This window comes from Aquimarina macrocephali JAMB N27, assembly GCF_000520995.1.
Taxonomy (GTDB): Bacteria; Bacteroidota; Bacteroidia; order Flavobacteriales; family Flavobacteriaceae; genus Aquimarina; species Aquimarina macrocephali.
On record NZ_JACA01000022.1, the window covers coordinates 1 to 57,671 of the forward strand.

Annotated in this window: 65 protein-coding genes, 2 tRNA genes and 2 pseudogenes; 24 read left to right on the top strand and 45 right to left on the bottom strand. The window is 32.4% G+C overall.

From position 1 onward, the window contains the following. On the bottom strand, positions 1–1,331 hold a 1,331-nt coding region (locus tag Z054_RS28485), incomplete at its 3' end, for a GEVED domain-containing protein (protein ID WP_035091908.1). 722 nt (positions 1,332–2,053) lie between these two features. Beyond that, entirely contained in the window at positions 2,054–2,587 is a 534-nt protein-coding gene (locus Z054_RS0113250; RefSeq protein WP_024770545.1) for an RNA methyltransferase, read from the bottom strand. A gap of 297 nt (positions 2,588–2,884) precedes the next feature. On the opposite strand from Z054_RS0113250, the gene mutS reads away from it, so the two are divergent. The 3 genes from mutS (at position 2,885) to Z054_RS0113265 (ending at position 5,751) form a co-directional block, all read left to right on the top strand. Then, the gene (gene mutS, locus Z054_RS0113255; RefSeq protein WP_035091946.1) at positions 2,885–5,476 is read left to right on the top strand and encodes a DNA mismatch repair protein MutS; all 2,592 of its coding nucleotides are present in this window, start codon (positions 2,885–2,887) and stop codon (positions 5,474–5,476) included. A gap of 97 nt (positions 5,477–5,573) precedes the next feature. Beyond that, positions 5,574–5,645, top strand: a tRNA-Gly gene (locus Z054_RS0113260). Between the two features lie 21 nt (positions 5,646–5,666). Continuing rightward, positions 5,667–5,751, top strand: a tRNA-Leu gene (locus Z054_RS0113265). 736 nt (positions 5,752–6,487) lie between these two features. On the opposite strand, the pseudogene Z054_RS32710 reads toward Z054_RS0113265, so the two are convergent. The 10 genes and pseudogenes from Z054_RS32710 to Z054_RS32230 form a co-directional block, all read right to left on the bottom strand. Next, positions 6,488–7,318 (bottom strand): annotated as a pseudogene (locus tag Z054_RS32710) (recombinase family protein); the annotation flags it as partial. A gap of 16 nt (positions 7,319–7,334) precedes the next feature. Then, positions 7,335–7,511 carry a hypothetical protein gene (locus Z054_RS31750; protein WP_161635290.1) on the bottom strand — a complete coding sequence of 59 codons (177 nt, stop codon included), beginning with the start codon at positions 7,509–7,511 and terminating at the stop codon, positions 7,335–7,337. Between the two features lie 827 nt (positions 7,512–8,338). Next, entirely contained in the window at positions 8,339–8,875 is a 537-nt protein-coding gene (locus Z054_RS28490; protein ID WP_024770549.1) for an FKBP-type peptidyl-prolyl cis-trans isomerase, read from the bottom strand. Between the two features lie 79 nt (positions 8,876–8,954). After that, entirely contained in the window at positions 8,955–9,257 is a 303-nt protein-coding gene (locus Z054_RS0113285; RefSeq protein ID WP_024770550.1) for a hypothetical protein, read from the bottom strand. Between the two features lie 10 nt (positions 9,258–9,267). Continuing rightward, positions 9,268–10,050 (bottom strand): hypothetical protein, encoded by a 783-nt coding sequence (locus Z054_RS0113290; RefSeq protein ID WP_152538547.1) that lies wholly within the window; start codon positions 10,048–10,050, stop codon positions 9,268–9,270. Between the two features lie 54 nt (positions 10,051–10,104). Continuing rightward, on the bottom strand, positions 10,105–10,776 hold the full coding sequence (locus tag Z054_RS0113295; RefSeq protein WP_024770552.1) for a hypothetical protein: 672 nt from the start codon (positions 10,774–10,776) through the stop codon (positions 10,105–10,107). Positions 10,777–10,788: 12 nt separating this feature from the next. After that, positions 10,789–12,477 (bottom strand): hypothetical protein, encoded by a 1,689-nt coding sequence (locus tag Z054_RS0113300; protein ID WP_024770553.1) that lies wholly within the window; start codon positions 12,475–12,477, stop codon positions 10,789–10,791. Between the two features lie 901 nt (positions 12,478–13,378). Next, the gene (locus tag Z054_RS0113305; protein ID WP_024770554.1) at positions 13,379–13,600 is read right to left on the bottom strand and encodes a hypothetical protein; all 222 of its coding nucleotides are present in this window, start codon (positions 13,598–13,600) and stop codon (positions 13,379–13,381) included. A gap of 6 nt (positions 13,601–13,606) precedes the next feature. Continuing rightward, entirely contained in the window at positions 13,607–13,993 is a 387-nt protein-coding gene (locus tag Z054_RS0113310) for a hypothetical protein (protein ID WP_024770555.1), read from the bottom strand. 45 nt (positions 13,994–14,038) lie between these two features. Continuing rightward, positions 14,039–14,356, bottom strand: a complete 318-nt coding sequence (locus tag Z054_RS32230) for a hypothetical protein (protein ID WP_024770556.1) — start codon at positions 14,354–14,356, stop codon at positions 14,039–14,041. A gap of 209 nt (positions 14,357–14,565) precedes the next feature. Here Z054_RS32230 and Z054_RS32715 point away from each other — a divergent pair. Further along, a pseudogene (locus Z054_RS32715) lies at positions 14,566–14,673 on the top strand (transposase); the annotation flags it as partial. A 162-nt stretch (positions 14,674–14,835) separates the two neighbouring features. On the opposite strand, the gene Z054_RS0113320 reads toward Z054_RS32715, so the two are convergent. From Z054_RS0113320 to Z054_RS0113340, 5 genes are all read right to left on the bottom strand, one after another. Continuing rightward, positions 14,836–15,219 carry a hypothetical protein gene (locus Z054_RS0113320; protein WP_024770557.1) on the bottom strand — a complete coding sequence of 128 codons (384 nt, stop codon included), beginning with the start codon at positions 15,217–15,219 and terminating at the stop codon, positions 14,836–14,838. A gap of 58 nt (positions 15,220–15,277) precedes the next feature. Further along, positions 15,278–15,709 carry a hypothetical protein gene (locus tag Z054_RS0113325; protein ID WP_024770558.1) on the bottom strand — a complete coding sequence of 144 codons (432 nt, stop codon included), beginning with the start codon at positions 15,707–15,709 and terminating at the stop codon, positions 15,278–15,280. Between the two features lie 212 nt (positions 15,710–15,921). Continuing rightward, positions 15,922–16,344 (bottom strand): hypothetical protein, encoded by a 423-nt coding sequence (locus tag Z054_RS0113330; RefSeq protein WP_024770559.1) that lies wholly within the window; start codon positions 16,342–16,344, stop codon positions 15,922–15,924. 185 nt (positions 16,345–16,529) lie between these two features. Then, positions 16,530–16,874, bottom strand: a complete 345-nt coding sequence (locus Z054_RS0113335) for a hypothetical protein (RefSeq protein ID WP_152538548.1) — start codon at positions 16,872–16,874, stop codon at positions 16,530–16,532. Between the two features lie 108 nt (positions 16,875–16,982). Next, entirely contained in the window at positions 16,983–17,489 is a 507-nt protein-coding gene (locus Z054_RS0113340) for a hypothetical protein (RefSeq protein WP_024770561.1), read from the bottom strand. A 524-nt stretch (positions 17,490–18,013) separates the two neighbouring features. On the opposite strand from Z054_RS0113340, the gene Z054_RS31755 reads away from it, so the two are divergent. Beyond that, positions 18,014–18,163: a hypothetical protein gene (locus Z054_RS31755; protein ID WP_161635291.1), complete on the top strand. Its 150-nt coding sequence runs from the start codon at positions 18,014–18,016 to the stop codon at positions 18,161–18,163. A gap of 121 nt (positions 18,164–18,284) precedes the next feature. On the opposite strand, the gene Z054_RS31760 is transcribed toward Z054_RS31755, so the two are convergent. Both Z054_RS31760 and Z054_RS0113355 read right to left on the bottom strand, forming a co-directional pair. Beyond that, on the bottom strand, positions 18,285–18,458 hold the full coding sequence (locus Z054_RS31760; protein WP_161635292.1) for a hypothetical protein: 174 nt from the start codon (positions 18,456–18,458) through the stop codon (positions 18,285–18,287). Positions 18,459–18,689: 231 nt separating this feature from the next. Then, positions 18,690–19,166, bottom strand: coding sequence for a hypothetical protein (locus Z054_RS0113355; RefSeq protein ID WP_152538549.1), 477 nt, complete (start codon positions 19,164–19,166; stop codon positions 18,690–18,692). A 254-nt stretch (positions 19,167–19,420) separates the two neighbouring features. Between Z054_RS0113355 and Z054_RS0113360 the strand changes: the two genes are divergently transcribed. From Z054_RS0113360 to Z054_RS32845, 5 genes are all read left to right on the top strand, one after another. Then, positions 19,421–19,615, top strand: coding sequence for a hypothetical protein (locus tag Z054_RS0113360; protein ID WP_024770563.1), 195 nt, complete (start codon positions 19,421–19,423; stop codon positions 19,613–19,615). Positions 19,616–20,056: 441 nt separating this feature from the next. Then, entirely contained in the window at positions 20,057–20,215 is a 159-nt protein-coding gene (tnpB, locus tag Z054_RS31030) for an IS66 family insertion sequence element accessory protein TnpB (protein WP_084050352.1), read from the top strand. Between the two features lie 138 nt (positions 20,216–20,353). Further along, positions 20,354–20,446, top strand: a complete 93-nt coding sequence (locus tag Z054_RS32455) for a hypothetical protein (protein WP_241461415.1) — start codon at positions 20,354–20,356, stop codon at positions 20,444–20,446. A gap of 206 nt (positions 20,447–20,652) precedes the next feature. Further along, positions 20,653–21,924: a hypothetical protein gene (locus Z054_RS0113365; RefSeq protein WP_035091954.1), complete on the top strand. Its 1,272-nt coding sequence runs from the start codon at positions 20,653–20,655 to the stop codon at positions 21,922–21,924. A 196-nt stretch (positions 21,925–22,120) separates the two neighbouring features. Further along, a complete protein-coding gene (locus Z054_RS32845) occupies positions 22,121–22,249 on the top strand; it encodes an IS1/IS1595 family N-terminal zinc-binding domain-containing protein (RefSeq protein ID WP_455423270.1) in 129 nt (42 codons plus the stop codon). 386 nt (positions 22,250–22,635) lie between these two features. On the opposite strand, the gene Z054_RS0113375 is transcribed toward Z054_RS32845, so the two are convergent. From Z054_RS0113375 to Z054_RS0113445, 15 genes are all read right to left on the bottom strand, one after another. Beyond that, positions 22,636–22,941 (bottom strand): hypothetical protein, encoded by a 306-nt coding sequence (locus Z054_RS0113375; RefSeq protein ID WP_024770565.1) that lies wholly within the window; start codon positions 22,939–22,941, stop codon positions 22,636–22,638. 13 nt (positions 22,942–22,954) lie between these two features. Then, entirely contained in the window at positions 22,955–24,601 is a 1,647-nt protein-coding gene (locus Z054_RS0113380; RefSeq protein ID WP_024770566.1) for an ISL3 family transposase, read from the bottom strand. Between the two features lie 254 nt (positions 24,602–24,855). Next, positions 24,856–25,203 carry a hypothetical protein gene (locus tag Z054_RS30220; protein ID WP_024770567.1) on the bottom strand — a complete coding sequence of 116 codons (348 nt, stop codon included), beginning with the start codon at positions 25,201–25,203 and terminating at the stop codon, positions 24,856–24,858. Between the two features lie 37 nt (positions 25,204–25,240). After that, a complete protein-coding gene (locus tag Z054_RS0113390) occupies positions 25,241–25,423 on the bottom strand; it encodes a hypothetical protein (protein ID WP_024770568.1) in 183 nt (60 codons plus the stop codon). Positions 25,424–25,482: 59 nt separating this feature from the next. Next, entirely contained in the window at positions 25,483–25,863 is a 381-nt protein-coding gene (locus Z054_RS0113395) for a hypothetical protein (protein ID WP_152538550.1), read from the bottom strand. A gap of 168 nt (positions 25,864–26,031) precedes the next feature. After that, positions 26,032–26,238 (bottom strand): HNH endonuclease, encoded by a 207-nt coding sequence (locus Z054_RS0113400; protein ID WP_024770570.1) that lies wholly within the window; start codon positions 26,236–26,238, stop codon positions 26,032–26,034. Then, a complete protein-coding gene (locus tag Z054_RS0113405) occupies positions 26,235–26,423 on the bottom strand; it encodes a hypothetical protein (protein WP_024770571.1) in 189 nt (62 codons plus the stop codon). The genes Z054_RS0113400 and Z054_RS0113405 overlap by 4 nt, the downstream gene beginning before the upstream one ends. Positions 26,424–26,574: 151 nt before the next feature. Further along, on the bottom strand, positions 26,575–26,754 hold the full coding sequence (locus tag Z054_RS31340) for a hypothetical protein (protein WP_152538551.1): 180 nt from the start codon (positions 26,752–26,754) through the stop codon (positions 26,575–26,577). Between the two features lie 39 nt (positions 26,755–26,793). Next, complete coding sequence (locus Z054_RS0113410) at positions 26,794–27,009, bottom strand: hypothetical protein (RefSeq protein ID WP_152538552.1); 216 nt, start codon at positions 27,007–27,009, stop codon at positions 26,794–26,796. Between the two features lie 116 nt (positions 27,010–27,125). Further along, positions 27,126–27,551 carry a hypothetical protein gene (locus Z054_RS0113415; protein ID WP_024770573.1) on the bottom strand — a complete coding sequence of 142 codons (426 nt, stop codon included), beginning with the start codon at positions 27,549–27,551 and terminating at the stop codon, positions 27,126–27,128. 24 nt (positions 27,552–27,575) lie between these two features. Beyond that, the gene (locus tag Z054_RS0113420) at positions 27,576–29,156 is read right to left on the bottom strand and encodes a hypothetical protein (RefSeq protein WP_024770574.1); all 1,581 of its coding nucleotides are present in this window, start codon (positions 29,154–29,156) and stop codon (positions 27,576–27,578) included. Between the two features lie 200 nt (positions 29,157–29,356). Further along, entirely contained in the window at positions 29,357–29,713 is a 357-nt protein-coding gene (locus Z054_RS0113430; protein WP_152538553.1) for a hypothetical protein, read from the bottom strand. Positions 29,714–29,722: 9 nt separating this feature from the next. Continuing rightward, on the bottom strand, positions 29,723–29,953 hold the full coding sequence (locus Z054_RS0113435; RefSeq protein WP_024770576.1) for a hypothetical protein: 231 nt from the start codon (positions 29,951–29,953) through the stop codon (positions 29,723–29,725). Between the two features lie 390 nt (positions 29,954–30,343). After that, positions 30,344–31,192, bottom strand: a complete 849-nt coding sequence (locus Z054_RS0113440) for a M12 family metallopeptidase (RefSeq protein WP_024770577.1) — start codon at positions 31,190–31,192, stop codon at positions 30,344–30,346. 323 nt (positions 31,193–31,515) lie between these two features. Then, positions 31,516–32,655, bottom strand: coding sequence for a formylglycine-generating enzyme family protein (locus Z054_RS0113445; RefSeq protein ID WP_024770578.1), 1,140 nt, complete (start codon positions 32,653–32,655; stop codon positions 31,516–31,518). A 219-nt stretch (positions 32,656–32,874) separates the two neighbouring features. On the opposite strand from Z054_RS0113445, the gene Z054_RS0113450 reads away from it, so the two are divergent. Together Z054_RS0113450 and Z054_RS30225 are read left to right on the top strand one after the other, a co-directional pair. Further along, entirely contained in the window at positions 32,875–33,096 is a 222-nt protein-coding gene (locus tag Z054_RS0113450; protein WP_024770579.1) for a hypothetical protein, read from the top strand. 128 nt (positions 33,097–33,224) lie between these two features. Further along, positions 33,225–34,349 carry a pentapeptide repeat-containing protein gene (locus tag Z054_RS30225; protein ID WP_161635293.1) on the top strand — a complete coding sequence of 375 codons (1,125 nt, stop codon included), beginning with the start codon at positions 33,225–33,227 and terminating at the stop codon, positions 34,347–34,349. 2 nt (positions 34,350–34,351) lie between these two features. Here the strand turns inward: Z054_RS30225 and Z054_RS0113460 are convergent, their stop codons facing one another. Together Z054_RS0113460 and Z054_RS0113465 are read right to left on the bottom strand one after the other, a co-directional pair. Beyond that, on the bottom strand, positions 34,352–34,786 hold the full coding sequence (locus Z054_RS0113460) for a hypothetical protein (protein WP_024770581.1): 435 nt from the start codon (positions 34,784–34,786) through the stop codon (positions 34,352–34,354). After that, positions 34,767–35,492: a methyltransferase domain-containing protein gene (locus Z054_RS0113465; RefSeq protein ID WP_024770582.1), complete on the bottom strand. Its 726-nt coding sequence runs from the start codon at positions 35,490–35,492 to the stop codon at positions 34,767–34,769. The genes Z054_RS0113460 and Z054_RS0113465 overlap by 20 nt, the downstream gene beginning before the upstream one ends. 77 nt (positions 35,493–35,569) lie before the next feature. Between Z054_RS0113465 and Z054_RS0113470 the strand changes: the two genes are divergently transcribed. Next, entirely contained in the window at positions 35,570–36,145 is a 576-nt protein-coding gene (locus Z054_RS0113470; RefSeq protein WP_035091922.1) for a nitroreductase family protein, read from the top strand. A 64-nt stretch (positions 36,146–36,209) separates the two neighbouring features. Here the strand turns inward: Z054_RS0113470 and Z054_RS32140 are convergent, their stop codons facing one another. From Z054_RS32140 to Z054_RS0113490, 4 genes are all read right to left on the bottom strand, one after another. Then, positions 36,210–36,650 (bottom strand): hypothetical protein, encoded by a 441-nt coding sequence (locus Z054_RS32140; protein ID WP_024770584.1) that lies wholly within the window; start codon positions 36,648–36,650, stop codon positions 36,210–36,212. Positions 36,651–36,838: 188 nt separating this feature from the next. Continuing rightward, complete coding sequence (locus Z054_RS0113480) at positions 36,839–37,615, bottom strand: TIGR03915 family putative DNA repair protein (protein ID WP_024770585.1); 777 nt, start codon at positions 37,613–37,615, stop codon at positions 36,839–36,841. Positions 37,616–37,626: 11 nt separating this feature from the next. After that, on the bottom strand, positions 37,627–38,889 hold the full coding sequence (locus Z054_RS0113485) for a putative DNA modification/repair radical SAM protein (protein WP_024770586.1): 1,263 nt from the start codon (positions 38,887–38,889) through the stop codon (positions 37,627–37,629). Continuing rightward, the gene (locus Z054_RS0113490) at positions 38,879–39,292 is read right to left on the bottom strand and encodes an endonuclease domain-containing protein (RefSeq protein ID WP_152538554.1); all 414 of its coding nucleotides are present in this window, start codon (positions 39,290–39,292) and stop codon (positions 38,879–38,881) included. Before Z054_RS0113490 ends, Z054_RS0113485 begins: the two co-directional genes overlap by 11 nt. A gap of 139 nt (positions 39,293–39,431) precedes the next feature. Here Z054_RS0113490 and Z054_RS0113495 point away from each other — a divergent pair, with 139 nt between their 5' ends. Beyond that, the gene (locus tag Z054_RS0113495) at positions 39,432–40,199 is read left to right on the top strand and encodes an XRE family transcriptional regulator (protein WP_024770588.1); all 768 of its coding nucleotides are present in this window, start codon (positions 39,432–39,434) and stop codon (positions 40,197–40,199) included. Here the strand turns inward: Z054_RS0113495 and Z054_RS0113500 are convergent. Both Z054_RS0113500 and Z054_RS0113505 read right to left on the bottom strand, forming a co-directional pair. Next, positions 40,196–41,197, bottom strand: coding sequence for an App1 family protein (locus Z054_RS0113500; RefSeq protein ID WP_035091924.1), 1,002 nt, complete (start codon positions 41,195–41,197; stop codon positions 40,196–40,198). The genes Z054_RS0113495 and Z054_RS0113500 overlap by 4 nt on opposite strands. Positions 41,198–41,350: 153 nt before the next feature. Further along, positions 41,351–43,750 carry a sodium-translocating pyrophosphatase gene (locus tag Z054_RS0113505; RefSeq protein WP_024770590.1) on the bottom strand — a complete coding sequence of 800 codons (2,400 nt, stop codon included), beginning with the start codon at positions 43,748–43,750 and terminating at the stop codon, positions 41,351–41,353. A gap of 188 nt (positions 43,751–43,938) precedes the next feature. On the opposite strand from Z054_RS0113505, the gene Z054_RS0113510 reads away from it, so the two are divergent. Further along, positions 43,939–44,709, top strand: coding sequence for a hypothetical protein (locus tag Z054_RS0113510; protein ID WP_024770591.1), 771 nt, complete (start codon positions 43,939–43,941; stop codon positions 44,707–44,709). 61 nt (positions 44,710–44,770) lie between these two features. Here the strand turns inward: Z054_RS0113510 and Z054_RS0113515 are convergent, their stop codons facing one another. The 3 genes from Z054_RS0113515 to Z054_RS0113525 form a co-directional block, all read right to left on the bottom strand. Then, positions 44,771–45,301 carry an inorganic diphosphatase gene (locus Z054_RS0113515; RefSeq protein WP_024770592.1) on the bottom strand — a complete coding sequence of 177 codons (531 nt, stop codon included), beginning with the start codon at positions 45,299–45,301 and terminating at the stop codon, positions 44,771–44,773. A 211-nt stretch (positions 45,302–45,512) separates the two neighbouring features. Continuing rightward, positions 45,513–48,011 (bottom strand): DUF5686 and carboxypeptidase-like regulatory domain-containing protein, encoded by a 2,499-nt coding sequence (locus Z054_RS0113520; RefSeq protein ID WP_024770593.1) that lies wholly within the window; start codon positions 48,009–48,011, stop codon positions 45,513–45,515. A gap of 116 nt (positions 48,012–48,127) precedes the next feature. After that, complete coding sequence (locus Z054_RS0113525) at positions 48,128–49,135, bottom strand: pyruvate dehydrogenase complex E1 component subunit beta (protein ID WP_262482435.1); 1,008 nt, start codon at positions 49,133–49,135, stop codon at positions 48,128–48,130. A gap of 233 nt (positions 49,136–49,368) precedes the next feature. On the opposite strand from Z054_RS0113525, the gene Z054_RS0113530 reads away from it, so the two are divergent. From Z054_RS0113530 to Z054_RS0113570, 9 genes are all read left to right on the top strand, one after another. Continuing rightward, the gene (locus Z054_RS0113530; RefSeq protein ID WP_024770595.1) at positions 49,369–50,115 is read left to right on the top strand and encodes an electron transfer flavoprotein subunit beta/FixA family protein; all 747 of its coding nucleotides are present in this window, start codon (positions 49,369–49,371) and stop codon (positions 50,113–50,115) included. Positions 50,116–50,219: 104 nt separating this feature from the next. After that, on the top strand, positions 50,220–51,188 hold the full coding sequence (locus Z054_RS0113535) for an electron transfer flavoprotein subunit alpha/FixB family protein (protein WP_024770596.1): 969 nt from the start codon (positions 50,220–50,222) through the stop codon (positions 51,186–51,188). Between the two features lie 86 nt (positions 51,189–51,274). Then, positions 51,275–51,892, top strand: a complete 618-nt coding sequence (locus tag Z054_RS0113540) for a bifunctional nuclease family protein (protein WP_024770597.1) — start codon at positions 51,275–51,277, stop codon at positions 51,890–51,892. 51 nt (positions 51,893–51,943) lie between these two features. Next, positions 51,944–53,647 (top strand): NupC/NupG family nucleoside CNT transporter, encoded by a 1,704-nt coding sequence (locus tag Z054_RS0113545; protein WP_024770598.1) that lies wholly within the window; start codon positions 51,944–51,946, stop codon positions 53,645–53,647. 143 nt (positions 53,648–53,790) lie between these two features. Further along, the gene (locus Z054_RS0113550) at positions 53,791–54,615 is read left to right on the top strand and encodes a thymidylate synthase (protein WP_024770599.1); all 825 of its coding nucleotides are present in this window, start codon (positions 53,791–53,793) and stop codon (positions 54,613–54,615) included. A 23-nt stretch (positions 54,616–54,638) separates the two neighbouring features. Further along, on the top strand, positions 54,639–55,064 hold the full coding sequence (locus Z054_RS0113555; RefSeq protein ID WP_024770600.1) for an energy transducer TonB: 426 nt from the start codon (positions 54,639–54,641) through the stop codon (positions 55,062–55,064). A 111-nt stretch (positions 55,065–55,175) separates the two neighbouring features. After that, a complete protein-coding gene (egtB, locus tag Z054_RS0113560) occupies positions 55,176–56,345 on the top strand; it encodes an ergothioneine biosynthesis protein EgtB (RefSeq protein WP_024770601.1) in 1,170 nt (389 codons plus the stop codon). A 17-nt stretch (positions 56,346–56,362) separates the two neighbouring features. Then, entirely contained in the window at positions 56,363–57,337 is a 975-nt protein-coding gene (gene egtD, locus Z054_RS0113565) for an L-histidine N(alpha)-methyltransferase (RefSeq protein ID WP_024770602.1), read from the top strand. A gap of 22 nt (positions 57,338–57,359) precedes the next feature. Then, on the top strand, positions 57,360–57,641 hold the full coding sequence (locus Z054_RS0113570; RefSeq protein WP_024770603.1) for a DUF427 domain-containing protein: 282 nt from the start codon (positions 57,360–57,362) through the stop codon (positions 57,639–57,641). The last annotated feature ends 30 nt before the right edge of the window (positions 57,642–57,671 follow it).

The following is a 57,671-nucleotide window of genomic DNA, read 5'->3' on the forward strand; positions in this document are numbered from 1 at the left end:
ACAGATCCAGCATAGGAAGTAAGTGCAACAGTAGCTTGGTTCCAAACATCTCCCTGGCTACCATTCTTTGACCAGATTGAAGTATAAGTAATCCCATCATCAGTACTTGCTAAAACTTCCATATTACCCATAGCAGTTCCCTGCATATGGTATCCAAACTCTAATGATCCATTAGGAACTCCTGTTAGATCTATACAAGGACTATTTAATAAAGCAACTTTATTTGGACTACCTGCCGGAGTTACATTGGTCGATGCTTCGGTATACAGATAGAATGAACCATCCTGTCCGCTTGCAGGACCAGTACCGCTCGATGGAGTACCTCCTGAATCTCGGGTCCAATCAATATCATCTCCTGTAGCATTGGTCCAAACTCCAAAATCAGACTCAAAACTCTCACTGTATGGAAAACTGTTAATCCCAGCACACCCTGGAGTAGCTGTGGTAGTAACATTAGCAACATTACTGTTTGCTGATACATTACCAGCAGCATCTTTGGCTTTTACGGTAAAGCTATATGCTGTAGAAGCAGTAAGACCGGTAACACTAAAACTAGTGGTTGTCGATGTTCCTATACTACTACCTCCTTGAAATATCTCATATTCGGTAACGCCTACATTATCTGTAGAAGCAGTCCAGGATAAATCGACTGTTGTTGCTCCAATATTAGAAGCGGCTAAACTTCCCGGTGCACTTGGTGCTTGGGTATCACTTCCTCCGTTAGAACCAATGACAACAGTATAGTCTTCTACTTCTCCATAATTAAAACTTCCGCAAGATGATGGTAAAGCATTATACCGTAATATTACACGCATTCTTGTAGCCCCATTCAAAGCACTGTCCGGTACAATAAATGTACCTGTTATCGGGGTTGTTTGAGTTGGAGTCTGAGAGAATATTTCCTCTCCGGCGTCATCAAAAACATCGTTTTGATTATAGTCAATCCAAACTCGATATGCCTCACTATAAAGCTGCCCTGTCCAGGTCGGAGTAATTGTGATGGTTGTTGTAGCTCCTTTTGTTAGATTTGTAGAGATCGATGTAAAATCAGAATAGCCTCCGGTTCCTCCTTGAGATGCATTATCAATACTCCCTAATTGAACTCTGGAAATAAATTCATCACTGATATCATTTCCGTTCGCAGTACAATAGGCAAAACTAGTAGCAGTTATTTCTTCTAGAGTTTCAATTGATTTAATTTTATGTAGTACGAACTTACCATTTTTTTCTGGGGGCTCTACTTTAAATGGTTCATTGTGAACCCATCCAATACTCATAGCTGCTATGAGTATCAGGGTGGTCAAGAATAATAACTTTTTTTTAGGTTTCATGAGTCAAATATTTAAATTAAGATTAATTATTTTTTCATTGTAATGTTGTAAAGGAATTTGTTTTTATGAAGATTTCTGTTCCAAGTTCCTGAACAAAAAAAGAGTGTTTCATTATGTTAAAAGGATATAAAAAATTAAGTGTCATATACCAAATAAGTCCTAATTGGATAATTCCTTTCTTTTTAAAAATACACATCAAAAAAAAGGTTTCACCAATAATTTTAAAATGAAAAGATATTAGTGCGATGGTTTACATGGTAAAAGAATGAAGAAGGGGTTTGGTTTCATGAGTTTGCTGTAGATTTGTGTGTGTTAAGAGTTGGCTTACGTTTTTTACGCTACTAAAATACTTATTTGTTATTGGTCAGATTACTGCATCGATCAATAAAAAACCTGACAATTATCAACTAATATTTTGACTTATTTAAATAAATATAGATAACGACTATTTGTAAATTCTTTTTTGTCTAAGGTGACATCAGGGTCAAGGGAAAACAATTTTGTTATTTAAGGTTTTGTGAGTTTGCATAGTTTTAATTTGGTTACTAATTAAAAAACGGTGTCTATTAATTATGACGTATAAAACACAATTACCCCCTAGTTAATTATTGGGTTTGTTTATGTGGATATTTGATTTTGAGTGAATTAAATAACTAGTTCTTTTGAGTGTAAGAGGCGTAATTGGTTTTTTTAAATGCCTTAAATGAATTGTTTCAAAATTCCTAAATCTTATTAAACAGATCCCAGATCACAACTCCTGCACTAACCGAAATATTGAGGGAATGTTTGCTACCGTATTGAGGGATTTCAATAACAGTATCACTTTCAGAAACAACTTGCTGCTGGACACCTTTAACCTCATTCCCAAAAATAATTGCATATTTTTGATTGGGTTCTGGGTTAAAGTCATTTAACATAATTGCATTTTCTGCTTGTTCGATAGATAAGATTTTTACATGCTGAGACTTAAGATTCTGTACGAGTTGTATTGTGTCTTTTTGATGCTCCCAATCTACAGTGCCGGTAGCTCCTAATGCAGTTTTTTGAATATCTTTATGAGGAGGAGTTGCAGTTATACCACAGAGGTATATTTTTTCCACTAAAAATGCATCAGCAGTTCTGAATACTGATCCGATATTGTTTAAACTTCGAATATTGTCCAGAATAATAATTAAAGGAGTCTTTTTTGATGCCTTAAATTCTTCTACAGTCTTGCGATCAAGTTCGCTATTTTTGAGTTTTCTGCTTCCTTCCATTATCGCAAAAATAGTATTTATCACAAATTCTACGATTTATACTCAATAAAACTTTGAGAATTCTTTACATTTTTTGAAACGAATTATAGTGTTAGACAATCATTATATAAAATAAATTATGAAGTACCTTATTTAAGGTAGTATGGGCTTCTTTCTGTATTGAAGTAAAATTGTGAATAAAATTGAATAACTCCTACGGGCTATATTTCAAAAAAGATAGAAGAATAGCTACTTTAGCATGATTCATAAAACTATACTTCATTGGCAGCAAAAGACGGAAAAAAGGTAACTCCATTAATGAAACAATACAATGCTATTAAGGTTAAATATCCTGATGCATTATTATTATTTAGAGTAGGGGATTTTTATGAAACTTTTGGTAAAGATGCAATTAAAGCTGCGGCTATTTTGAATATTGTTTTAACCAAAAGAGGTAATGGGAGTGAGCAGGAAACAGCATTAGCTGGATTCCCGCATCATTCTTTAAACACGTATTTACCAAAATTGGTTAAAGCTGGTGAGCGAGTTGCTATCTGTGATCAATTAGAAGATCCTAAGCAGACCAAAACTATTGTTAAACGAGGTGTAACAGAACTTGTAACTCCTGGAGTTGCGCTTAATGATGAGGTGTTACAGAGCAAAACCAATAATTTTTTATGTGCGTTGCACTATGGAAAAAAAGAATTGGGAGTAGCATTTCTTGATGTTTCTACAGGAGAATTTCTTACCGCTCAGGGCGATGTAGCTCATATGGATAAGTTGATGCAAAACTTTAGTCCTAGTGAAGTTCTGATTAGCAAGCCAAAAAAGAAAGATTTTGAACAAGATTTTGGCCATGACTTTCATACATTCTTTATGGAAGATTGGGTATTTAAAACTGATTATGCAGATGAGACAGTAAACAAACATTTTGAGACAAAGACATTAAAAGGATTTGGGGTAGATCATTTGCAGGAAGGTGTTATAGCGGCAGGTGTAATTCTTCATTATCTTGGAGAAACCCAACATCATAAATTAAAACATATTACAGGAATCCAACGTATTGCAGAAGATCAGTATATCTGGATGGATCGTTTTACGATACGTAATCTTGAACTATATCATGCCAATGCAGCAAATGCGGTAACTTTACTTGATGTTATAGATAAAACGATCTCACCGATGGGTGGTCGTACATTAAAACGCTGGTTAGCATTACCGCTTAAGAATATTTCTGCCATTCAAAAACGTCATGAAGTAGTGCAGTTTTTTTTGAATAATACAACATTACATCAAAAAATTCAGCATCAGATTAAGCAGATAGGAGATGTTGAACGTTTGATTTCTAAGGTAGCTACCGGAAAAGTAAACCCTCGTGAGGTTATTCAGCTTAAAAACTCTTTGGAAGCAATTGTGCCTATAAAATCACAAGCATCAAATAGTGATAATGAAGCGCTAAAAGTAATAGGAGAAACTCTTAATGACTGTGAGTTATTACGCAATAAGATCAAAGAGACTTTAAATGAAGAAGCTCCTGTAAATGTGTTGAAAGGAAACACAATTGCTAATGGGTATTTAGAAGAGTTAGATGAGTTAAGATCTATTGCCTTTTCTGGAAAAGATTATTTGGATAAAATGCTGGAACGGGAAACCGAAACTACTGGTATCACTTCTTTAAAGATAGCTTCTAATAATGTATTTGGATATTATATCGAGGTTCGAAATACACATAAAGATAAAGTTCCTGATACCTGGATTCGTAAACAAACTCTGGTAAATGCAGAACGTTATATTACAGAAGAACTCAAGGAATATGAAGCCAAAATCCTTGGAGCCGAAGAAAAAATTCTAGCACTAGAACAACAGTTGTTTGGTGATCTTGTACTTTGGATGAGTGAGTATATCAAACCTGTACAGCTAAATGCTACCTTGATTGGTCAACTGGATTGTTTATGTTCTTTTGCTCAGTTAGCCACAGAAAATCAATATGTACGCCCTTTAATAGACGAATCGCATGATTTAGAAATTAAAAATGGTCGACATCCTGTAATCGAAAAACAATTGCCACCCGGTGAGCAATATATCGCTAATGATGTTCTGTTGGATAGAGATAATCAACAGATTATTATGATCACGGGCCCTAATATGAGTGGTAAATCTGCAATATTAAGACAGACAGCATTGATTGTGTTATTGGCGCAAATGGGATGTTTTGTTCCTGCGGAAGAAGCAAAAATAGGAGTGATTGATAAAATATTTACCAGAGTAGGAGCGAGTGATAATATCTCTATGGGAGAATCTACATTTATGGTAGAAATGAATGAAACTGCAAGTATCTTAAATAATATATCTGATCGTAGTTTGGTGTTGTTAGATGAGATTGGTCGAGGAACAAGTACCTACGATGGAATATCTATTGCCTGGGCAATTAGTGAATTCTTACACGAGTATCCGGCAAGGCCAAAGACTTTGTTCGCCACACATTATCACGAGTTAAATGAGATGTGTGAGACCTTTGGTCGTATTAAAAATTATAACGTATCAGTAAAAGAATTAAAAGATACAGTTCTTTTCTTGCGTAAATTAGTTCCTGGTGGTAGTGAGCATAGTTTTGGAATTCATGTGGCTAAAATGGCAGGAATGCCTCAACAGGTGTTACATAGAGCAAATAAGATGCTTAAAAAACTTGAAAAATCTCATAGTAGTGAAGAGCTTACCGATAAGATCAAAGGGATGCAAGAAGAAGATAAGGTGCAATTGAGTTTCTTTAATTTGGATGATCCATTACTAGAAGAAATCAAGGAAGAAATTCTGGATATCGATATAGATACACTTACTCCGGTAGAAGCATTAATGAAGCTTAATGAGATTAAACGTATGTTAACCAGGAAGAAAGCATCGCAGGTGTAAAAAAAATTATTCTTTTTTGTAAAAAGACTTTGGTATTACTAGAATTGTTTTAAATTTGCATCCGCAATAACGAGTTGCGAAGTTCATAAAACATACTGCGAAAGTAGCTCAGGGGTAGAGCATCACCTTGCCAAGGTGAGGGTCGCGGGTTCAAATCCCGTCTTTCGCTCTGAGATAAAATATATACCAAGCTGAAGTGGTGGAATTGGTAGACACGTTGGACTTAAAATCCAATGGCCTGTAAGGCCGTGCGGGTTCAAGTCCCGCCTTCAGTACTTGACGGGACAACTCCTTATTTTTAGGTGTTGTCCCGTTTTTATTTGGATTAAAATCACTTGATAGTGAGGGGATTATCCCAAATAAAGAATTAATACGTTGGGTTCGATAACGGTCATTTTCGTAATCAAATAGAATTCCTTCTGGAAAAACCATATGTTGCACCGATCTTTTTGTTTCCAAATCTCCTAAGCTCCATAATTCCTGCAAGTTACAAGAAAGTTGTAACGCTAAATCAATGGATTTTTCAAGGTTCGATAAATTAAAAGTGTTTTTAGTATTATACACTTGAATTGTATCTAATTCCTTTTTTAGCTTTGCTTCAAATTTATGGAATTGCTCATCAGTGATTTCACGAAATACGAATCTTTCTTCAAGGACATTGAGTTTGTTTTTAATTTGATCCAGTCTCTTTTGCTGAATATCGTATTCTTTAAGCTGTTCTTCGTGTTCTTGTACAAAGATGTATTTCATAATTTCCTTCATGGGAGCGATGTACTTTTTGTCCTTAATTTGTATCTGGCGTAAAACCTCTTCAAATTTTTGATGCATTACCTTGGCACTTCTATTTTCTTTACTTCCAATACGATTATTTTTGTAGTAGTACAGGTTTTTACGTTTTACCAAATAGCCAGTATATTTAGTTCCGCAAGATACAGCAGTGATAAATTGTTTTAAAGGCAGGTTTTCGTCATCTTTTGTGTATTCCTTTCCATTTTGATAGAGAAGATCATTAATTAGCGCAAATTCTCTTCTGGAGATTAATGGTTCGTGTTTTCCTAGAATAGGTTTATCTAATATATTATGAACAATAACTCCGCAATAGAAAGGATTTCTAAAATAATCACTCAGTTTTTTGGCTCTTATTTTTAATCCTTTCCTTTCAAGTTTTTCTGCTATTTCCCGATAGGTCATATTTTTTTGTAATTTCCATTGAAAAGCTAACTTCAAGAGTTCACCTTTTTCGTTAATAACAATATCAGGAGTTTTTCCTTTTCCTGGATTAAGATTAGTGTATCCAAAAGGAAGGGTATTAATCCAATATCCTTTTGAAAGTTTGGATTTCATTCCTGTGATAATTTTGTTTCTACTATTCATATTGGAAATATGACTATTCATGTGAAATAGATTTTCACAAACAACACTGCTTATATCGTTGCTAAAATCTATAGGTTGGCTTACCGATAGAATGTTAATGCCTTTGGTTTTGAGTTCTTCGCTTAACCCTATACTACTACCACCTGTTCTTGAAAAACGGTCATAGGCATATACCAGAATAGTAGATATTTTATTGCCTTTGTTTCTTACAAAACGTAACATCTTTTGAAACTCTACACGATCATCTCTTTTTGCAGATTCATAGGTTCCTCCAAAATATGTTATTACCTGAAGCCCGTTTTTATGAGCATAATCTTCACAGTATGCTTTTTGAGTTTCTAAACTTGCATTATTCATGGCTTGTTCTTTAGTAGATACTCGAGTATATATAACAGCCCTATTAGTTTGTACTATTTTTGGAGTTTTTGATTTTTTTCCAAACTTTTGAAATACTCTTAGATTTTCCATATTCCTTTTAGTTTTCCTATTTAATGTGGTTAAATATTGTTTTACATAGTTGTTCCATCACAAGAATGGTTTGTTCTGCTTCCTGGTCAGATACATTTTTAAATCCTTCAAACGTTCTTAAACGTTCAGGAGTCATTTTTTTGATTTTTTGGAATTGTTTCAGCTGTTCTTTTAGAACACGATCTGTTTTCACTAACATAATTTAGCTAATGTTTCAGTCGTGAAAATCCGATTGTAGCGTCGGTCAGAACACGTATAAGATTAATATTTCCTCGGCTTGTAGCGGCCGTCAGATTATTTATTACAACAAATTTAACTCTTAAACGTAAAGGTTTAATTCGTTAAGTGTCATACAAACTTATACATTTTCCAAAAAACATCAAACTATTTATAAATATATCCAATCAAATATATTCTATTAAGTTGTCATTGTTGTTTAATATTAGGTGATGTAACGTGCTTACAAACCATTTTGCAGAATTGCTCCAGCATGAGAATGGTTTGCGCTGCTTCGTCCTCGGTTATAGATTCAAATCCTTTAAATGACCTCAGATGTTCAGAGGTCATTTTACGAGTTTTTAAAATATTTTTTACATTCAGATGATAAATACGATCTTTATTCACCAACATATCTGTTAATGGTTTTAGGTCGTATTCGTCTGATTTTATTGTCAGTGGGAATACAGAGAAAATTAGAAACTAAGCCTCTAGGCCTTTTTCTTTTCTAGAGTGATAAAGATGGACACACTATTCTCCTTTTATTGGGAGTCATAGGTAGGCTTCTTTTGAAAGGTCTAAGTTAACAGTTTTAATTTTAAAAAAACAAATCATTACAAGAAAAATTTAAGAATGTGTGACCATATTTTTGTTTGTTGTTGGGCACGATTGGTATTATATTCTTAACTATACTACATAGATAACCCAATAGATATTGGTCTATTTGATTTGTTCATTTCTAGATATCTTTATCTTAAATCATATCATTATTCCCTTATATAGAATAATGATATGATTATATTTTTAGTTTCCGTTTGCTCCAATAATAAATACAAACTCAATTTCACGAATTAAAATGGTTTCAGGCTCAATTCTTCCGTAATAGTCAGTTCTTTTTCCTATTGCAAGGAACGAAGGGATTATAAGGGTTGCTTTACCACCTTCGTTGAGTAACCTTATGGTTTCAATCAATCCTGCTTGTTGCCCTTGTCCAAGAGAATAAGGTTCTCCATTAGGGTATCTGTCTCTATCGGTGGTATCTACTACTTTACCTGTTTTAGCAATTATGGTTTTATCAAATATAGAAACAACTCCTGCTTTTGCTCCTTCTATACCATCACCTTGTTTCTCAATTCTATAAAACAGTCCTGATTCGCTTTTTTCCATTCCTGTAATTCCATTGTCTTTAATATAGTTTTCAATCCAGGCGATTTCTGCATTCTTTTCTTGTTGGGTGTAATCAAAAGGTAAAACTTCTGGCTCTTGTATGGGTGCATCATCATCAGAACCACAAGCATAAATTAGTATACTAAGGCTAAATAATAAGAGTATTTTTTTCATCGGTTTTATTTTTAGAGATGTTTATATCCCATTTTTAAAGATTGTTTATAATTGTAATCTTGTTGACCCTATTGGGGCATTAAGAAACTTGTCGAATAAAATCTCCAAGAGTGGTAATAATTAGAATGATTAATAGTACGGGAACAATTAAGTTCAATACTATTGCCAATATTCCTTTTATCTTATAATCTTTTTTAAATATTACATAGCTTAAGTAAACCCCAAAGATAGATATGAATATACTTGCTAAAAGAAAAATTCCTGATAACATTAATATCAAATCTCCACTTCTTCTTTGATCTAAATAGTTGATTAATATAAAAGTTAGAAGGCTTAAAAAAGATAGAATTCCTAAGAAAATAGGTTTGTTTGAATTACTCATTTCTTGGTTTTTATTCTAACTTCATTTCTTTTATGCTATAAATTTTCTCATAACCTTTAACTAAGTCGTTAGTTTCTGTGATTTCTAAAGGGTAGTATTTTTTAAGAATACTTCTATACTTAAACACGGGGTGATATTTACACTGTAGTTCTTCAGTAACATATAAAGTGTGTGTGTAATTGATTTCTAAATTATTAGCATTTTTAATTATATCTTGACTGGTAGTTACAATTTTAAAACATTCATATCCATTGATTTCTTTTGTTTCATTTCTAAATTCAGAAACCTTTAGGTTATCTTCTGGCACATATTTATAAGGTATGTTTTTTGCTTTATTTTTTGTAGTATCTGCCAATGTCTTAATAGTTACAGTTTCTTTGCCCCTATGTATTACAGCATGTTTTAGATTTCGTAATGTATTTTTTTCTTTGGATATTATAATAGAATCCTGAAACCTAAAAGACCTTTCTTCTTTCCATTTCTTTTGAAGATTTGGAGTAAAATTATTTGTAATCGTCCCCATGATCATGTTTTGAAGCAAAGATACTGATGAAGCATAATCCATAGAATCCATAGTTTGTTTTTGACCACTTTTTCCCATTGTGTATGCAGCACCCTCCATAATTTTAGCTTCTGCTGATTTTAATGTAGAATCGATCAGACTTTGATTAATAATATTAATCTCTTGCTTAAAGATTAAATTTCCCTTTTTAGGAATTAAAGGGCTTTTGTTTTGACTTGAACAACCTAGTATACAAATCAAACATATGATGGCTATAATATTGTTTTTCATAATTTTTGTGTGAAAAACCAAGCCCATGATTGGGCTTGGCTTATTAATTAAATATTAAGAATTGACTTCAAATCGATCAAAAGGCTTTGTTTCAAAACCTGTTAAGCCTTCTGTAAGTAATGCCTCTTTTAGAGCTTCACTTATAATAGTATTATAGCTTAAACAATCTACTTGGTATAAGTCATATTTAGGAAACCCTCTTTTCATTTTTATCTGGCCTATCGCTAAGATATCGGTTCCTTTTTGTTTGTAATCTTCTTTGATTATCTGATCACGAGATTGAATAGGGATTTTCTTGTCAACAACATAGGTGACAGGGTCTACCATCTTTTTTAGTTCGGCATATGAGCTTTCTATATCTAAGTAATTCCAAAAGTCATCTACAATGTAATGTAGCCAAAAATAGTTTAATGCTATATCACTCTTAAATATTTTAATTGGATAAAAATGATGTCTCGGTAAATTATGATTTTCAAGTACATCTTTCATCTTTTCATTAACAAATATTCCAAAATAAGGACCAACTCTTGGTAAAAAATCAGTAGGATTGGCTTTTGGATGAAGTTCCAATTCCAAATTAGGGACAAAATCAGGAAAATTATTGGCTTTAACTTGTTTGTAACTATCTGATAATGTGGGATTGTACCCTCTTTTTAATGCCAATTGAGGATAATGTCCAATTATTTCTAAATCATCGGACACGTTATTTATTGAATAATATTTCATTTTATATTTTGGTTATATGCCTAATTCAGGCTTTACAATTTGTTTAAAATATTCATTTAAATTTAAGCCTGAACCTTTAGCAGCTTCAATCCAATTATCTAATCTTGGGATTAAATTACCTTCTAAGAAATCAGCAGCTTGTTCAGGAGAAAAATTAGGAACTCCTTGTTTAAATTTATCAAGTAAAAATTGTGTTACTTCATTATAAGCAGGATGATTTCCATGTATGCCATCTGGGGTCAATGAAGAAAACTTTTTTAATGCCCTACCATTAACTTTGGCATTCATATGAAATCCTGCATAGGCAGCTTCCTGTACTACATCGTCACCACGTAAAGCCCAAGGGATCATATGATGCGCTTCTTCTCCTGCTGCTTTAACAATTATTTGAGCCAACTTGCTACGACTGCCAAAAGTAACAACACCACCTACAACTTTATAGGTTAAAGATACAGATTGATTCCCCACTTTTACAACTAATTTCCATGCTAATGTTCCTTTAGTTATTCTGGCGATAGGTCTAAGTAATTTACCTCCAGGAATAAAACCTACAATTAGCATTCCGCCTGCCAGATATTGATTGGCTTGTTCTCCATTAAAATCCCTACCGCCAAGCATAATAATAACATCCTCTAAGGGAATAATATAGCGTCCTGTTAATTTTGCACCATCCCAAAATCCATTAATTATAAAATCAAAAGGGTGAGCATCACTAGAAATACTCGAAGGAATAACAACATCAAACCATGCAACTTCATTTCTTGGTCTGTAAAGTGTTCTTTGACTCGATGAAGAACAATAGGCACAATTCGCATAATCTCCAATCGCTAAATAGTCTCCATTATCCAATCTAAACTCTCGTACCATTTGCCCATCGGCATAGGTATGATCTCTAACAGCATTATAACTAAAAAACGAATTGTTATTTATTGCTCCCGTTGCACCTCTCCAAGGTGTAGCTGAATGCCCTACTATAACATAAAGCTTGGAATCATCTATAGATTGTGCAGATTGATTGTTATAACTTATATGATCATCTATTTTATAAGTTTCTTCTTTATTCTCTATCAACCATTTTTTTTGTAGTTCGTTTAAAGTAAGTTTATTGGCTAATGATTCTACCGTTCTCCTTAAATTATAATCAAAGGTTTGCCCATTGGAGTACGCCAAAGCAGCCTCGACTGCAAGAGAGTTTTGAAGAAAGCTAGGAAAAGTAAATCTGTCATACCCCAATTGCTGTCCTACATTACCTGTAAAATAAATCAATACCTCTGATCTGGTTACAGGTTTTAATCCCCATCCATCACTATGAAAATCAAATATCTGTCCTAATTGAGCATCGTAAACAGAGCTTGGTACAGCTACCCCATTGGCTTCAAACATTTGCCGTATCGAATAGCCTTCTCTTGCCCAGGAATCAGGAGAGTTATCATATAATTGAGACATCACGTTTCCTACCCCCCAGAACGGATGAAAAGAAGAAAAACTACCATTTGCATACCAACGCATTGCAAATTCTTGACCAGGAGGATTTATTTGTGTAGGATTTGATGATTGTAGTTCACTACTGTTCATTTGGAAACGCTGATTATCTACATAGGACTCTATCAAACGTCTCATCATGCCAAAGGAATGATTGTCGAAATTTCTTCCTTTTAAATATCTTCCTGTTTCTTCGTTTAACAGTTTTTTATCATGCACATAAAGGAACGCTTTATCACTTATTTGCGAGACTGCATAACGACGTACATTCTCGGCTGCTATTGAATATATTTTAATATTAATTACGCATAAACATCAAAAAACATAAGGTTTATAAATAAAATAATTCGTAATTAGATGATTATCATAGTTCTCTCAGGTACTTCACCCCGAAGGTCACAGTTTTAAATAATAAAAATACAGATAAAGTTAAAAGCCTAAATAATACATAAACAGCTATATATCAAATACTTAAATAAATTAAGCTAGCTACAGATAGTAAATCTATTTGTAGAGAAAAATCTTTCATTGGATTTTTTTAATAAAAACTGTACACAAATGATGTACGTAAGTCTAAAAATTGAAAATTTTCAAGAAGAAAAAATGGTTGCAAACAAAAATAACCACTTCGTAATGAGGTGGTTATGTAGTAGCGGGAACAGGACTCGAATCTGTGACTTTCGGGTTATGAGCCTAAAAAAACAACTTTCAACTCACTATTTATAAAGGTTTTACGATTTTGACGTGTTACATTTCTACACATTTCCCCACATTTCAGCACGTAAAATCAGCACGTTTAGGAGACGTGCTGTTAATAATATTTTTCAAAATTTCAAAAAAGTTTAAACTTTAAAATAAGTTACTAAAATTATGTTAGAAAGCTTAAGTACAAAGTGAATATCATTTTCCGTATATTTCATTTGAAATTACTATTTCGTTTGTGCTAATATTTATCTTGCTGAAACGTATTCTATAGAGTTTCAAATGGAGGCAACTTGTTAGAAAAGATAAAAAATTATTAAAAATAGCCTCTTAATGAAATTATAGATTTAAATCCGCTTACCTTTTATAAAGAGAGTGTGTAAATTAAAGAAAATTGAATATCCTAATCAATCATATCTTATAATTCTTCCTCCTCTTCAAAATTAATATCCACATCAAATACAAAAAACACATTCCTGTTTTCTGGATTAGTAAATAACTGAACGACTTCAAAAATTCCATCTCTATGCTCAGATAAAAGTTGTTCTCCATCCAACATCCATATATGGACTAATTCCGAAACTGAAGACTCTAAATTATAACTGGAAGCTTGATTAATAACTTTATTATATAAAACCATAGATTCCTAATACAATATGTTCCAAAAATTATTACCAGTTTGTTTTGCTTGAGTACAGCACTTCAAGAATTTTTGTTCTAGATCTCCCTCGTATTTGTAAACTTTATGCCCTTCAGGAAAAAGGTCTTCATAAAAGAAAGTACTCTGCCAAATATTTTCAAAAATATCCTCAATTACTTCTGGCATTATTGTATATGCCATATCTGTCTTTAAAAGTTCTTCGGCCTTGTAATTTAAATCTGAGTAACTTAAAACTAAATAGGTTTTATTTTTGTGACTAACAATTCTCGTTTGATTTCTTTTATTTACATAATAAGGTTTCATTTTAAATTCATCTTCACCGCATTGCAGTGCGGTCATAAATGCATCTTTATATAATTTTATATTTTGCATGAAACAACTTTTTAGAGTAAAGTGCAATATGTTACTTTGTTCTTATTATCTAAGCATATCACTTTCCAGTTCAGGTTCATCCCAGTTATGGGGAAAATACATACTACACATTTTAAAAAGAAAGTCTTGATGTTCTGAATATTTTGGATTAAAAATAATTTCTAAAAAAGTATAAATTTTATTAACAACCTCTTTATTTAATCTTTTCATCTCTTCATTACTAATTCTTGAAAGCTCTTTCCAAGGAATTTCTCCATATGGTGTAACTACTTTTACATCAGTATAATCCCCAGTTTTGGATTGAGGAACTACACCAGAGTGATAATCTTCCAAAACTGTATTACGAACGCAATGCATAGCCATATTTAAAGCCTGTTTTTTTTAATATCATAGTCGTTTTGATTGTATCCTGATCTTCTCTATCCATAACATGAGATTCTATTTGATTAACTAAAGCCTAAAGTAAGAATATAACTTTTTAGTAAAGGAACTTTCAATAAATACTTGAAGTTTGTATTCAATTAAGTCCGTTTAGTAAAAATATCCATAAGAAAAGACAAAACAAAAAATGGGTAACACAAATGCTCAGACCCTTACTGAAAAACTGTTTAATGACATTATCTGACAAAATACTTCTTCGAAAACGTTCCGTAATTGAAACAGTCAGTGATCAACTCAAAATACTAATTAAATCTGATTATTTTAAATAATCGAACTCGGGTTCATAGATGTTTCGCTAGCATAATCGACGACTTTTTTATTTGTTGTTTTATGTTGTTGTCAGAGGAAAATACATTTATTTTTTATCGTTTTATTGAACTTTCATTCTAGTTAACCAATTATCAATTGCTTTTTACTTTTTCTAAGTCTAAATGACCTTTATCACAGCAATATTCCTGAACTGCTGTCGAATCAGTTGTAAACCTAATCTTTTCCTCGTTTTGAGGATTATAATATTCATTAGGACCAATTCTTACAAACTTATGTTTTGTTGGATTTGGATCATCCGGATTATCATTATAATAAATTATTCCTTTTTTAAATTTTATTATATTAGATAACTGTCCATTATAATGAATTCCACCTCTAACAGCCCCCCTTTGTATCCATTTCCCTTGATACTTTGTGTCGTCTGACCATTCCGTTGTGTTTTGATCAAACAAAATTGGATGAACGTGTCCAATATTGCCATAAATAATGCCTGCAATTGCAGCAAGTATCCCCACTTTTGAGCCTATTTTTTTCCAATTTAGTTCCCATGTTTTAGAATCATTTATTTGAACTTTATTTATTATCCCATAAATACTTAACTACTAGGCCGGCAATAAAAGAAACGATAGCAATTGTCCATCTGATCCTAATATCCCAATTTTTTAACCTTAGATTGTCTCGTTTTAGTTTTAGAATTTGACCTTCCAGATCTTCTTTCTTTTCTCGCAATTCTAATTCCGTTTCTACATCTTTTTCTATTTTTGTAAACCCACCATCGTTTAGAAATTTATCAATGTTTCCGCTATACCATGCAGCAAGATATCCGGTACCTTGGTATTCCTTATATTTGATTAGATCGTTATTACATGTTATAATTTCTTTTAACAGAGATTTTATTTCATCTTCATTTAATTCAGGAAAAAGTTGTAATCGGAAATCTCTTTGGGTAAATGACTTCGGATTATTTATTTTTAAATGATTTAAAATTTGATCCTTATCGTTCATCGTTTATTTAGACTTTTGATTTGTTTTATTTTTATTCTTTTGACGTTTTAATATCATTATAATTAAATATCTAATTAGGGAGATTATACCCAAAGCAATCGGTATAAAGAAAACGACTTTTAAAAGAAATAATCTTTCATCATAGTATAAATCTTTATTCTTTAATAAATGGCTAAGCATAAATTCCATCGTTTTATTGAACTTTTAAATAATTAAATCAACCCTGTAATTGTTCTAGCATCCTTATGATTGATGATTCTTTGTAAACTTTTATCCTTATTATTCACTTTGTCGACGAACTGATGTTTTTGATATTCTTGAACAGCCTTTACTGTACCTGTTTTATCGTTTCTACATGCACAGATAGCAATTATACATCCTTTCGTTTCAAGTTTCTTAAGTAGATCCTTTACACTAGAACCTCTTTTTCTTGCATAATCACCCATTGTAACAATACCCAATAAAATACCATCTTTAACCAAAACATCGATAAAATCTCTCATAATAGGATTTCCAAGTTCTTCAAAATGATTAGGGACTTGTAAATAACCATCATCTAGTAAAAGATTATAAACAATATTCAATGTAGTTGATTTTCCACAATTTTCAATTCCTCTTAATGCTATCACTTTCATTTTTAATATTGTTATCGTTTGTTTAGACTTTTTTAGTTATTTTCCCGCAATCTTTGCAGATCTCTTTTAAGCACTCATTTTTAAAGTCAAATACTTCATATCTGTTTTCATGACTACAATCTTTTAATACTAATTTATGATCAAGAGAGATATATGATTTTGAAAGCACGTTGTTTTTCATCGGTTTATTGAACTTTTAACTTTGATAATATTTCTATTTTTTCAAAATAACTATTGTATAATTCTTTCTTACTAAAATTGGAAGGATTTGTAGCATCACTATAAAAGAATAACTTAACAATTTTCCCATCAACCGATTGTATTGAACCTGGAGTATCTGCCAATTTTTGAAGCACATTTTCAGTTAAACCTTTATATTTGGAATAAATAAAATCCTTTGGATCAACATCTGTAAAGATATCCTTATTGCTTAATGGCTTATATTCTCTATTAAAACAAGTCCATTCGTTATTTTCGTTTTTCATCATTCCGTATGGAAGATTAATCTTAAAAAAATTATTTAATGACATAATTTAGGTTTTATAATGTAATCGTTTATTTGAACTTTTTAGTTATTCATTCGATTCTTTACCTACCGAAATATCTTGGCGTCGTTAATTCTTTTTAGATTGTAGTATCTAGCATTCAATTAGTTTATTCAAGTTCTTGAAAATAGGCTTGCTGTCTTTCCAAGAAAAGACAAGTGTTTTAATGTTTAGTTTTTTTAATGTTTTTAATAAATTTGAGTTTGGCTTCTCTGGAATAACATAAATTAATTGAGGCATCGGTTTGAGCCTTATATTATTCACATATAACTGCCCCACTGCTGTAAAAATGGATTGGGATTTTAATGAGGTTTTTATTTCAAAAACAGATTCAATTTTTGCTTTTTTATTATAAATATAAAGATCTCTTTGTTTATCATTAGCTACCAGAAACTTGTTTGCAGAAATAATTTCCTTTAGTGTATTTACAATTAATCCATGATTTGCTGTAGTAGCTATTTTACCTTTTCTATTTTTGTATTCTTTGGTGCCGACAAACTCTTCATTAAAACTATGTTTAATTTTGTCTAATGGATCACTACTCGATTTTAAAGTAGTGATCCTTACCAATATATCTTTTATTCGACTTGCTTCAAACACAAAATTCTTAATTTGATATGGCAGATTAGGATCTTTAAGGTTTCCTATTACAGTTATTTTTTTGGAGAGTCCTTCTACATCTACATCTTCAAAAACACCATTGTAATGCTCAATGAAGCCATATTTACCAATCCCTTTTCTACCACCACCAATTTTTCCACTATGTACTAATAAAAAATCATTATCATCTTGAATCCAGTTTGCTGCGACACGTCTGGATATTCTATTGATGCTGGTTCTTCCTCATATTTGGGAAAAATACACTAAATCAACAAGTATTTTATGTTGTTGAAAATCAGGATAATACGAGATGTTTTTCCTTGTTTTACAGGGTGATATTTATTATCTTTAAGTAGTTATCAGACAATTACTTATGACCATAAAACAACTGATTGGCATGCCTATGCTAATTGTAAAAAACATTGATTACTCTTGTTCCATTGTCAAAATACACGCATCAATAAAAGCCAAACGATCAAATATATACTCCAGAACTTAATCCAGCAGAAAAAGTGTGGCAATAGATGAAAGATAGAACAGCAATGAAATTTTCCCCTTCAATTGAAGAATTACAAAAGAAAGTTACAGTAATGGTAAGGCAACTAAATCCAGAGCTTATAAAATCAATTACTGGATATCAATTATACACTAATCTCTTTTTTGAGAATTTTTAAAATCAAAACGGTATTAGTAGTTTGTTTAACAAATGAAGTATTACATCCTAAGACGGTTTTTGGTCATTATCGTAATTGGTGTAAGAAAGATGTATGGAAAGAGAGTTGGATTAGTGTATTGTTAAAACATAAATCCAAGCTTGATCTTTATGGTATCATGAAATACTGGAATAGGAAATTCAGGGTTGATTTTCCAGAATCCAAAAAAACAACCTGTTTTTATTCCTGTAGAAGTTTCTAATCTTATTAAGGAAGAAGTTGTTTGTAAAACAGCACCCATTGAAGTTCTCTGCAATGTATTTGGATATCTCCTCAAAACACTTTATACCTATACTTTGTAGACCAAACTATATAGCAGGTCAATCGGCTAAAGGTATGAGCTCCTTTTCTTATTTTTGAATCCATCTAATCTAAGATATAGATTTTTTCGCACTACTAAAAGTGCTACGATGAAATTGCAGGGATTTCACTCAAATCTGAGACCAGTGTAAATAATGCCTCGGGGCTTGCCCCGAGGCATTATTTTCTACATTTTAACTAAAGTGTTAGTCACAGAACCAATAATATTTCCAGTAATAGTTCCAACTTCGCTAGTATCACTTTTCCAAGTCCCACTAAACACTGAATTTAAAGTAATTGCATCACCACTTAGAGTTCCTGTAATACTTTCTTTTCCTGATACAATAATACCTTCTTCCTGTTCTGTTAGATCAGAAGGTTCAATAGTAAGTTTATTAGTACCAATAACATTGAATATTTTATCATTAATAACTAATTTATCTGTACCATTTTTTTTAATCTTAGTGATATATGTAGTATCAAGTATAGTGGATGTTAAAATCTCTCCTCCATCATAGCTATAAGTTATAGCACCAATAATGTTAGATTTCCATTCCCCTACGTATTTATCTCTAAAATCTATTGAAGAGTTGTCATCATCATCACTACAAGCAGTAAAAGCAAATACAGACAATGACACAAAAAGTAATAATAATTTTTTCATTTTAAATAATTTTTTCATTTTAAATAATTGTGCCTACTTTTGATTTAAAGTCTCTTTGGCTTATTCCGACATGTTATAGATTTTAGTAATGAAAGAGAAGCGAAACATTTATTAATCTCTAATAGTTGGTGACTTTATACGCTTCCATTACTCAATATTGTCTATAACGTTTTGCGAATGATTAGTTGTGTAATTTTTTAACAAAAATAAATAAAAAAGTTTTGTATTTAATTAATCACATAAATTATTTTTATTTGTTTGGCAATCAAGAGAGACTTAAAAAATACGTAGAAAATTATGTAGGAAGAAAACACTACAAAACTGCTTGTAGATATTTGAGAAGAATGAAAAAATTAGGAAGTAAAGATCAAGCAAATTCACTAAGTAAAGATTTTAAAGAAAAACACCCTCAAAGAAGAGCACTTACGGATGAACTTAGAAGGGTTTAGAAAATATTAATTAAGCAATATCCTAAAGGTAGTATTCATTAACATATTCTTCAATTTCAATTAAATCTCTTGTCAAAAAGTTTGAACTCTGAGGGTTTGGGCTCACGAATAGACAATATTGTCTCGCTTTTTTGTTATTTATTAACTCACCTTACACATAGTGATATGTTAAAATCAAAATCTATTGTCAACAACTATGTTGTAGATTGAATATCAGTTATTTGACAATTTATTAATTCCTTAATTATTCAACCAATGTACTATTCATTAAAGGAATTTGGTAACTAAAACAGCTTAAGATATTAAAATATTAAGAAAAAAAATGACTTATCAACAGGTTTTTTGTTAAAACAAGTAAAAATGCTTCTTTGATTGCGTAAGGTGAGTTATTAATAAGGACAGAAACAAGGCAAACTCTTACACTGGTAGCCTGGAAGGTTTATGTTGTATTACAAAAGATTAGAATCTGGCACTTTTGAGCTACTAGAATATAATGACGAAGTAGAAAGTTTGCGCCTAAGTTATGCCCAATTGATCTTACTGATCGACGGTATTGCCATTACCAATATCACTCGCAGAAAACGATACAAAAAAGTGTAATTTTGAGCTGTTTTTTTTGCGGGGTAGTTTTTATTTTAGCAGCGATGACCTATCAAGAGTTACTTGTTCATTGTAGGAGTTGCTCAATACTTAAATCCAATGATAAGAGGATGGGTACGTTACTATGGCAAATTTAAAATGTATGAACTCACCAAAGTTTTCAGGCTATTAAGTCAACGATTGGTTTGGTCGGCAAGGAAAAGGTACAAGCGTTATAAAACCAGTATATAAAAAAGGTTATAAATGGTTAGCAACTGTTAGGAAACAATATCCTAGCTTATTTTACCATTGGCAATTTTTACATGTTTATGTAATTGCTTAGATTTGCACAACAAGACCCGTATGAATCGAGAGATTCACGTACGGTTTTGGGAGAGGCTTGGGACGAAATCCCCCCTTGTCTACTCGATTATTTAACGGTAGTAAATATTAAAAAAATGAAGAATATTTTAATCCTATTATTTTTTTGCATCCTTTCTTCATTCCTAGGATGTAATGAGAAGGAAGAGAATTTTGGTCCTTTAAGTGTAAGTCAAGATTTAGAAGAATGGTTAGCTAAAACAGTTGAAGAAAGAGAAGTGTTAGAAAACTTGGATTTCTCAAAAGAACCATTATCAAAAAGCGAAGCAGAAATTGCTTCAGAGCTTCTCTTTCAAGATAAGCAGGCAAGAATGTTTAATGATTATGAGACACAATGGAACAATCGTTTGATTGAATATAATAGTTACAAAATGCTTTTCTTTTATCAAACCTTTGGAGCGGAACCTTCAGACGGACGTAGTTTATTCATTTCATTACATGGTGGAGGTGGAACCACAGCTGCAGCTAACGATCAACAATATGACAACCAAAAACATCTATACGATGTTACAATGAGTTCACTTGAAGGAGTTTATCTTGCCCCAAGAGCCCCTACTAATACATGGAATTTATGGCACGAAGATCATATAGATGAATTTCTAAATATTATTATTCAATTAGCTGTTCTAAAAGAAAATGTGAATCCTAATAAAGTATATCTTTTAGGGTATTCTGCTGGTGGAGATGGTTCATATCAATTAGCTCCTAGAATGGCTGACAGATGGGCAGCAGCTTCCATGATGGCAGGACACCCTAATGATGCTTCTCCGCTAGGACTTAGAAATACGCCTTTTGCAATACACGTAGGAGGTAATGATAGTGCTTTTAACAGGAATGGCATAGCAGAGGAATGGGGTATCGTCCTTGATAATTTACAAAATGAATACCCTGATGGTTACATACATGATGTTCAAATTCATGAAGGATTTGGTCATTGGATGGAGCTTGAAGATGCCGTTGCTCTTCCTTGGATGACAAATTATGAACGGAACCCAATTCCCAAAAAGGTTAACTGGAAACAAGATGATAGGCATCACAGTACTTTTTATTGGGTAGGAACACCTAAAGACCAGATTGAAACTGACGGGGAAATTCTAGTTGAATACAATACTGAACTAAATGAGATTAATATAGTTTCTAATTATAGCAATTCGCTTCAACTTTACATTAATGATGAAATGTTGAATTTGAATGATACTGTAACTATTAAATATCAAGGACAAGTGTTGGCTCAGAAAATTTTTAACAGATCAATATTGAATATCTATGAATCCTTATCTATTAAGGGAGATTCTAACTTGTCATTTCCCTGTGTAATATCAGTTACCAATAATGAAACTGTCCAATAATCACTAATAAATAGAAAAGGCTGTAGTTTAGAATATGTATTATTTTTGTATATTAATGATATGAAGATATCAGAGTTCAAATCAGGATTATTGGATCTATCAAAATATGAAAGGCAACGTCTTATAGCGGAGGTTGAGTTAAAGGACAAAGAAGGTTTCGAATCTTATAGTTGTCAGCAATCACATAGGAATTTACTTGACAATAAGTAGGGGGGGTCCTCATTGCGGTCACAATAAATATGTAAAATTCGGCTTTAAGAGCAATTCTCAACGCTACAAGTATAAATCTTGCTGTAGAAGTTTTACTGAATATTCTGGTACCTGAATGGCTGGTATTCACTCTTAGGAAAAATTAGACGATTATTTAGAGTTAATGATGGAAGAAAAAAGTTTAGACAAAATCAAGTACCTCTATCGATAAACAAGAAGACGGCATTTGACTGGCTTCATCAGATATTGGCATCTTTGTTATGTTGACAATGTAATCCAGAACTTTAAAACCAAGTAAGCTTTCTCATAAAAAAACAGCCAACTATTGCTAGATGACTGTTTGTTAATTATTATTTGCTTACTCATACACCCTACGAAGTTAAAAACTATCGCAAAGCAGTGCTCTTCGTAGAGTGGGGTTTATTTAATCGGACTGGTAAGACTCTAAAGTATACAAATCAAAGTCACTATTCTCAAATTTCTTAAATATAAAATTGGCTTTTAACCTATCAATTCTAACATAGTTGAAGTTATTGAATTTTTGAGAAAAAATAAAATATGGATTCCCAAAAACAATTGGATTATTGATGATATTATTGTTTTTAATAAAAAATAAGTATCTTCACTGGCATTAATATAGTCATATTCTGGCAAAAGAACACCTCCAGACATAATGTAAATAAGGGGTCTATTTACATATGGAGCTTGTACTATTAAAAATTCATCCCAATCTTCACATTTAAAAATGTTATTAAATTCATATTCCGAATTTAGTTGTATAATCCATTGATGTTGGTTCTTCCTCATATTTGGGGAAACATCAACCAGTTTGGGATAATATCACCTTTTTACGCAATAGATCAAAGCTAGCCCTGCCATACATTTGTCTTTTTATACTCTTTATACGGTTTACATGACCTTCTACAGCTCCATTACTCCAAGGCATGTTGATTCCGTTTTTAACAGCTTTAATATCCCTTAATAAACCATTGGCAAAAGTAGTTAATCCTGACATCTTGTATTTTGAAGGTTTTATAAATTCAATCCATCGGTTTATATTTCCGTGCCCTCTTTTTAGCATCGTTTTGAAAATCTGTACCAATTTTCGAATGACCTGTAATTCTGACATATTACCTAATAGAGTTTGTAGATATTTTCGTTCATCAGGGTCTTTAATACTAGTTAAACAAGAACCAATGTATTTGGCAAGTTTCCTTGAACTTAAGGGTTTTATATATGGGATTCTTGATTTTTGAATTTGTGCGAAATTTGGAGTGTATATTTCAAATTTCTCCTTTATGATATTTATATTATGGTAGGCTTGGGTTCTACTTCCGTTGTATCCTAATTTATAGATCTCGTCTATTATATCTTTCATCATATATCCTTTGTCATTTAATCCAGCAACAATGTGCTGGGCAAATAGTTCAATATTGGTCGATTTATAACTTATTCTGGGAGGTAATGCTTCTAATGAAAAATATGACTTAACTGTATTACGACTTATGCCCAAATCCCTTGCAATCTTACGTTTAGATATACCCTTAGCCTGTAGTTCCTTAATTTTATTGAAAATATCCTGCCTTTGATCTACTTTTATTCCATCTATTTTCTGGACTTTTGATAATGATTGTAAACTTTTTTCCTCCTCATTGTCCATATTCTGGACATCCGACATATTTAAAAGCTCATTGCTTTTATCTTTAATAAGCTTTCTAATTTTTGGATTCACACTTTTGAAATACTTGTCCAAAGCATCAGATAGGTTCATTAATAAATGAAACCGATCCGCGACCTGTTCTGCATTTGGACAAACTTCATTGATAGCAGAAGAATACGAACTAGCCCTGTCTCTGGTAACAATTTTCACATCAGGATATTTTGACAACCACTTTTTTAACTCTTTGCCTTCTCTCGAAGGTAAAATATCAATAGGCCTTGAAGTCTCCATATCAATGAGAATGGTTCCATAACTTCTTCCCTTTCGGTATGCCCAATCGTCAACTCCAAGTACCTTTGGTTGTATTATTGGAGGTAGTTGTTGCCTGTGGACTATTCGTGTAATGGTTGAGCTGCTAACCGGAATTAGTAGTTGTTTAGACAGTATACTACCCAATTTTCCTGTTAATTCAATTGATAAGGAATCCAGTATCTTGGATGCCCTTTTTGTTCTTCTTGAATATCTTAAAAAATATGGTGTTTGTTCTGAGAATACTTTTCGGTTACATTGAGAATTTAGGCATTTAAACTTGCGTGTCTTTAGGATGATAGTGGTTTTGTTTTGAAATACCGGAAGATCTGATAGTGTTCGAATATAATGATCATGAACTTTATTGCTATATTTCCTACAAATCGGACACTTTGATCGTTTGGCTTTTATTAATGCGTGTATTTTAACAATGGAACAAGAGTAATCAATGTTTTTTACAATTAGCATAGGCATGCCAATCAGTTGTTTTATGGTCATAAGTAATTGTCTGATAACTACTTAAAGATAATAAATATCACCCTGTAAAACAAGGAAAAACATCTTTTATTATCCTGATTTTCAACAACATAAAACACTTGTTGATTTAGTGTATTTTCCCCAAATATGAGGAAGAACCAACTTGATCCAGAATAATAGAACCCATTGCTTTAAAAAAAGCAAATTTGAACTTCAATTGATTATCTTTTTATCAAAAGGGGTCAGTATCCGACAGAACGACAGCATAGATATGGCTATACTTTTCTGTCATTTTGAGGGGTCAGCTTAATCCAGTGTATCCAGACACGTCTATTAATGTCTTCTTTAGGGTAATTTATTTCACAAATAATGTAGGCAAGCTTTTTTGGTTTTGGTTTGCCAATTCCAAAAGCATTCCAATAGCGTATTCCAGATTTTCCTTCAACAAAACCATTCATATCCCACCAAATGTCTAGCTCATCAGAATAATAGACATCTGTCTCAAAGCTATTTCCTTTGTGACTTGTTAGTGCTCGTATTTTTTCAGTAGAAAAGGCGTTCAGTTTTTTTACTAATTTTTGATGAAGCTTAGCTACTTCTTCTTTATTGGTTATTAATCTCATAAATCATTAAACTGTAAACTGATCGTTTATTTAGATTTTAGTTGTTGTTATAAAATCCTATTCTTTCAAGATAATCTTTACATAACTTTTCATAATAAGATCTTGCCTTTTCTCCTTCCGGCATAAATTTTATCATGTTTATAGTATCTAAATTTTCCTTAGCATTAGCAAGTGGTTGATCATTAGAAACATCAGCTTGATCGATATTATTTTTAAACAATTCAAATTGTCTTTTAGCAATTTGTTTTTAACTTTTGGTTTCCATAGTTTTATTAAACTTTAATCATTCATCACTTTTAATGTAAAATCCACATCCAACAAACTTTTAATCATAATCATATTTTTAAAAAATCCAGTTTTAATTTTCATTGTTTGATCTAAATATTTTGTAAAATCATTCTTATCGAATATACTAACTGGAAAACCAAAAACGTGACCTAAAAATTCAATTTCATCGAAATAATCATCTAAAAAAAGATATTTCATTCGGTCAAAAAATAGAATAGGAGTTTCTGCCTCCCTTTTAAATAACATCATTATTCCAATTAATCTTTCAAAGTAAAACACGGGTAAATCTCCTTTGCCAAATCGAGCAAAATCTCTAATAACATCATATTTACTATCATATCCAAGGCCTTTTTGCCGGTTTAACTCCTCCAAATACATCTTATATAGTCCTCTCTTAAAATTTTGACATAATCGTTGTTGAAATTGTGAATCAAATCTAAATGACTCTTTTACAACTAACCTTTTCTTACCCTTTCGTTCTTTTATTTCAAAAAATCTAGATTTAAATGCCCCTATCTTTCTTTTCCCATCTTCTGGACATTAAAGCATCTTCCTCGAAATTACAAAGGTTTCTTTTAAAGCTTCTTCTATAGAGTACTTCTCATCTCCCTTTTCACCAAAAAATTTATTACATTCATCACACACATTATTATTGTATTTCTGTCCACCTAGTGACTTAGGTATTGTATGTGCTTTCTTTTTAAAAGTTACTTCTATTTCTGTTTTAAAGCACCATAGACATTTCATCGTTTTATTGAACTTTTAATTATTCTAACACTTCTTACGTTATCCTTTTCTTCTCTTACAGTTCGCAATGCCCATTCATCATTAGGAGTACCATGCACCAAGTTCATCTTATAATCTTTAGTTTCTACTGTTTCATAATTATAAGTTATTTCACATCTAACGGTACGTTCCTTTAATTTGCTCATCGGTTTATTTTTTGAATTGTTTTATTGAACTTTAGTGTAAATTAAATACCCTACAAATAAAAGTAGAATCAGAATTGCAAGTATTACTGATAACCTTTTATTGTTTTTAATTATCTCTGCAATTAAATCAAGTAGCGTTTCAATCATCGTTTTATTGAACTTTTGGTTTTAAAAAAATTAGAGCGAATCCTAATATAAACATAATAGGTCCCGAGATTAATAACAGGTATAATCCAGGCCAGTGAAGTATTTTAAAAAGTACTCCTAAGCAAAATAATAGTGCTCCCAGAATGATCAACAATATTCCTACAATTCTTAATTTCCTCATCATTTATTTGAATTTTTAATTTAGGAAAAAGTATTAATACCTCTATTCAAATATTTCTAATTGTTTCATTTGAGCAATCACATTAGCATTAGAGCATAACTCTATTAATTTTGCATTTAACTTTTTGGTGTATTCAAATGATGCTAATCCTTTTTTGATGAGTTCCAAGTCTGTAACAATCTCTCCCATCTTCAAAATTATATCCTGGTTTTTAAGGGTTTTCTCTTCCGGAGTTCCTATACGTTGGAGGTGATCCACCTCCAACTCGTTTGTATAATTCTATATGATATTCAGTAATAGTCATAGTTTATTTAGACTTTAATTTGTTTTTAGTTCTTCCATTTTCAGGTTGGGTAGTCACCCATTATTACACATTACTCATATCTTTTAATTCTTCTTAAATCCAAGGTTTTCCAATCCCCTTTATTGTAATCTAATTCTACATAGAATAAATCTTTCCAACTATAAGTACAACCGCGCTCAACATCTTTATAAGGAACACATCTCTGACTATGATACTTTCCAACCATTTCAATCACGTAGGTCTTGAATTCACTTATTTCTACTTTAACTTTAGTTATTGGTGGAAAATCAATACCAGGATTAGTTGAAGATATATATCTAATATCCTTTTTGTCTTCAGAATAAACTTTTCTAATAACTCTTTGAGCTTCTATTATTGCATTTTTTCTGTTTTCGGGACTATTAATTCTATAATCCCTAATTTTAATAAAAACTAGGGTAATTATTATTCCTAAAACAACTCCTATTGTTAAATATTTATATTTTGACTGGATCATCGTTTTATTGAACTTTTTTGTTTTTTATCCCTTTCCATACTTTCTAAAAGCAGCAATTGTTTGGTATATTCCGTAGGCGACGAAGATTCTGGAAATCCATATAATAAGACTTAAGTTCCAAGTCTTTTCTACTTTAGAATATTTTTCTAATTCTAACTTTGGAAAAGAACTAATAAAAATAATGTAATCACCAAAGAAACTAGAGTAAATTCCTACTTCTCCAAGGGCATACATATATCCATAAAAACATATTAAAGCTATTGAAAGTGTAAACAAAATTCCTTGAACCCAATTGCGTCCATGATTATTAGAAATCCAGTTTAAAAACAATAAAAGCTTGTCAAAACCAAATCTCTTATTTCGAAGTAAATATCTATATTCAAGGGACTGGTATTTGTTAGCAGTATCAATATCTCCTTTATTTTTAGCAGATTTTTTTAATTGATTATATACATTTTTAAGATTAGCACTGGATAAAGATTTATTTTTAGTGCCATAACCCATCTTTGGGCTTGAACTATATGACCTAATTTTAAATGGATAATTTGAGAAATTAATCTTTTCTAAATTACTATCACTTATTACAATTTCATCAAATATTCTAAAATCAGTATTTAAAAATTCCAATTTACCTACTGACGAATTTTGTACAGTAAAGTACCCTCCTGCTATAATATTAGAAAAGGAAACACTTCCATTATTTTGAAAATCAGAAAAATAAATACTATAGACCTTTATATCTTTAAAATAGATGTTCCCCAGATTAACACCACTTATACTAATATCTGCATAAGTGTCCTGAATAATTATAACCCCTTGATTAGTGCCATCTAAACCTAACAGAATACAATCACCTTTATAATCATCCTCTGTAATTTTTGAATTAAAACGAAAAAGTTTCTTAAAGTTATTATTTGACAAACTAATTGATTCTATTTTTAGTATGTCAACGGAAACATTAGGCTCAAAACTACAAGAATGGAAATTAATATCTTTTATCTCAAGATCTGTCGGTGTATTCTTTAAAATATCATACCCATTAACCCATATCAAACCATTAAATGAACTTCTATAAAAGTTTATATATTCAAAATCTCCGTCTTTTATATCTATACGCCCTTTAAATAGTGAAGATTCCATATTTAGATACTCAACCTTTAATCTTTCCTTAATGAGGATAGAATTGTCAAAAGTACCTATGAAATTGATTGATTTATACACACCACCATCAATTATTAATGGAGAAAAAAGGGACAATACCTTAATACTTAATTCTTCAATTTTATTATTTCTAAAATGGATTTCACGTTTATATTGAGAATATTCACAATTAACATCTTTAAGAACACACTTTTTTATTTCCAGTTTATCACTAATTATTCTGTTATAATCTCCATTGACGTATAGTTCTTTTCCAACAAAACTACTCAAAGAAAGGAAGCTACTTTTGTTTGAAATTAATTTAAATAAGTTTTCTTTAAACCGACAAGAATTAAAAGTAATTACGTAAAATTCACAGTTTTTTATTTCAGAATACGCCTCAAAATCACATTCGTAAAAATATAGCTTTTCTTTGCTTGTAATATTATCTAAAACTAATGGCATTTAAATATACAATTCCTAAAACTGATTTCACTTTCAATAACCTTATCTCTTTCAATAAAATAACTGTGAAATGTTTCATTTTCAAAAACTGTATTTGTTTCTAAAAAATTACTTGATTTTACTTCTACCATAGTTATCGTTTATTTAGACTATTGGATTAGCAAATGAACTTATTTTATTATTTAGATCTTATCAGTATATTAAACTTTAGTTGATTTAAGTTTTATTTCTGGCCTTAATTCAAACTTATAATATTTGTTTGAAGGAATTCCTGTCATTGGCCCAAAATGAGGTTTATTGTAATTAATCTCAAAATGATTATAAAACTCGATATTTTCTTTTTCTATCTTCTTTAATTCACTTAAAATAAGTTCAATTATCTCAGTTGAATAATTCTCTATTTGATTGCTAGTCAATGGGACGTCTTCAGGATAACATTCTGCACGTAAAACAGTTTTATCGTTACCAAATTCTATATTTTTAATCATTTTGGGGTCTGATAAGTATTTTAACTTGCATTTTATTTTTCCAGAAATATTAAATTCTTTTTCTATCATAATGATCATTTATTTAGACTTTTTATATTCGAATATTTCTCTTTGGATATTTGTCAAAGCAAGAATCATATCTTCTAAATCTTCTTCATTTAACTGTATATCAATAGAGTTTCTTGTATTATGATTTTCATAGTCTTCTTGCCTAAAAATTGAGATAGTAAGGGTATTCGCCTCACTATTCAATTCTACATTATCTGCATCAAAATTGATTTTATCTCTGTTATTAAATTTATATAGCATAATCAAAATGTCAATGCCTTTTTAGTATTCCAAACCGATATTGGATGGTTTTTTGTAGTTCTCAGTCATATTGTATAATCTATTGATTTTGAACTACTCAATCCGAGTTATCGTGACTCACATAATCCAAGTGATGTTGACCTGTCTAATCCAGACTAATCTGATCCATTTCATTTAAGGTGTAAAGTTGAGTTATTGAAAGCTGTGTATAAAGAAAAACACGTTACTCCAAAATCACTTAACAGGTTTTGATATTTAAAACAAAATACGCGGTTTTACCGTAACTCAAACACCCTGTTGTACTTAAAATTGATATTTTACTGGATACGATGATCCAGTTGGTTTCTACATCACAGGTTTGTATGTGTGTAAGATCACCAAGATTTAGAATTACCTCCTAGGGTACGCTGCATTGGTTCCTTGAATGTCTAACGGAGATATAGTCCTCTGAGCTCCGGTATAGGTTCTGCCATTACGTAGCGTAATTGTTGGTTTACCATTTTTAGAAAAACCATAGGCATGATACATCATTATACTTTTGATGTCAAATTTACTGGTTAATCTTCTTGAATTATTAGATTTTCTGAAGTTACCTGCCTTACCACTCTGGATGTTTTCCCATTTTATAATAACATGGTTGTCTCTGTCTGGTCTTGTTTGTTCGTGAACAAAACCAAGCGTATGACCTAATTCATGGGCAACAAGGCTGGCACTGGCATTTCGGCCTAATCTAAGACTTCCTCTATTACCGTTTACTCCAAGTGATGCAGAACCGCAACCCGAACATACAGCTGTAGATTGTCTGATCGTTACATAATAAGACTCATTGGTTCTTTGTTTAAATCTTATATTAGTTTTTCTACTCCATCTGTTCATGGCCGTTCGTATATTAGTACGTAATCTACTATTTAAATTACTACTTAGGACATAAATAACAGTGTTGTTTGGCCATTTTCTAGCAGGTCCATATATTGCTAGCTTTTGATCAATATCTTGAGGAGTGTCTGATACATGTTCTTCAGAAAGAATAATATCATCATTGTAAAGGTATTCTCCGTTACCCATTTCTTCAACAGTAACTAAATCTCCATCAAAATACTTTTCAATTAATTTTTCGTTGGATGCTGTTGCGTTTTCAGTTACACTTTCTTCTACGTCCTCTTTTTGACAAGAGGCAAAAAGTAATACTGTACCCAGTGCCAGAGTTTTAAATGCTCTGAATTTTTTTTTTGTGTTCATAATTGTGTGAAATTAAGTTTGTGTTAAAAAATTAATAATACTCAAATATAAAATCAACAATTACAAAGATTAAACTCTCTTATGCTAATCGACGGTTTCATTGCGTAAAGTGTTGTTATTTAACTATAAAGGGGTAAAATGTGTAGCATAAATAATTTATTATTAATGTTATGATAATGTTAAGCTGGTTGTATGACAGATAAAACTGATATACATAAAATTACCTTATCCATTATTTATGTTGTTTTGGGAATTCAAAAATCTATTTGATACAGGTGCAATGGTATAGTAGGATTCAGCTTATAATCAGTGATAAGTAATACCTATTCTACATTTTTTGAAGCATTGATCATATTAATACTCAGTACTGTTCTAAATCCTAGATGCTCTAGTGAAGAGTCTGTGCTAGTAGCCATTCGGGCACTATTACGATAACTAGCACAATAAGAATCACTACATAAAAAAGAACCGCCTTTTATTACCTTTTCTCGCAAAGCAGGATTATTAGGATTATAAGGTTTTACAGCGCCCTTAGGATTATGAATCAAACCTTGTTGCTTTAATTGGTTGTAATAAGTTGTATTGTACCAATCTTGTGTCCATTCCCAAACGTTTCCGGCCATGTCATATAGGTTATACGAATTGGGTGGATAAGAGCGAACCGGAGCTTTATTTTCAAAACCGTCTGTTTTGGTGTTTTCTAGAGGAAACTCTCCTTCCCACGTATTGGCATGATTACTTAAGTTTTGTATATCATTTCCCCAGAAAAAAATAGTGTTTTTTTCTTTCCCTCTGGATGCATATTCCCATTCTGCCTCAGTAGGTAGTCTTCTACCTGCCCAGGTGCAATATGCAATAGCATCTTCATAAGCAATATGTACAACTGGATACTTGTCTTTTCCTTCAATAGAACTTTCAGGGCCTAAAGGATGTTTCCAGTTAGCTCCGATTTTCCATAACCACCATTGAGAATAGTCAAAAAGATTAGGAACACTCTCTTTAGTTTTTTTAAAAATTAACGATCCGGGTTGTAATATAGAGTCATGGGGTTTGGGAGCATTGGGGGGTAATTGTTTTTTCATTTCTTCCCAAACAATTTCTCGCTCTGCTACTGTTATATATTTAGTGGCGTCAATAAATTTTTTAAACTGTGCATTTGTAACTTCTGTTATGTCCATAAAAAAACCATCTACAGAAACAGGGTGAGCAGGAGTCTCATGTTTCATGATTATACGATCATTTTTTACAGCTCCTTGATTGAAGCTTCCTCCGGGAATCCAAACCATTCCTTCTGGTATTGTTATTCCTTCTGGTACATCCTTAATGATTTGTGTCTGTTGTGTAGTTGAAGTTTTTTCAACTTTTTTGAGCTCTTGTTCTTTTTTACAACTTGTAATTATTGCTAAAAAGATAAGTAATAGTGTCTCTTTTCTATATCTTTTGCAGTATTTGTCTTTATTCATTTAGTAATTGTGTTTTGTATCTAAGTTGTTTCAAGCTGGTTATCCAAATGTAATCTTTTTTGGATCATTAAAAGATAAAGTTTTTGGGGTATTCTACAAAACGATAAAAGTTGCTTTTAATCGAAGATCGGTCTTTTAATTAGGCTGTTTTTTTATTTTTTGAATTGCATAATTATATTTTAGTGTCTAATTCTTAGGGAGTTACTTAAAATATTTCTAATGAAAAAGGAGCTAGATATTTCAGAGATCCAATTAATCATACGCAATTTAATCGCATTTATAGTGGTAGAAGGCAAAGAGTATGTGAGCGATAAAAAAAAGAAAGCATATGTAGCGGGATATGTACAGCTTTTGATAAAAACTATTCATCTAATCGATGATCAGGAAGAACTCTCTATAATAGAAGATATTGCAGAAGATATCTCGACTTGTCTCGAATGAAAAAACACCACTACTGATTTTACTATGATTGAGGAGGGCTTTTTTACTACGTTAAGAAAGCTCTCTTTTTTTTAAAGTAAAAATAACTTTTATATCTTATGCGTTTTAATATCCAAATCTATAGCGCTGTGAACGAACAAGATTATATTGAACGGTTAAAAAATGAAAATAAGTTACTTCAGGATAAGCTGGATAAAATTAATAAAGGGAAACAGAAAAAAAGAAAATTTAGGTGGTGGCTTTTAAAAAAATCCAGTACTCCAATTCTTGGCAATCGACTTAAGAGAAGTATTAGTGCCGCTATTAATGAGTATAAAGAATATAAAACAGTTTCTGTAGATACGGTTTCTGATGTGTCATCTAGTGTAATCTGGCGAGTTACGAGAATTGGATTGTTTGCATTTTTGTTTGCGATAGTACCTTCATTAGTATTGATTTTTCAGACAAAGCTATTGCTAAATCAAAATAAATTAATTACCAGCCAGAATAACCTTGTAGAGGCAGACCGTAGATCATCATTAGTATTTGTAATGGGTGATGTTCTTACCGATTTAAATGAGGAATTGAAATATAAAGGTTCTGGTAGTCGTAATATAAGCAGAACATTAGAAGCTAGAATAGTTGGTCTGTGTATGGCAATGAAACCATATCGCTATATTGATCAGGGAGTGTTAATTGAAAAGCCAATTAGTCCAGAGCGGGGGCAACTACTGTTTACACTTTTAAAAAGTGATTTAGGTCTAGAGTCTTCACAAGATATTTTAAATTCTGCAGAGTTTAGATATACAAACCTTAAAAAGGTGAACCTGGGAAGAGGGGTTAATCTTAAATACGCAAGATTGGATTATTCTGATTTTACAGAAGCTCAAATGCCTGCTGCTAATATGGAAAGCTGCGACCTTAAAGAAGTACGAATGAGTAAAATTAATTTATCAGACGGTAACTTAAAAAGAGCACGGTTACATAATGCTAATCTGCAACGAGCAGAATTGTTAAGTGTTGATTTTACAAATGCTAATTTGTATGGTGCAGATCTTAGCGGAGCTGATCTCTCTGAAGCTATATTGTGGGGAACCAAATTAGAAAATGTAAATTTAACAGATGCCATTTTGGATAATGTTATTGTAGATAGACAAGATTGGATAACATATATTTCAGACACTTTAGATCTGGAAGGCGCCGGAGAGATCGAAAAAAAATATAGGATTAAAAAACAAGGAAAGAAACAGTTTGTTCTGGTTCCCAAAAAATAATACTATTTATCGCGTATAAAAATTAGGCTGTGTATTTTTTTAACGAGCCAATTTCCTGCCGGAAAATATAAGGCAAAGAATAAAGCCATCCCTAAACTGAAGTTTTGAGGGCTAAATACCTTATCCAGGATATTATCTGGATATACATAAGATGACTGAAGCCAATATCCTAAAAATTCTAATATTCCCATTGCAACTAATCCATATGCATATTGCTCAAAAAAAGTGTATTCCTTTAAGATAATTGAAATGGGTACCATATATAAGATATAACATGTAATTACTTGCCACCAATATGTAAACCTGGCAATTTCTACTTCGATTCCAAAACGATTCATCCCCAATCCCCATAAGAAGTAGATAATAATATAGGTTAGGATTAAAGTTTTTGGAGCTTCTTTTAGAGTATCTATATGTTTAGACAGTATTCTTTTCATTATGAAGATATATTTGAGCAATCATACGGAAAAACGGCTTTTTGGTAATACTATGTTTTTCTATTGTACTCTTGCGAATAATAGTTTCTAATTCTTTATTAGTAAAAGCTCTTTGTATAGCAATCAATCCATCTTTCTTTGCCATATCCGAAACAGGAAGCATAAAACGTATTGTTTTAAACATATGGTATGCCATTTTACTTCTATACAATTCACTAAAAATAATATGTTTTACAGTATTAGATTGCAATTTCTTTAAAAAATAAATTAGGTGTTCATTATTGAAATGATATATAAAATGGCTACTGATCAAGAGGTCACAATTAGGTAACGCAAAATCCTTATCTAGAATATTAGCGGCATTAAAACTAATATGAGTAGGATCGGGGTTATTTTGCTGCGCATAAGAAATACTTTTAGGATTGCCATCAATTCCTGTAAATGTGGCTTTCATATTATGTTTCTTTAGTGTTTCTGAGATATGTGCAATACAATCTCCACCACCACAACCAATATCAACAATATGAATTTTTTCTATAGTTGGATGTGTTATACAATAGTGCAAAATGGCCTTACTTAATTGTCTATGATTACCAAAATAAGTATTGATAAATTTTAAACTGGCTAATGTTGTATCTAGTATCCCTCCTGATAAGGATAAATTGTCAAGTTGCTCAGGTTTATGTAATCGAACTCTAAGGTTCACAATATTGTATTAATTAATGATACTAGTATTTTTAGTCCTTAGAATAATAATAACTTTACAAAAAAAGACGAAATTATATGACTAGTGATGATATTAATGAAATAATTAGGAGAAGACGATCTGTTTTTCCGGCACAATATAATGGGAAAGCTGTGCCCAAAGCATTGATTAAAATGGTATTGGAAAATGCAAATTGGGCTCCGACACATAAACTCACACAACCCTGGCGTTTTAAGGTGGTAGAAGGAGAAGCCAAAGATCGATTGGGTGCATTTTTATCAGATACATATACAGATATCACTTCTGATGAAGATTTTTCTCCGTTTAAGCATGCTAAAATTATTGATAAGTGTAAATCAGCTAGTGCGATAGTGGTAATATGTATGCAACGAGATCCAAAAGAGCGCATTCCTGAGTGGGAAGAAGTTGCATCAACTGCAATGGCGGTACAGAATATGTGGCTAACATGCACGGCAAACGATATTGGTTGCTATTGGAGCAGCCCTAAGTTAATCAACTATATGGGTGATTTTTTTGATTTTGAAGAAGGAGAGCGTTGTCTAGGTTTCTTTTATCTCGGGTATTATGATGAAGACGAGAAAAACACTTCAAAACGAGAACCGATAGAGAGTAAAGTACAATGGATAGAATAAAAAAACCATCCACATTGTGGATGGTTTTTATAAGTCATACGACTTATTGTATTTTAAAATACGACTACTGCTGAGTCATTTTTTTAGCAAGTTCTTGCATTTTTGCAGAACTAGCAGTCATATAGTCAGTCCACTTTTTAGCGTCATCACCAGATAATTTACCAGCAATATCACCAGCTTCTTTTCCAAGATCTGATCCTTTTTGAGCAAGTCCAGCAAAAGCAGTCATATCTTTGCTTTCTACGATTTTTGCATATTCAGCCATATAAGCTTCATATTTTTCAACGTATTTTTGTACATCAGCGTTGTCAAAATTAGGAACACCGTCAACAGCAGTTTCTACGGCTTCAGCAACTTCTTCAGCAGCTTCTTCTACTTTTTCTGCAACTTCTTCAACAGCTTCTTCTGCTGTATCAGCTGCTTCTTCTGCTTTATTAGCAGCGTCTTTACAAGAGATCACTGTTAAAAACACTAGAGCTAAAGCTCCTAAAAAAAATTTTTTCATAATAAATAGATATAGTTAATTTTGGTTACTTAACGCCAAATCTAATACTTTATTTTATCTATTCGAAATTTAAGATGGGTAAAAAATACACACTGGTTTTTATTATTTAGCCATTATATAAGCCTAAGTCCTTATTATGCTTGTAAACTAGGTGTTTATATAGGTGAAGATTTCTTAACCTTATAATATTATAGGCTGCTATTTTTCTCGGTTAAGTATTTCCAATAGCGTTTTGGAAGGTGTTGTTTATGTAATTTGTCGTTTTTACGGGATTTTATATTAACATTATTATAGTATGTTCCCCATAATTTTTGAAATTCGGTTTCATTCTTAGCAAGTACCTTTTCTGAAATACTGGTTGTTTTTTTAGAAAAGCCTTCTATAGTTACTGTTTCTACAGTGTTTAGATCGTAGTAAATACCATAATTTCTTTTAACATCATAGATAACCCATTGCTGATCGGCATAGCGATCTTTAAAATGATGAATGATTAGTGGTAAAACATTAAAATCTGGTTCAACAGTGGCAGTGTATATATTGTCATTGGTTAATTGAAAACGTACGAATGCTTCCATTCTGTGTTTTTCTCGACCCACCATTCTGGCAACCTGGCTAATTTTTAGAATATCTTTATTACTGAAATCAATATTTCTATTGTTTTTTTTGGTAAAAATGTTTTGCACATAACTCAATAATGTATTCTCCACGCCTTTGATTTCACTCAAAAATACTTTAAAGAAATCTTGTTGTTCATTACGGGTTGTTTTAGATTTAAACCCTTTCCATACTCTGGATGCTTTATGCTTCTCGGTAATAACTTCTTCTGTTATTGTAAATAGTTGAGTATTGGTTTCTGATTCTTTTCTAATAACTGCATCAGATATTTTTTGATCATATACCATAAAAATACAACTTAAAAACCCTTCAAAACTTCCATCATATAGTAATATCGTTTGCGGATTCATAAGTGTTGATATTAGGAGAAAAGACTTAATTGTTGATTAAAATATTTTTTATACTTGCTATTCGAGTTCTTTAGGATTTTGGATTTTAATGTATGAGGATCAAGGTCTTTATTATAAAAATCCTTAGAACTACAGGTGATAAAATATTGTGCTCTGTTTATGGCTATGCCAATAGCTTTGAGGTGAGACCAATCTAGGTTTCTAAATTTTCGGGCTTGTAATATTTTATATACTGATTGCATACCGATACCGGGAACTCTGGCTAATATCCTTTTGTCGGCCTTATTGATGTCAATAGGAAAGAGGTGTAGATTACGTAATGCCCAACTTAGTTTTGGATCAATATCTAAATCCAGGTTTTTGTATGTGTCATTCAATATTTCGTTAACAGAAAACCCATAAAATCTCAATAACCAATCGGTTTGGTAAAGACGGTTTTCTCTAAGGATAGGAACCTCAGTTCCTAAGGATGGTAAACGAGAGTCTGTCATAACAGGAATATATCCAGAGTAATATACTCGTCGCATATCAAATTTCTTATAGTAATAGGTGGCAGAATACATGATATCTCGATCACTCTCACCAGTTGCTCCAATGATCATTTGGGTACTTTGCCCTGCTGGAGCATATTTGGGAGTGTTCTTTATAGTTTTACGCTCTGCTTTATATTGAATGATTTCATTTTTAACCTTTTGCATAGGCTTTATGAAATCCTCATGTTTTTTATCTGGTGCCAAAAGTTTTAATCCGGATTTAGTGGGAATTTCAATGTTCACACTTAATCGATCTGCATATAATCCCGCCTCACGCATCAATTCATCACTTGCGCCAGGAATGGATTTGAGGTGGATATAACCATTAAAATTCTCTTCTAACCTAAGTTTTTTGGCCACAGCAACTAATCGTTCCATGGTGAAATCTGAATTTTTAAATATCCCAGAGCTTAGAAATAGCCCTTCTATATAATTTCTTCTATAAAAATTAATAGTTAGATCAACTACTTCCTGAATTTTGAAAGCAGCTCTTTGGATATCATTACTTTTTCTGGTAATACAATAGGCACAATCATAAATGCAGTGATTAGTAAGCAAAATTTTTAATAAAGAAACGCAGCGCCCATCTTCTGTATAACTATGACAAATTCCGAAACCTGTATTATTTCCTAATCCTTTTTTAGTATTGGCTCTTTTACCTCCGCTACTGGCGCATGAAACATCATATTTTGCGGCATCTGCCAAAATGGAGAGTTTTTGACGTATTCGCTCAAACGACATAGATGCATTCTGTAGAGGTTTTTATTTGATTTTTTACAGTTCTTATTATTTCTTCTATATCAGTCAATATTTGATAATCTGTAAATCTAAGAACGGTAATTCCTAATGAAGAAATAAATAACTTTTTTGGTGCATCTAAGTTGTGGATATCCGAGAACTCGTGTGCATAACTGTCAATTTCAATAGCAATTTTTGATGTAGTACAATAAAAATCAAAATTGTAATTTTTCACGGCCTTATTTCTAAGAAAATGAAACCCTTTTTCTGTGAGTTTTTGATGAAGTTGATCTATAGTTGTAATAGAACTATCGAGTGAATGTCTAATGATTTTCTCTGATACTTTTTGGTATAAAGGAATGGTTTGTGAAGACATAGTAGATGTATTTAGTTGTAATTTTTCCAAATTTATGGAATTTTTCCATAAATATTAAAATAAAATTATGTTAAAATTGGAAATATTCCAAAATCTTGTATCTTTGCTACTAATTATCCCAGGTCACAGCACCATTTTTATATGATAATACTATTAAAATTTCGATTTTATGGATAATTCAACCAACCAAACCATAAAGCGTTTTAAACAAATTCGCGAGGAAAATCATTATACCCAATCTGATTTTGCTAAAGTTTTGCAGATTAAAAACTCTACAGCTGATATAGAAAGGGGTAAGACCAAGATTTCAGGAAAAGTTGTAGCCAGATTATTGCAGGAATTCAATATTAATCCCTTGTGGTTGTTTGGAGAGAGTACTCAAAAGAAAATACAATTACACCTGGGTGATGTATCTCCAAAAGTTGTTACTATAGATTCTCAGAATAATGAAAATATAGTTTTGGTAAATGTAAAAGCCGCAGCAGGATATCCTCATAATGTTCAGGATTTAGACTGGTATCAGCAATTACCTGCATTTGATATTCCTTTACCAGAATATAGAAATGCTACATATCGTGGTTTTCAGGTAGAAGGGGATAGTATGCTGCCATTACTAGAACCCAAAGAATGGGTGATTGGTAAAGCGGTAAATAACCTTTCTGAAGTGAGTAATAATACAATTTGCGTAATCGTTTTAGAAGATAGTGTAGTGGTAAAGAAAATCAGAAAAAATAAAGATGCTTCTATAATAACGTTAATCTCTTTAAATTCTGAGTACTTACCATATACCATTCAAACACATCAAATAGTTGAGCTTTGGGAAATAAATAGTAAGTTAAGCTTCAATATTGATGCTAATTCTGATACGGCTAGTATGAAACAGCTACAAGAGGCGATGCTGGAATTAACCTCTGAGGTGAGAAGTATGAAACACTAATTTATGAACCCAGACTCTTGTGCGTGTTTGATAGCTTCATCATAAGTGTGAACAAGAAGAATAGGAGAGGCAGTAAAAGAATGTATAATCTTTTTAATTCGGTTTTCTTTTCGGCGATGCTTTACGTTTCTTAAGTAAATGGCTAAAATACGACCACGATATTGCTCTGCAATTTTAGTATAAATATCGGCATCTTTTTCTCCGCTATCTCCAATAAGAATAAATTTAAGATGTGGATACATCGTTAAAAGATTTACAATTTCGGACTGCTTATGAGGAACTTTAGGTTTTGGTGTTTTATCAAATGGTGTTCTAAAATCTCTAAGTAAAATTGGACCTTTTGGGAAATGATGTTTGTTAAAAAACGCACTTAGATAATCATACAAATTCCACGGACTATTACTTACATAAAAAAACGGATTAACAGGTGATTCTTTTGTGCCCAGATGTAATTTTTTGCAAAATTTCACCGTGCCTTCTATTGCAGTTCTTTTATCAAAGTTTTTGAAAAGTGTATTAGCAATAACTCTCCATTTAAATAATGAAGCGACACCTGTATGTATAATAGTATCATCGATATCACTTATAATTGCGAATTCTGCATGATCTGAAGGGACAAGCATTTGGCTTTTAAATATATTTTTATTGCTTATTTCTTTACGTGTATCTTCTTTTTTGTAGGATACACTATACGAAATCCAACCTTTTTCATTTATGTATTTAGAAAGCGCAGGGATATCGAGTTCCAGGTTGTAATACCCTTCGAGGTCTGTATTTGTTTCTATAACTTGTCCATCGGGTAATTTTAGTTCTATCTTGATGTTCCGGATTTCATCACTTTCAAGTTGTCTGTAAATATTCCGTAAGGTTTTAAATATATTTTGATTTGTACTAAAATCAATGTTTTCATCTTCAAGAGCTCTTCCTGTTGCACGAAAAATGGAATTTGTGCCGTAACCAAGGTAAGTATTGATACGTAAAGCTTTTTTCTTAAACATAAAAAATATAAATTTTAGTAATTTGCTTATGCTTCGTTTGGTATAATTTTATGTATTAGTCGTAGTTATTTAGTTTTTTTACTAAGAGATATCATAAAAATAAACAACCTCGCCCAAAGAGCGAGGTTGTCTTATACATTAATTTTAGGATTCTTATTTTATAGAAGCTTTAATTGCTTCAATTTCTGCTTTTACTTCAGCTTCTGATCCTTTTAATTCTTTTATATCACGTTTTACTTTTCCTTCTTCAGAAGTTTCTATGGTAACAGTAGCAGTTGCTAACTCACCTTCCATATTCATACGAACTTCAATTTTCTTTTCAGAAGCATTATTCATTGATTGTGTCACTTCTATAGTATTAGTTGCAACAGCAGTTTCAGAAGTGTGTCCTCCTAAAATAGGAGCAATTACCAGTCCTATAAGGCATGTTAATTTAATTAAAATGTTCATCGATGGACCAGAGGTATCTTTAAATGGATCTCCAACAGTATCACCTGTTACTGCAGCTTTATGAGCATCAGAACCTTTAAATGTCATTTCTCCGTTGATTTCGACACCGGCTTCAAATGATTTTTTAGCATTATCCCAGGCACCACCTGCATTGTTTTGGAAAATAGCCCATAACACACCACTCACAGTAACTCCTGCCATATATCCTCCTAGCATTTCTGCAATGGCTTTAGTATCCATACCAAAAATCATTGGAATGAAAGCTATTACTAGTGGGAATCCAATAGTCAATAAACCGGGTAACATCATTTCTCTTAAAGATGCTTTAGTAGAAATAGCTACACATTTATCATATTCTGGTTTTCCTGTTCCTTCCATGATTCCTGCTATATCTTTAAACTGGCGACGTACTTCTTGTACCATTTCCATAGCAGCTTTTCCTACAGCATTCATTGCTAAAGCAGAGAATACTACTGGCACCATACCTCCAACAAATAACATTGCTAATACAGGTGCTTTGAAAATATTAATTCCGTCAATTCCTGTGAAGGTAACATAAGCGGCAAATAAGGCTAAAGATGTTAGCGCAGCAGAAGCAATAGCAAATCCTTTTCCTGTTGCTGCTGTTGTGTTTCCTACAGAATCTAGTATATCTGTTCGTTCTCTTACTATTGGCTCCTGTTCGCTCATTTCTGCGATCCCACCAGCATTATCAGATATTGGTCCAAAAGCATCAATAGCTAATTGCATAGCTGTAGTAGCCATCATCGCAGAGGCTGCTAGTGCAACTCCATAAAACCCTGCAAAGGCATAAGATGCCCAAATAGCTCCTGCAAATAATAATACAGAAGGGAATGTAGAAATCATCCCGGTTGCTAAACCAGCAATAATGTTTGTTCCAGCACCTGTGCTTGATTGTTGTACAATTTTAAGGATAGGTGACTTACCTAGCCCAGTATAATATTCGGTTACAGAAGAGATTACTGCTCCCACTAATAAACCTACTAAAGTTGCATAAAAAACTCTCATCGAAGAGATCTCAACAAGACCTTCACCAAAGAATTCCATTTTCATTGTTTCGGGAAGCATCCATTTACATAATGCAAAACAGGCTACTGCTACTAAAATAATTGATGTCCAGTTACCAATATTAAGTGCTCCCATTACTTGAGCTTCTTTGGCATCGTTACTTTTAATTTTGACAAGCATCGTACCTATTACAGAGATGATAATTCCAACACCTGCAATTGCCATTGGCAATAAGATTGGTCCAATACCCCCAAAAACATCTGTAATAGAACCTCCCATATCTTTGATCACATAGTTACCTAATACCATAGCTGCAAGGACAGTTGCTACATAAGATCCAAATAAATCGGCACCCATACCAGCAACATCACCTACATTATCACCTACATTATCTGCAATGGTAGCAGGGTTACGTGGATCATCTTCTGGGATACCAGCTTCTACTTTACCAACCAAATCTGCTCCTACATCTGCTGCTTTGGTATAAATACCTCCACCAACACGAGCAAATAGTGCAATAGATTCTGCTCCTAAAGAAAATCCGGCTAAGGTTTCTAAAACGATAGTCATTTTATCGGCAGAAGTCCATTCACCTCCCATAAAGACATTATAAAATATGATAAAGAAAGTTGTTAATCCCAATACTGCTAATCCTGCAACACCAAGTCCCATTACCGTACCACCACCAAAAGAAATTTTAAGTGCATTTGGTAAACTAGTACGAGCTGCTTGGGTAGTTCTAACATTTGTCTTGGTAGCAATTTTCATCCCTATGTTTCCAGCAAAGGCAGAGAATACTGCTCCAAAAATAAAAGCGATCACAATCAACCAGTGTGTTGTGTCTACTACTATAGAAACTATAAATAATAAAACACTTACTATTACCACGAATATTGCAAGTAATTTGTATTCTGCATTTAAGAAAGCTAAAGCACCTTCATAAATATGATCCGAAATTTCTTTCATTTTACCATCACCTGCATCTTGTTTCATTACCCAAGATTTTTTGATAAGCATATAAACTAGCCCTAGTAATGCCAAAACAATGGGCATATAAATCATATTCGATTCCATTAAATATATTTTAAGTTAATTCGTCGCTAAAAGTAGTAAAAATACCCTAAATACAAAAGGATAGTTAGATGGCAATAATTTTAAATAATTGATCGTACGAAAAATGAAAAAAACTACTGTTTTCGGGGGAGTAAATTATGATTGTGATGCTCTATTTTTGTGTAAGTTTAAAAAAGAAAGATAGATGTATGATTTTATATTTTTATAGAACTGCGTTTCTGATAGTGTTTTATAGTATTTTTTTTATAAATTCTTCAAATGCTCAATATGCATTTGAAAAACATTCTGCACCATTCTACAAAACATATAATACGTGGAAAGAATATGATAAGATAGCCACTAAAGGAACCTATGATTGTACTTTATCGATAGATCAATTTTTTGATAATAAAGATAGTTTAACGATCCAATTAACCTGGTTCGCTGCCCAAATCGATTTTGGGATGATTCGTATTTTTCGCAATAAAAGGCAAATTCAAAAAATGAAACAATCAGGTTCATTTTCTCCTTTAACTATGAAAGGAGGACTTGTTATGGTGTCGGATATTAATGGTGATGGGTATAAAGATGTAAAGATGATACAACAAGGTACAGGAAACGGAGTGATGGGTATGCTCGTTAAGGTCTTGTATTTATTTCAAAAAAATGATGCATTATTTCAAAAAATATCTTTTGATGATATGGTGTTTGAGGAGCATCGAGCAGAAAGAGATGTTGATGATGATGGTAATCATGAAATCATAACAATGAATCTGGAGCATGCTAATGGACACAGTTATTGGGCTTATAATGTTTTTGAGTATAGTGATGAGAGTTTAAGAAATGTAAATTTTAAAGTAGATTATCCAATTCTTATTCAGTATACATACAAAAGAAATTATGAAATTACTCAACATATGAGTATGCTTCAAATGAAAAAGTATGAAAGAGAATTTCCTTCTGAGTATGATGTAAAATAAAAAGCATGGGGTTTTCTTTTAAAGAAAACCCCATGCTTTTTAAAGTTCTTAAAACTGATATTTAGTAAATACTAAATAATCCTTTTGGTTTGTTTTCTAGTTCATCAAAACGTTTAACACAGGCCTTGATAATATCTTTAGCTTCATCGATATTACCCCATCCACCTACATCAACTTTTTTTCGCTCTAAATCTTTATATACCTGAAAAAAGTGTTCTATTTCTTTTATTAAATGAGGATTCATTTCTTTTAGATCGGCAAGTCGGCTTGCAATAGGGTCAGAAACAGGAACACATATGATTTTTTCGTCAGGTCCTTTTTCATCTGCCATATGAAAAACACCAATAGGTTTAACTTCCATTACACAACCAGGAAATGTTGGTTCTGTAACTAACACTAAAACATCTAGAGGATCTCCATCTAAAGCCAGAGTTTCAGGAATAAATCCATAATCTGCCGGATACATCATAGAGGAAAAGATCATACGATCATATCTGATTTTTTTTATATCAAAATCGTACTCGTATTTATTTCTACTTCCTTTTGGTATTTCAATTAGTACGTCAAAGCTTTCTTTAGTAGCTGTACTCATAATTCTATTCTCTTTTTAATGGGCGGCAAATATAGGTATTACAAGGGGTTAGTTAAAATTTATAAAGAAAAATTATTACTTTTTTAGTTAAATCTTAATATTGTGATGAACTAAAAGGTTTTTAGATAAAAATACACGGTAACAATACAGAAAAATATAATGATTGTATGATGCAATCGATGTTTTTAAACCAGTATACAGTAATCTTTTTCTAGAAATAAAATCCAAAAGATCCGGTAACTCCAAATTTACGAGCATCTGGATTATCGAAATAGTTCCCTCTAAAATGAAAATCTATTCTGAAAACCTTAAAAATATTCCCTACACCCAAACTATATTCCCAATAAATTTCGTCATTTGGAGCTCCTACACTTTGTAAAAACCCTGAAGCATCGATTGCGATGTTTTCATTAGATAACTCTCCCCAAACACCTCTTATACCAACCAATTCTCTAAGATTTAGTTTCCTTAGTAACGGGATTCTAGAAAATATTCTACCATTAAAATTATGTTCTAAGTGAAGAGAGGTATAAGTATCTGTAACAAATTCATAATAGTTTAATAATGGAAAAGTATTATATATTGAAAGATAAGTTTGATTTCCTGGGATAACACTTAACAAGCCTAAAGGGACTTCGCCAAATGTTTTTCCAACTTCCAGTGAGCTGTTTAATACACCGAAACCTCCAATGTTCCATGGTTGTCGGTAGAAAAATTGTAATTTTTGATATTCAAAATCACTTTCTATTAAACCCTTTACACCAACACTATAATTTAAAAATAGAGTTGAAAAATCCCCATCATTTACAACAATTCTATCTACACCATATCCTGTAGTTTTCCTACCTGGTGTATATGTAATTTGTGTTGCTATTTCGGTTTGTTTGATCTGAGTACGTAATTCATTGGTTTCGGGATCAAGAAAATCTAAGCTAAATAATGAACGATCTGCTGGTTTTAAAGTTCTATAGGATCCTGTGACTCCAATTGTTAGGTTTTTTTTGGGTTCTATTTGCATAGAAAAAGCAGACAGATTGATAGATGTAAGTCTATCATTATCTCCAGTAGCAATAACAGAAGAGGAGGCCAGACTTCTCCCTTCAACATTATTAGTATTGGTTAGACTGGCACCAAGTTGCTCTACATCTCGTCGGTTTCCGGCAGCTACGATAAGTCTTGATTTTCGATCGACAAGATATTTTCCTGAAATCCCATATTTAAACTTATTGTCTTTAAAACCGTAAGCACCATATCCTTCGATACGCCATCTATCATTAGAAGTAAAATAGGTTCTACCACCTGCTCTAAGTCTAAACCCTTCAATATCATTAAATCCAATAGTATTAAAAAGTGGTCCAAAATCAAAACCATTAAACTCTACGTACCCCGAAGCTAATATGGTTCCAATATTATAAAGGCGTTTAAAAGCTTTTACCGTTTTAAGAGTGTCGAGCAGTTTGTAAACTTTTTCTTCATCTTTATTAAGTTTTTCCATTCTGGCATTAGCCCAGAAAGAATCCTCCCTATTATAAATGTCTTGATTATATGGATCTACTTGGCTTTGATAGAATTTGTTGTCCTTTTTTATGTCAAATTTATAATTGTCATATAAAGTTGTTCTTTTACCATATACTCCGCGTGATTTTTCTTTCTTACTAAAAGCGAAATCAGACTGAAAGTAATCTTTTGTAATTAGAAAAATAGAATCATTTAGCACATCGAACTCTTGTTCGATATATAAATCTTTTACCCAGTTAATATTGGCACTCTTTGTAACTTCTAAGTTTATTTCTTTAATAGCCCATGTAGTATCATTTACCCAAAAATCGCCTTTAAAAGTCAATTCGTTTTTTCTTCTGGGGTAGTATATGATATTATAACACCATTTGTTGCCTATATAGGCACTATCTGTTAAGACATAATTATATACGCTAATCCCGGTTCGAGATAGTGGACTGGTAAAGCTTTTGTCAAAGAATTTTAAATAATTTTCATAGACATCGTAATCAGAGTACAGATCTTTAACAAATGCAATTAAAGTTTGATTATCACTAAATCCGGCATTTTTATTTCCTGCTAGTACTTCTTTCTCTTGATTGATTATATTATCACCATATACTTTAGAAAGAGCTTCATTAAGAAAAATAGGTAAATAGGTTTTTCCGGTTATTCTCGACGTATCTACATCATCAAAAATAAATTCCATACCATTAAAAATCCTACTATTGACCAAAGCACTATCAATAGTGTTGAGGTCAAATTCTAATTTTTCATATTTATCATAGGTATATTGTTTAAACTTCTTAACTCCATTTTCCCGTCTATTTTTCCAGATTTTTCTTAGAATATCAATAGCGGGATTATTCTTTTTAGAAGTTTTTCCTTTGTAAATAACAACTTCATCCAATGCAGCGGCTTCCTCTTCGAGGATGATTTCCATCTTATAAGTAACCCGCTTGGTTAGCTTTATAGTTTTGGTTTTAAAACCAATAAACGAAACTTTGACATTAGAATAATTGTTGTCGGATTCCATATAGAACCTACCATTTTCATCGGTTATGGTACCTATAGTAGAATTTGCAAATACAATATTAGCAAAAGGAACAGGTTGCTTATTATTATCATAAACCTGGCCACCAATTTTAGTTTGTGAATAAAGAAATGTACCGCTACATAAAGTAAAAAGTATTCCTGAAATCAAATGTCTCATCTAAAATTATTAAGATTAATACTTGTGATAATTAGTGGATCACCTCAATTTTTGGGCCATTTTTGTATTTGATGGTGTTCCGAAAACTGATGAAACGCAAAATAAAGGAGTTCATTTTATTTATACATCACTTTTTTAACAGCTTTAACAACATCTTTACTGTTTGGTAACCATTCTTCTAATAATTGAGGAGAATATGGAGTTGGTGTATCTGCTGTATTGATTTTTACAATGGGTGCATCTAGATAGTCGAAGATATTGGATTGCACCTGATATGTGATTTCTGAAGAAATATTAGCTAAAGGCCAAGCTTCTTCAAGAACAATTAATCGATTTGTTTTTTTGACAGAAGTAAATATAGCATCCAGATCTAAAGGACGAACAGTTCTTAAATCTATAATTTCACAGGAAATATTTTCTTTAGCTAATTCATCTGCTGCTTTATAAGCTTCTTTGATAATTTTTCCAAATGAAACAATGGTAACATCATTACCTTCTCTCTTAGTTTCTGCTACTCCAAGAGGAATTGTAAATTCACCTTCTGGTACTTCACCTTTATCACCATACATTTGTTCACTTTCCATAAAGATAACGGGATCGTTATCTCTAATAGCAGATTTTAATAACCCTTTGGCGTCTTTTGGATTTGAAGGAACCACTACTTTTAATCCTGGTGTGTTAGCAAACCAATTTTCAAAAGCTTGTGAGTGTGTAGCTCCTAATTGACCTGCAGAAGCAGTAGGGCCTCTAAAAACAATAGGAATGTTAAATTGACCACCACTCATTTGGCGCATTTTTGCAGCGTTATTAATGATTTGATCTATTCCGACCAATGAAAAATTAAACGTCATGAATTCGATAATTGGTCGATTACCATTCATGGCACTTCCAACACCAATACCAGCAAAACCTAATTCAGAGATAGGAGTGTCAAGAACTCTATCTGGGCCAAACTCGTCCAGCATGCCTTTACTCGCTTTATACGCTCCGTTATATTCTGCAACTTCTTCACCCATTAAATATATGGATTCATCTCGTCGCATTTCTTCAGTCATTGCTTCGCAAATTGCTTCTCTGAATTGTATGGTTTTCATGTGCTTCTTTTTATTGTTTTTAGTCGACACTGTTTATTTTTGGAATTAAAATTATCCGTATATGTAACACTTAATGATAATTTAAATTCTACTAATTTTATTTTAAAAAAATATTTTGTGCCATAACGAAGGCAAAAGTAGCAATTAAAACCCTTTGATAGGGGTTGAATATTGAAAAAATTTATTATGCGCGCATAATAAATTATACTTTTTATTTGTACCTTCGCTTTTATTATTAAATTCTCAAAAAATACATATATAAAATGAAAATATTAGTTTGTATTAGCCATGTGCCAGACACAACTTCCAAAATTAATTTTACGGATGGAGATACTAAGTTTGATACCAATGGAGTGCAATTTGTAATTAATCCTAATGATGAATTTGGATTAACTCGTGCAATGTGGTTTAAAGAAAAGCAAGGAGCATCTGTAGATGTTGCAAATGTTGGTGGTCCAGAGACAGAGCCTACTTTGCGTAAAGCTTTGGCGATTGGTGCAGATAATGCTATTAGAGTAAATACTGAAGCTACAGATGGTTTTTATGTTGCTCGACAATTAGCAAAAGTTATACAGGATGGTGGTTATGATCTAGTTATTGCTGGTAGAGAATCTATTGATTATAATGGAGGTATGGTGCCTGGGATGATTTCTGCTCTTACAGGTGCTAATTTTGTAAATACATGCATCGGTTTAGAAGTCGAAGGAGATACGGCAACAGTTACTCGCGAAATTGATGGAGGGAAAGAAACTTCTACAGCTAAATTACCTTTAATCGTTGGCGGACAAAAAGGACTGGTAGAAGAAAGTGATTTGCGTATTCCGAATATGAGAGGAATTATGATGGCCCGTAAAAAACCACTTACCGTAGTAGAGCCAATTGAAGCAGATCAGGGAACAAAAGCTGTTCAATTTCAAAAACCAACTCCAAAAGGAGAGGTAACATTAGTAGCTCCTGATAATGTAGATCAATTGGTTGCATTATTACACAACGAGGCTAAGGTGATTTAATTGAAGACTAAATCATTCCGAATTCCTTTCGGAGTCTTTTGAAAATTAACAAAACAATCAAACAGTTCCTGAAACAGATTCGGGAAAAATTAAACAAAATTTTTATGTCAATTTTAGTATATACAGAAAGTGAAGGCCAAAAATTTAAAAAAGCCGCTTTCGAAGTAGCATCTTATGCAAAAGAAGTTGCTGCTATGCTTGGTACAACTGTAACCGCTGTAAGTATAAATGGAGGAGATAGTAGTGAATTAGGAGCGTATGGAGTAGATAAAGTTTTAGAGATAAAAAATGATAAACTATCTACATTTAATGCAAAAGCATATGCAGATGCAATAAAACAAGCAGCAGTACAAGAAGGAGCAAAGGTTGTTGTGGTAAGTTCTACAGCAGATAGTAAATTTTTAGCACCTTTATTAGCTGTGCACCTTAATGCGGGATATGCATCTAATGTTGTAGGGTTGCCAGAAAGTGCTTCTCCTTTTAAAGTGAAACGTACTGCATTTACCAATAAAGCATTTAATGTTACAGAAATACCAACTGATGTTAAAGTGATTGGTCTATCCAATAATGCTTTTGGTCTTAAGGAAAATGCTGGATCTGCAACTTCTGAGGCTTTTGATCCGTCACTTTCTGATGACGATTTTGGAGTACAGGTAACCGCTGTGGATAAAGCTACAGATAAGGTTTCTATCGCAGATGCAGAAATTGTAGTATCAGGAGGACGTGGATTAAAAGGTCCTGAAAATTGGGGAATGATAGAAGAGCTGGCAGAAGTGCTTGGTGCCGCTACCGCATGTTCAAAACCAGTAAGTGATATGGGATGGAGACCTCATAGCGAACACGTAGGACAGACAGGAAAACCAGTTGCGTCAAACCTGTACATAGCTATTGGAGTTTCTGGAGCTATTCAACACTTGGCAGGGATTAATGCCAGTAAAGTAAAAGTGGTGATTAATAACGATCCCGAGGCACCTTTCTTTAAAGCGGCAGACTACGGAATAGTAGGAGATGCTTTTGAAGTAGTGCCAAAACTTATTGAAAAATTAAAAGAATTTAAGTCGAATAACGCATAATTTTCATAAATTGTGCCCAATTAGGGGCTGTTTGAACCTATGTAAAAATCCGCATATTCAAACAGCCCTTTTTTATTGAGAGCAATATGAGTTTAGTTCGACTGAACATAAAAGGAATATCATACAGTCAAACCCAAAATGGTGCTTATGCGCTAATTTTAAGTGAGGTGGATGGAGAAAGAAAGTTGCCAATTGTTATAGGTGCTTTTGAGGCGCAATCTATAGCTATTGCTTTAGAAAAGGAAATAAAACCGCCAAGACCACTTACCCATGATCTTTTTAAGAATTTTGCAGATCGGTTTGATATTATAGTGAAGCAAGTAATTATTCATAAACTGGTAGACGGTGTCTTTTATTCCAGTGTTATTTGTGAACGCGATAAAATTGAAGAAATCATTGATGCCAGGACAAGCGATGCTATTGCATTGGCCTTACGATTTCAAGCTCCTATATTTACATATAAAAATATTTTGGATCAGGCTGGTATATATCTTAAAGTAAATCCTAAAAAGGATGATGAGACTGATCCCGAAAGTCTTTTGGTAGATGAACTGGTTTCTGATGATGTTGAAATGGTAGGTAAAGAAACAAGTTATAAAGACTTATCTATTGAAGAACTCAATCGAATGCTTGATCAGGCAGTTACTAATGAAGACTATGAATTAGCAGCAAGGATTCGCGATGAAATTTCCAAACGAGGCTAATTTGTATGTCAGCATTAAAGATCTAATCTATTTTAAATGAGTTCAATTTTTATGAAGAAAGGATTACTTACTTTTCTGTTATCACTATTTGTTTTCACCATATTATCAGCACAATCCATAGAGAAAAAATGGATTTTAGAAAAAGTTAATGGAACTCCAGAAGAAACTTTTGCCGTTAAAAATGGAGATTACCTTTCATTAGAACAAGGCCAGTTTTCATATTCTTTTAATGGTGCTTCAGAAACGCTACAAGGAGATTATTTACAGCAAAATAGCGTTTTATTACTTTTCCCCGAGACAGCTCAGGATTCCCTAATACGATATAAAGTTACTACCTTAACTGATTCTACGCTGGTCATTTCAAAAAATAATATATCATATGCTCTTACTACTCAGGAAGAAACTGTACAAGTAGCTCCTGTTGCAGAAGTTAATCAACTTATACCTAACCAGGGTTTCTCTTTTAGTAGTTTATGGAGAGGTGTTTTAGGAATGATAGCACTTCTGATAATTGCATTTTTATTTAGCAGTAACCGAAAAGCTATTAATTGGAAAACAGTTGGATTAGGTGTTGGATTTCAATTAATAATTGCTATTGGAGTTTTAAAAGTACCGTTTGTTCAAACGATATTTGAATGGGTTGGAGGCCTATTTGTTAATGTTTTAGACTTTACTAGAGCGGGAAGTAAATTTCTGTTTGAAGGTTTGGTTGTAGATATGGATACTTTTGGTTTTATATTCGCTTTTCAAGTATTACCAACTATTATATTCTTTTCAGCTTTAACTTCCTTATTATTTTATTTAGGTATTATTCAAAAAGTAGTAAAAGGCTTAGCTTGGTTGTTGACCAAAGCACTCAAGATATCTGGAGCAGAAAGTTTAAGTGTTGCTGGTAACATCTTTTTAGGTCAAACAGAAGCGCCTCTATTAATTAAAGCATATTTAGAAAAGATGAATAAGTCTGAAATGCTATTAGTTATGATCGGTGGCATGGCAACTGTTGCTGGAGCTGTACTGGCAGCATATATTGGGTTTTTAGGAGGAGACGACCCGGTTTTACGATTACAATTTGCAAAACACCTACTAGCAGCATCAGTAATGGCAGCTCCTGGAGCAATTGTTATTTCTAAAATACTATTTCCGCAAACAGAAAAAATTAATACAGACGTGCATGTTTCTTCAGAAAAAATAGGATCTAATATTTTAGACGCTATAGCAAACGGAACAACTGAAGGCTTAAGACTAGCTGTAAATGTTGGTGCTATGTTATTAGTGTTTGTAGCCTTTATTGCTATGCTGAACGGTGTATTAAGTTGGGTTGGAGACATCACTTCTGTAAATACTTGGATAGCATCAAACACAGCCTACCAAAGCTTATCTCTTGAACTTATTTTAGGCTATCTTTTTGCGCCATTAATGTGGATGATTGGAGTCGCCAAAGAAGATATAGCTTTAATGGGTCAACTCCTAGGAATTAAATTGGTAGCAAGTGAGTTTGTAGGATATATACAATTAGCAGATCTAAAAAACCCAGCTAGCGCACTACATTTTACTTATAATAAATCTGTGATTATGGCTACTTATATGCTATGTGGTTTTGCAAATTTTGCTTCAATCGGGATACAGATAGGTGGTATTGGTTCTTTGGCACCTGGTCAGCGAAAAACATTGTCTGAATTTGGTATGAAAGCACTGATCGGAGGTACGATAGCATCCCTGTTATCTGCTACAATTGCTGGAATGATAATAGGATAATAGTTTAATTCATAATGTATTGTTAAAAACTATTGTACAACAATCCTTAAATCAATAAATTAAAGAGTATCTCGTATGCTATTTTTTGTATATTTGGAAAGCACTTTTAACTTTAAAGATTAACATAAACTGTAAGAGAGAATATGAGGCAATATCTTGATCTTGTGAATCATGTAATTGAAAATGGAAATGCAAAAGAAGATCGAACTGGAACAGGTACAAAAAGCGTTTTTGGTTACCAAATGCGTTTTGATCTTAGTGAAGGTTTCCCTATGGTTACTACCAAAAAACTACATCTAAAATCTATAGTTCACGAATTATTATGGTTTTTGAAAGGAGATACTAATATAGGTTACCTTCAGGAAAATGGTGTTCGTATCTGGAATGATTGGGCCGATGATAATGGAGATTTAGGTCCTGTATATGGTCATCAATGGCGTAATTGGGATGGTAATGAAATTGACCAAATCAAGGAAATAGTAGAGACGCTTAAAAACAACCCCGATAGTAGACGTATGTTAGTATCTGCCTGGAACCCAAGTGTCCTGCCAGATACATCAAAGTCATTTTCTGAAAATGTAGCTAATGGTAAGGCAGCATTGCCTCCTTGTCATGCTTTTTTTCAATTTTATGTTGCTAATGGCAAGCTATCTTGTCAATTGTATCAGCGTAGTGCAGATATTTTCTTAGGAGTACCATTTAATATAGCTTCTTATGCCTTGTTTACCATGATGATGGCGCAGGTTTGTGGCTATGAAGCAGGTGAGTTTATACATACTTTTGGAGATGCTCATATCTATAACAATCATACAGAACAACTAGAACTTCAGCTATCTAGAACACCTCGAAAATTGCCCAAAATGATACTTAATCCAGAGGTGAAAAATATTTTTGGCTTCGTTTTTGATGATTTCAAGTTAGTAGACTATGATCCACACTCTCATATAAAGGGAAGGGTTGCAGTTTAAGCCCAAATTTTAAATGAACTACGATGAAAAAAACATTACTTATTTTAACACTTTTGCTTTCAGGAATTTCTTTTTCCCAGGATGCAATAATTTTATCGCAGGAAAATGCGAATGAAAAAGGAATCACACCGATGTGGCCAAAATGTGATCGATCAAGACAGGCCCCTACTCAATGTTTTGACCAAAAATTGAGAAATCATATTATTCAAAATTTTGAGTACCCAGAAATTGCTATGAACGAAGGATTGAGCGGTACAGTAACGGTAGAGTTTATTATAAATAAAAAAGGAAAGGTAGAAGTACTTGAAGTTACAGGAGCACATAGATACTTACAAAGAGAAGCTATTAGAATTATTAGAGCCATACCTAAGATGAAACCCGGTAAATGGGGAGAAAAACCAATAGCCATCGCTTATTCTGTTCCAATTACTTTTAGAAAACCACAGTAATATATAGATTAGATATTCTAATTTTAACATTGGATTAACCTTGTTATAGGATAAAAAATAATAAAAATCAGTAAATTTGAGTGTATACGTAAGTCGTATACACTCTTTTTTATGATCATTACAGATAACTTAATAACTTCCTTTTTAATAACCCGATCAGATACCGAAGAAATTTGTGCTCCTCTCCAGATAGAGGATTATGTCATCCAACCTATTGTAGATGTTTCTCCTCCAAAATGGCACCTAGGACATACTACCTGGTTTTTTGAAGAATTCATTCTATCAAAATATGTGTCAGGTTTTAAACGATTTCATCCAGAGTATGCCTATGTTTTTAATAGTTATTATGAAAGTGTTGGGAAACGGGTAATACGTACCGATAGGGGAAATCTTTCTAGACCAACAGTAAGTGAAGTATATGAATATAGAGATTATATTACCTCGCACTTGCAGACTTTTTTAGAGGAAAATGATGATCCAGAAATTAGAGAATTGGTAGAGATTGGTATCCATCATGAAAAACAACATCAGGAATTATTGATTACAGATATAAAATTTATATTGGGAAATAATCCGTTGTTTCCTAAATATAATGATACGTTTTCTGAAAACCCTATTTCTAATGATGATCAAACTCCTGAATATAGTACCGTAGAAGAAGGTGTTTATGAGATTGGATATAAAGGAAATAAATTTTGTTATGATAATGAGCTTGGTAGACATAAAGTATACCTTAGAGAGTATACCATTGCAAATGCACTTGTAACAAATAGAGAATATCTTGATTTTATCGAAGATAAAGGGTATGAAAATAGCTTGTTATGGCATGCAGAAGCCTGGGATTGGATACATAAAGATAACATCAAAGCTCCATTATATTGGCATAAAATAGATGGACAATACTATCAGTATACCTTACGGGGATTAAAAACAGTGGATTATACAGCTCCGGTTACTCACATTTCGTTCTTTGAAGCATTTGCTTTTGCCCAATGGAAAGGAGAGCGATTACCAACCGAGTTCGAATGGGAAACTGCACAATCTCTTTTCAAATGGGGGATACGATGGGAATGGACAGAAAGTGCATATTCGCCTTATCCTAACTACAAAAAAGCTCCTGGGGCATTAGGTGAGTATAACGGAAAATTTATGGTAAATCAGAAAGTGTTGCGAGGAGGATCGGTAGCTACACCACGAAACCATACAAGATCAACATATCGTAATTTTTTTCACCCACACCTTAGATGGCAATTTACAGGATTGCGATTAGTGAAGGATTAATAACTCTATTTTTTTACATGAATTCTAAAGATCAAAAAGTACTGGTTTCTACTTTCGAGAAAGAAGTATGCGAAGGTTTAACTGCGTTTCCAAAATATTTATCGTCTAAATTTTTTTATGATGAAATAGGAGATGAACTCTTCCAACAAATAATGGCGTTACCAGAATATTATCTCACACGAGCAGAATATGAAATTTTTGAAACTCATAAATCTGATATTATTCAAAAATTTGATACCCATAAAGAAGGTTTTGACTTAATCGAATTGGGAGCAGGTGACGGGAAAAAAACAAAAGTGTTATTGCAAGAATTGTTAAATCAACACTATAATTTTACTTATAACCCTATTGATATTAGCGAAAATGCTATTGATGGATTGGTAAAAAACTTAAACCAGGAAATGCCTGGAGTTGCTGTACAAGGGCAAATAGGTGAGTACTTTGAAGTCTTAGATCGATTAAAGCATATGAGCGACCGTAAAAAAGTAATTATGGTTCTGGGATCTAATATAGGTAATCTATTACACGCAAGGGCTATTCAGTTTTTGAAAAAATTATACAATGCAATGCATACTGGTGATCTACTTTTTATAGGGTTTGACCAAAAAAAACACCCCCAGAAAGTTTTGGATGCATATAACGACAAATCTGGAGTAACAGCAGCTTTTAATAAAAATGTTTTAGCAAGAATCAATAAAGAACTTAATGGAAATTTTGATCTGAACAAATTCATGCATTGGGAAACGTATGATCCCGAAAATGGAACTGCTAAAAGTTATTTGGTGAGCAAAGAAAAACAAACTGTCGATATTGATAATTTGTCGTTGCAAGTTCACTTCGAAGCCTGGGAAAGTATTCATACCGAGATTTCTCAGAAATATGATGATGATATTGTAAAGTGGCTGGCAAAAGAATCTGGTTTGAAAATTGTGAAATCTTTTTCAGATCAGAATAACGATTACAAAGATTATCTAATTACAAAAGAAGAATAAAAAACAAAAAAACACCCAGAATATGAAAGCAATTTGGAACGGACAAGTGATAGCAGAAAGTAATGACACCAAAGTGATAGAAAATAATCATTATTTTCCGCCAGAAGCAATAAAAAAAGAATTTTTTAAGTCCAGTGATACGCATACCAATTGCCCATGGAAAGGAGTGGCATCGTATTATACAATCGAGGTAGATGGAAAAGAAAACAAGGATGCGGCATGGTATTATCCAAATACCAGTGATTTAGCAAAACAAATTAAAGATTATGTTGCCTTTTGGAAAGGTGTTGAGGTTGTGGATTAACACGTTTCAACACCTTATAAGATTTTATTA

Bases quoted from the DNA above. Each gene is read 5' to 3' on its own strand.
- Z054_RS31340 (WP_152538551.1), bottom strand. From the start codon at position 26,754: ATGATGAGGAAATTAAGAATTGTAGGAATATTGTTGATCATTCTGGGA.
- Z054_RS0113535 (WP_024770596.1), top strand. From the start codon at position 50,220: ATGTCAATTTTAGTATATACAGAAAGTGAAGGCCAAAAATTTAAAAAA.
- Z054_RS0113515 (WP_024770592.1), bottom strand. From the start codon at position 45,301: ATGAGTACAGCTACTAAAGAAAGCTTTGACGTACTAATTGAAATACCA.
- egtB (WP_024770601.1), top strand. From the start codon at position 55,176: ATGATCATTACAGATAACTTAATAACTTCCTTTTTAATAACCCGATCA.
- Z054_RS0113500 (WP_035091924.1), bottom strand. From the start codon at position 41,197: ATGTTTAAGAAAAAAGCTTTACGTATCAATACTTACCTTGGTTACGGC.
- Z054_RS0113355 (WP_152538549.1), bottom strand. From the start codon at position 19,166: ATGAAAAAATTATTATTACTTTTTGTGTCATTGTCTGTATTTGCTTTT.
- Z054_RS28490 (WP_024770549.1), bottom strand. From the start codon at position 8,875: ATGAAAAAAATACTCTTATTATTTAGCCTTAGTATACTAATTTATGCT.
- Z054_RS0113530 (WP_024770595.1), top strand. From the start codon at position 49,369: ATGAAAATATTAGTTTGTATTAGCCATGTGCCAGACACAACTTCCAAA.
- Z054_RS0113405 (WP_024770571.1), bottom strand. From the start codon at position 26,423: ATGAGCAAATTAAAGGAACGTACCGTTAGATGTGAAATAACTTATAAT.
- egtD (WP_024770602.1), top strand. From the start codon at position 56,363: ATGAATTCTAAAGATCAAAAAGTACTGGTTTCTACTTTCGAGAAAGAA.
- Z054_RS0113510 (WP_024770591.1), top strand. From the start codon at position 43,939: ATGATTTTATATTTTTATAGAACTGCGTTTCTGATAGTGTTTTATAGT.
- Z054_RS31755 (WP_161635291.1), top strand. From the start codon at position 18,014: ATGAAAGATAGAACAGCAATGAAATTTTCCCCTTCAATTGAAGAATTA.
- tnpB (WP_084050352.1), top strand. From the start codon at position 20,057: ATGTTGTATTACAAAAGATTAGAATCTGGCACTTTTGAGCTACTAGAA.
- Z054_RS0113480 (WP_024770585.1), bottom strand. From the start codon at position 37,615: ATGAATCCGCAAACGATATTACTATATGATGGAAGTTTTGAAGGGTTT.
- Z054_RS0113250 (WP_024770545.1), bottom strand. From the start codon at position 2,587: ATGGAAGGAAGCAGAAAACTCAAAAATAGCGAACTTGATCGCAAGACT.
- Z054_RS0113450 (WP_024770579.1), top strand. From the start codon at position 32,875: ATGAAAAAGGAGCTAGATATTTCAGAGATCCAATTAATCATACGCAAT.
- Z054_RS0113375 (WP_024770565.1), bottom strand. From the start codon at position 22,941: ATGAGGAAGAACCAACATCAATGGATTATACAACTAAATTCGGAATAT.
- mutS (WP_035091946.1), top strand. From the start codon at position 2,885: ATGAAACAATACAATGCTATTAAGGTTAAATATCCTGATGCATTATTA.
- Z054_RS30220 (WP_024770567.1), bottom strand. From the start codon at position 25,203: ATGAGATTAATAACCAATAAAGAAGAAGTAGCTAAGCTTCATCAAAAA.
- Z054_RS0113495 (WP_024770588.1), top strand. From the start codon at position 39,432: ATGGATAATTCAACCAACCAAACCATAAAGCGTTTTAAACAAATTCGC.
- Z054_RS0113570 (WP_024770603.1), top strand. From the start codon at position 57,360: ATGAAAGCAATTTGGAACGGACAAGTGATAGCAGAAAGTAATGACACC.
- Z054_RS0113365 (WP_035091954.1), top strand. From the start codon at position 20,653: ATGAAGAATATTTTAATCCTATTATTTTTTTGCATCCTTTCTTCATTC.
- Z054_RS0113460 (WP_024770581.1), bottom strand. From the start codon at position 34,786: ATGAAAAGAATACTGTCTAAACATATAGATACTCTAAAAGAAGCTCCA.
- Z054_RS0113545 (WP_024770598.1), top strand. From the start codon at position 51,944: ATGAAGAAAGGATTACTTACTTTTCTGTTATCACTATTTGTTTTCACC.
- Z054_RS0113505 (WP_024770590.1), bottom strand. From the start codon at position 43,750: ATGGAATCGAATATGATTTATATGCCCATTGTTTTGGCATTACTAGGG.
- Z054_RS0113400 (WP_024770570.1), bottom strand. From the start codon at position 26,238: ATGAAATGTCTATGGTGCTTTAAAACAGAAATAGAAGTAACTTTTAAA.
- Z054_RS0113555 (WP_024770600.1), top strand. From the start codon at position 54,639: ATGAAAAAAACATTACTTATTTTAACACTTTTGCTTTCAGGAATTTCT.
- Z054_RS0113335 (WP_152538548.1), bottom strand. From the start codon at position 16,874: ATGTCATTAAATAATTTTTTTAAGATTAATCTTCCATACGGAATGATG.
- Z054_RS0113540 (WP_024770597.1), top strand. From the start codon at position 51,275: ATGAGTTTAGTTCGACTGAACATAAAAGGAATATCATACAGTCAAACC.
- Z054_RS0113470 (WP_035091922.1), top strand. From the start codon at position 35,570: ATGACTAGTGATGATATTAATGAAATAATTAGGAGAAGACGATCTGTT.
- Z054_RS0113430 (WP_152538553.1), bottom strand. From the start codon at position 29,713: ATGATAGAAAAAGAATTTAATATTTCTGGAAAAATAAAATGCAAGTTA.
- Z054_RS0113310 (WP_024770555.1), bottom strand. From the start codon at position 13,993: ATGCAAAATATAAAATTATATAAAGATGCATTTATGACCGCACTGCAA.
- Z054_RS0113485 (WP_024770586.1), bottom strand. From the start codon at position 38,889: ATGTCGTTTGAGCGAATACGTCAAAAACTCTCCATTTTGGCAGATGCC.
- Z054_RS0113550 (WP_024770599.1), top strand. From the start codon at position 53,791: ATGAGGCAATATCTTGATCTTGTGAATCATGTAATTGAAAATGGAAAT.
- Z054_RS0113305 (WP_024770554.1), bottom strand. From the start codon at position 13,600: ATGGTTTTATATAATAAAGTTATTAATCAAGCTTCCAGTTATAATTTA.
- Z054_RS32140 (WP_024770584.1), bottom strand. From the start codon at position 36,650: ATGAAAAAATTTTTTTTAGGAGCTTTAGCTCTAGTGTTTTTAACAGTG.
- Z054_RS32455 (WP_241461415.1), top strand. From the start codon at position 20,354: ATGTATGAACTCACCAAAGTTTTCAGGCTATTAAGTCAACGATTGGTT.
- Z054_RS0113440 (WP_024770577.1), bottom strand. From the start codon at position 31,192: ATGAACACAAAAAAAAAATTCAGAGCATTTAAAACTCTGGCACTGGGT.
- Z054_RS0113420 (WP_024770574.1), bottom strand. From the start codon at position 29,156: ATGCCATTAGTTTTAGATAATATTACAAGCAAAGAAAAGCTATATTTT.
- Z054_RS0113380 (WP_024770566.1), bottom strand. From the start codon at position 24,601: ATGACCATAAAACAACTGATTGGCATGCCTATGCTAATTGTAAAAAAC.
- Z054_RS0113285 (WP_024770550.1), bottom strand. From the start codon at position 9,257: ATGAGTAATTCAAACAAACCTATTTTCTTAGGAATTCTATCTTTTTTA.
- Z054_RS32230 (WP_024770556.1), bottom strand. From the start codon at position 14,356: ATGGCTATGCATTGCGTTCGTAATACAGTTTTGGAAGATTATCACTCT.
- Z054_RS0113520 (WP_024770593.1), bottom strand. From the start codon at position 48,011: ATGAGACATTTGATTTCAGGAATACTTTTTACTTTATGTAGCGGTACA.
- Z054_RS0113290 (WP_152538547.1), bottom strand. From the start codon at position 10,050: ATGAAAAACAATATTATAGCCATCATATGTTTGATTTGTATACTAGGT.
- Z054_RS0113445 (WP_024770578.1), bottom strand. From the start codon at position 32,655: ATGAATAAAGACAAATACTGCAAAAGATATAGAAAAGAGACACTATTA.
- Z054_RS0113415 (WP_024770573.1), bottom strand. From the start codon at position 27,551: ATGATCCAGTCAAAATATAAATATTTAACAATAGGAGTTGTTTTAGGA.
- Z054_RS0113330 (WP_024770559.1), bottom strand. From the start codon at position 16,344: ATGAAAGTGATAGCATTAAGAGGAATTGAAAATTGTGGAAAATCAACT.
- Z054_RS0113325 (WP_024770558.1), bottom strand. From the start codon at position 15,709: ATGAACGATAAGGATCAAATTTTAAATCATTTAAAAATAAATAATCCG.
- Z054_RS0113435 (WP_024770576.1), bottom strand. From the start codon at position 29,953: ATGCTATATAAATTTAATAACAGAGATAAAATCAATTTTGATGCAGAT.
- Z054_RS0113295 (WP_024770552.1), bottom strand. From the start codon at position 10,776: ATGAAATATTATTCAATAAATAACGTGTCCGATGATTTAGAAATAATT.